A 56,567-nucleotide genomic window follows, 5' to 3' on the forward strand; every position below is an offset into this window, starting at 1 on the left:
GTGGACATAAGGTGAACGTCACCCTTCGCCAGAGTGACAGATTCTCCCTCATTTCTTAACTGACCAACATTACTCCATCTCCCCTCTCTTTCGTCGTTATAGGCCTGCCCAAATAAAAAAATCGATCGTCATTTAAGTTACTGCCCCAACCTGCCGTTTTTTCACTAGATGGACAGGTAGCCCGGCCAGCCGGGACCTTCTTCGATATGCGTAATGTCGTATTACGTTTCAGCTAGCACTTTATAAGGAATATTGTCATGGCTATTTCTATTCAAACTAACTACGCCTCCCTGGTGGCTCAGAACTCCCTGGCCAAGTCCACCGAATCCCTGAACACCTCCATGGAGCGTCTGGGTACGGGTTACCGCATCAACAGCGCCAAGGATGACGCCGCAGGCCTGACCATCGCCAACCGCATGAACACCGATATGGTCGGTATGAACGCCGGTATCGGTAACATTGAAAAGACCCAGGACATGCTGCAAACCGCTGACCAGGCGATGGCAGAACTGACCAGCATCACCGACCGTATGACCGAACTGGCAACCCAGGCATCGAACGGCACGAACTCCACCGCTGACCTCGAAGCTATGGACTCTGAATTCCAGAAACTGGCTGATGAAGCGAACCGTATCGTTACCGACACCCAGTACGCGGGCAACAACCTGTTCGATAAGCTGGCTGCCGGTTCTATCAACGTACAGATTGGCCGTAACGGCTCTGCAGACTCCATCAGCGTTGATGTTTCCACAGAAATTACCGACATGCGTACTGCAATCGGCAGCATGGGTACTATGACCCTGACCGGCAGCGGTAGCGCCCAGGCGGTACTGAGCGGCCTGAGCTCAACCTCCGACACCATCTCGGCTGCCCGTTCTTCCACCGGTGCTTATATCAACTCCCTGGAACACACCAAGAGCAACCTGATGAACGTGGAGATGAACACGGAGGTGGCGAAAGGGCGAATCATGGATGCCGACTTCGCGGAAGAAGGGGCCAACATGTCCAAGCAGATGATGCTGCAGCAGTCCGGCACCATGGTCATGGCCAACGCCAAATCAATGAGCGGCCTGGCCCTGAACCTGATCGGCTAATTATCCGGCTTACCGTCTCACTAAATGGACTGCCCCGGCAGTCCATTTTTTTGTGATGGTCCTGAATGTGCTACGTCTGCATATCGTTAAATGAAAATCGGCACGATTCTTGCTTTTACGATGTTCAGCGCTCACTGAGAGGCATACACACACTATGATCAACCCCTCCTATCTGGCCAGCTACTTCACCGCCCTTGAGCGGGCGCCTTACGATGAGCGCTATCAGGCCCAGATGGCCGATGTGGACGCACAGATCGCCGCCTGGGGAGAAATTGAAACCGCCATTACCAGCGTACAGACGGCAGCGAAAGCGCTCTATGCGGACAACGACGGTTTCAATACCACCAAAGCGTCAGTATTACCGGAGAACTCCGGTGCGACCGTATCAACCGGTGCGGGCGCCATCCCGGGTCACCATGAACTCTATGTCGAGCAGGTCGCCAAGGCGCAGCAGGAGTCGCTCAACTTCGGTACCAGCGGCAATGTGCCCGCCGGCACCCTGACGATTGATGGCACTGATGCCGATGGCAACCCGATAAGTCTGGTCATTGATACCAGCACTCTCAACCCGCCTACGGTCGAGTCACTCTCTAATGCCATCAATGCCCAGGGCGATGATCTGGGGATCTCAGCCTCGGTACTGAAGGACGATACCGGCAACTACAACCTGGTAGTGACCAGTGACGATACCGGCGTTGATAACGGGTTTACCATCAGCTTCTCCGACCCTTCCGTCACCCAGAAAACACTGAGCCAGGCGCAAAACGCCATCGTCTGGTACGGCGGTCAGAATACCGGTATCCGCTACGAGTCCCAGAGCAATACCATCAGCGACATGATCCCCGGTGTCACTATCAACGTCACCCAACCGGGTCAATTGACGATTGATGTCATACCGGACACCGAAGCGATCACCACGGACGTACAAGCCTTTGTCGACAGCTACAACGCGATGCTCGACGTGTTCACCACCCATGTGAACACCCCGGAAGGCGCGCTGTATGCCAACGGCTCGGCACGCGGCATCCAGAACAGTCTCAAGCAGACGTTCTATACCGTCAGCCCGGACGGCATGATGATGGCCAACTACGGCATCACCTCCGATCCCTACACCGGTAAGCTGACGCTGGATACGGAAGAGCTGCAAACCGCGCTCACCGAGAACCCCGAGGACGTAGCCGCCCTGTTCAAAGACGTCGCCACGCAAATCGACGATCTCGTTTACAACTACACCTCCACCAGCGGCACCATCTACAACGCCCAGCAAAGTCTGGATAAAGAAAAAGCCAGCATCCAGTCCGATATGGACGCGCTCGATCGCCGTATGGATAAGGTCTACCAGCAATACCTGAAAGAATTCAGCGAGATGGCCGAGTACATCAACATCATGAACGCCACCTCGGCCATGTTCCAATAACCCGGCAGGAGTCGCCATGTTTGACAATGACAACCCGCTAATCGCCTATCGGCAGAATGCCGGGGCCGCCCGTATCGCCGCCGCCAGCCCACAGCAGCTGGTCGTCATCCTGCTCGATCACCTGCTCGACGAGCTGGATTATATCGAAAACTATATCGCCACCATGCAGCTCAACCGCAAGGGCGACAGCATCAGCAAGTGCCTGGAGATCCTGCATGTTCTGGACGCCAGCCTGGACATCCAGAACGGTGGGAAACTGGCTGAAACCCTGCACCAGCTCTACGACTTCTGCAGTCGCCGCCTTCTGACCGTCAACCTGCGCAATCAGCCAGAGCCTCTGCAAGAGGTACGCCGGGTGATTATTCCGCTCAAGGAAGGTTGGGAAGGTACCACGTGATAGACCGTATCAGAGAGCTGGGCGAGCAGTTGCTCGCCGCCATGGAAGCGAGGGCGGCAAAGCGTGAGTGGAAGGCATTAATTCAGTTGGATGGTCAGCTTGCCGATCTGTTACGCCGTCTCGGGCATCAGCCAGCCCTTAAAAACCAATTGCCAATGACCGAATGGCAGGCCCGTCATCGGCAGATAATCACCCAACTGGAAGCCCGCCAGACATGGCTGGGCGAGCGCCTGCGCGGCGACAGTGAATTGCGGGAAGGCAAACGCACTTATCGTGAAGTTCAGTTGTACGGAGGAGAAAAGCAGTGATTCAACCCACACCAGGTTTGCCCTACGGAAGCCAGGCTTCCCCTGCACCCGGAAGTTTCGTTGCCTTGTCCCAGGCAAGACCAGGGTCCCCTTTCCGCTTTGAGAACAACATGGGTTCCCCTGCGGTGGACGAGCTGATGGTGGAGATCGAACAACTGCGCAAAATCGCAGCGAATGAACCGGACCTGCTGGCCCGTCTGGATGACATGCTGGAAGCACTCCGCGCCCATGATCAGGGGAACAAAGATGCGCCCGCCAGGCTGATGGAAACGGTAAGCCAGATGTGGCAGCGCCCTCCTCAGGACCCCGCTGTCGTGGCGCAGTTACAGCAGGTTGTCTCCACACTGGAAAGGGCGCTGGCGGCAGAACCCAGGAGCGAATCCCTGATTGCGCAGCTACGAGGTATGCAGGCGATGCATCCCGCGCGCCTGAAGCAAGGCACAGAGCTGACCGTGGGCGAGCTCCAGAAACAGGCGCCGCATCAGACTGGCAAGCTCGCCAATGGCGCCCCCCTGGCCCCTCTACAGACGCAGGCGCTTCTGACACAGCCAAAACCAGACTCTCAGTTGCTCTCTTTGCTGAGTACGATGGCGCTGAATAGCGAACAGCTGAGTGAGCTGACAAGCCAGGTCCAGTTGCGCCAGACGCAGCCGTTGCTCCCCGTCGCGGCAAACACGATGAGTCGGCCGATGCCGGGCTCTGGCGGTCATGAGTTTTCCCCCCTGACCCTGGACAGACAGCCTTCCCTGTGGGCCGAGCAGATGCTGGCGCCGCTGGTAGACCGCCTGCGGGTACAGAACCACCTGGGGGTAAAACAGGCAACCCTGCGACTCGATCCGCCCGATCTGGGCAAACTCAATCTCCAGGTGCGAACCGAGGATGACAGAGTCTTTATCCAGATTTCGGCAACCAACCCGGCGGTCAGGGATCAACTGCTGCAATTAAGCGACAGGCTGCGACAGGATCTGCTGTCCGGACAGTCGTACAGCCAGGTCGATGTCGAAATCGGCCAGCACGGCGAGCAAACCGACGACCGGCAGACCAGCGACGATGATCAACATATTGCCCTCGCCGCCGAAGGGCACGATGAACCCGAGGCTCGCTCGCTCGCGACGACCTCCGATTATCATCTGGACACCTATGTCTGATTATCCTCTTTTCCTTTTATAACGAGACAGTTATCCATGGCAAAAAATATTATTATCGGCCTTCTTCTGGTGTTGCTGGCTGGCGGTGGTGGTTATTTCTATCTCGGTGGGATGGAAGGAATACAGAAATGGCGGGAGGCGTCTGCCACCAGCCAAAGTGAAGGCCAACCTGAACTGCAGCTCTATACCATCGAAAAGGTACTGCTAACCCTGCCGGAGGCAGGTCAACCCCGGCTGCATCACGCCCAACTTGATGTTGTGCTGACCAGCTTCGACCCCAAAACCGTCGCGACCCTGAAGAAACTGGATCCTCTGCTGCGCAATATCATCGTCGAGACGTTCTCCGACAAGACATTCGACCAGCTCAGAGAAATGAAAAATTTCAACACGCTGCAAAAGGATCTTCAGAGTGCGTTCGTGGTGGCGCTGGCCAGGTACAAGATCAACCTCGAACTGGTGGATGTGAAACTCAGTAAGATGGTCTTGCAATAACAGGTGGCCGTGATGTCGATGTTTGCCACCCACGATTCCGCGCTCTTCGAACAGTTCCAGGAGCGCAAACATATTGAAAGCGATCTGCTTCGGCAGTATCTCCCGCTCGTCCACAAGCTCGTCAACCAACTGCATAGCCATGCGGGTCCCATTATGGGACGAGAAGATATGATCCAGCTTGGGTTAATGGCGCTGCTGGATGCGCTGCGCCGTTATCCAGGACAACTGGACGCCGGATTTATCAGCTATTGCAAACAGAAAATCAGAGGCTCCATCCTCGATGAGCTAAGAAGACTCGACTGGCGTTCGCGCGGCGCCCGCCAGGAAGCCCATCGTCTCAACGATGCGACCCGCCTGCTGACCCAACAGCTCGGCCGCTCTCCCAAACCGGATGAACTGGCCGCAGAGATGGGTATCACCCTTGACGAATTGCGAACGCTGGAACAGGAGTCCCACGCGAATGCCTTGCAGAGTCTGGAGACGCTGCTTGAGCAAGGCGAGCATTGCCACCCCGCTGGCAGTGACACCACAGAACCCATGGAGAGGCAACGTTGGCTGGCACAGGCCCTTGGGCAACTGCCTGAGCCCGATCGGCTGGTGCTGAGCCTCTACTATCAGCATGAGCTGAACATGAAAGAAATTGCCGTCGTCATGCAAAGAACCGAGGCCCGCGTGTGCCAGTTGCATAAGCAGGCTATCTCGCGTCTGCAGGCGGTATTACAAAATGAAATGGAGTCGTACTGATGTTAAAAATTGTAGGCATCCTCGTGGTGCTGATCGCCGTCATCGGTGGTTATATCTTTGCGGGTGGCGCGATCCGCATGCTCTGGCAGCCCGCCGAATACATTATCATTCTGGGGGCGGCTGGGGGCGCCATGCTGCTGGCCAACGACAAGGAAGTGCTGAAAAGCATCTGCACCCAATGCAAGCGGGCCTTTGTGAAACATGATGATGGCGACCTGTATCAGCAGTTTATCCTGCTGACCATGGAGGTGCTGGAAAACACCAAGCGTCAGGGGCTTAAGTACCTGGACGAACACATTGAAAACCCGCAGGAAAGTACGCTCTTCGCCAAATATCCATTGATTCTGGATGAGATCCAGTTGGTGACTTTTCTCACCGACAACCTGCGTCTGCTCTCAATGGGCAGAATAGAAGGATACGAGCTAGAGGCCATCCTCGACAAAGAGATCGGCGCAATCGCCGAAAAACGGCTCTCCGCCTCTCAGGCGGTCGGCACGATTGCCGAAGCCATGCCGGGCTTTGGTATCCTGGCGGCGGTACTGGGGATTGTGATCACCATGGGCAACATCGATGCCGGTATTGTCATCGTCGGTCTCAAAGTTGCGGGCGCGCTGATCGGCACCTTCTTCGGTATCTTCATGTGCTACGGCGTACTCAGCCCGCTGTCTGAAGCCATGAAAGCGACGGTCGAGCGCGATATGACGCTGCTCTACGCCTGCCGCGAGGTCCTGATCAACTTTGCTGCCGGTAAATCCCCGTTGATGTCCATTGACGCCGGTCGCCGCATGATCCCAGAAAAATACAAACCCACCTTCGCCATCATGGAAAGCTGGATTGAAGAGGCCAAGGCGCAATGACCGAAAAAAGCGATTCCGATAAGAGACGCAAAGGGTCGGTCATCATCAAACGGGTGACCAAAGTGAGCAGTGGTCAGCATACCGGAGCCTGGAAGGTCGCCTTTGCCGACTTCGCCATCTCCATGATGGCGCTGTTCCTGGTGCTCTGGATCATGGGGGCGACGACGGAAAAAGAGCGCAAGCAGATGGCGGAAGCCGTGGCCAGCAACAAGATAGTGGAACTGGACGGCGCCTCTGCGTTGCTGGAGGGGGCTGGCGGCAACTCTGTGCTGGAGGAGACCGTGACCTCATCATTGCCCTCGACGGAAGAGGAAGAAGAGACGCCAGAGAAGGCAAACGAGAACAAGATTAAGGAGGCTCTCGCCAGACAAGCTTCCTGGTACGAATCTCAGGCGCAGCTTGGCCAGTTGGCTGAAGACCTGTCCAGCACGATCCAGGCGATGAAAGTCAGCGACAGCGTCGTTATCGAAGTGGTTGAGCAAGGGGTGAGAGTCCGTTTTCAGGATCAGGCCAAAAAGCCACTGTTCGCCAGCGGAAGCCGGGAACTTAGCGGCTATTTTGTCAAGATATTGCGCTCTCTCGCGCCGGTCTTCGCGAAGATCAACAACCGGGTGATGATCACGGGCCACTCCGATGCCACGCCGCTCAACAATGCCTTTTATTCCAACTGGGAACTGTCCACAGAGCGCGCTATCACGGCACGTCACGTGCTGGCACAAAATGGCATGAAGCCGGAGCAAGTGATCCAACTGGCGGGCTATGCCGATACCATGCCTATCCAGGACAAAGATCCGTTAGATCCGGTCAACCGCCGCATTGAGATATTGATCCTGACCGAAAAAGGGGAAAAAGAGCTGAAGAAGATGTTCAGAAACAGCGCGGCCCCGATTTCCTCCGGGACTCCCTCTTCTGCGCCAGCCACACCGCAGGTTAAACAGTGAAAACCGGGTTATGCGCAGCGGATAAAAATGTACCCTGAACCCGCATCCCAGCGGGTTCTCCCGGCGTTACGGAAACACGTCGGCAATTTTCAGCCGGACTCTTCCCACACCAGGCCTATTGTGCGATTAGCGCACCTTTAAGCAGCCAAACGGAAATCACTGAAAGTCAGGGTTCTTCTCGCCAGCGCTCGCCGACGGCCAGGATGTTCTGTACGGTGCCCCGCTGGACATTAGCCTGGGTGGTGAACAACACCAGCGGATGAGATGACTCCTTATCAAAGCTGGACATCACATGGGTCATCAGGGCATCGAGTTCATCCGTGCCCAAATCGTTGGGCTGTGCCTGCAATTGCCCCATCCATTGACTCTGCATCTGCTGCAACAGGAAGAAGTGCGACTCTATCTCACGGCCCAGACGACCGATTCGCCCCTGGGCCAGGGTGAGATCCTCTTCATTGCCTAACTTCCAGAGGCCGATTTCTCGCCAGGAGATATCAGGTTCCAGCTGCAACTTAATCGGCTCCCCCGTCGGAATGCGGACGCCCCCACCCCGGACGTAGAGCTGTCCGTTGACCGCCTTCCACTGCTCGATCGGCACACTAAACACCAGCCCACCCTCTTCACCGGGTCGCGAGCGGATCCCCAGTCGCGCAAATGCGCGGCCAATCTGGCGGATGCGGACATCCAGCAATGAATCTCCCTTAATGCTAAGTCCGGCACGCACCGGGCGCCCCCCCAGTAATATCAGCTCAAGGTGCTCATCACGCCCCGCAGGCGTCAGCAGGTTCAGGCCAGGAATGGAAAACTCCCGGATATCCTGATAACCGAGTAGTGCCGGTCGAATCCCCTGGGTCAACAGACGCAGGCCGTGATAATGAGTCTGGAACGGGATCCGGGCCACTAACCGCTTCTGCTCCTGTAACTGGTTCGTCCAGCCCTTGAAGGAGCCTGCTTCTCTGATGGCGGCGAAGAGCTGCAACATATCGCGCAACCCCTGTCTGACCAGCAACAGCGCGCGCAGGGTTATCTGCACCGCCGTCGCCTGCTGCTGGAGAGACCCCACCTGCGCCCAAAAACGGTGTAAATCATAGCGTCCCGGCAGAGGGCGTAATAGCGGAGCAGGCAGTTGCTCCAGCTCCGGGCCTTTTCGTGATTCTGTTACAGGGGAGCCCAGAGGCGTCGTAAAACGGCGCCTCTGAAGCCCGTCAAGCTGACCGGTGCGTGGGGTAGTATTAGCAACCTTCATGCATTACATCATCTGGAATAAATTCATCTGAGACATATCCAGATAGGTTTTCTGTACCGCCTGCAGGGCGACCATCGATTCGGTGAGGTCCATCGCTGCCTTTGCGTAATCCAGGTCGCCAAACTGCCCCTGTAACTGTTGGTTGAACATCAAAACATCGGTGTGAGAGAGCTGCATGTCGTCGACCATGTTCATGCGTCCCCCCAGTTCAGCAAGCTGCATGTTAATCGCATCCTGAAAATCACCGACGGCAGTCAGCAGGTCATCAGACGCCTGGGCAACCTGCTCCGGAGTGGCGTTAGGATCGCGCAGCACTTCCACCGTATCGTCGATGGTGTTGAAGATGTCATTACCGCTGCCGAAAAGCTGATCAAACGGGCTGAAGGCCGCGTCGATACTGGTACCTTCACCCACCGGCACCGGACGCGTGCCGTTATCGCCCTTATAGACCCAGGTGGTTTCACCGGTCACCGGATCGGTCTCTTCAACCAGAGGGGGTTGATCGGTCACATTACCGCCAAACATATAGAAACCGGTCGGCGAAGTGCCATTGAACTGCATCGCCAGCGCCTCGTTGAGCTCTTCCAGTTCGGCGGCATACGCCTCCAGTTCTTCCGGCGAGGCTGTACCAGAACCAATATTGATCGCTATCTCCGTGACCCGATCGCAGATAGAGTTCATCTGGGTCAGATAGCTGTCGGCCGACATGAAAATGGACTCAAGATTATTGAGGTTGTCCATATAGGTGTTGATCTGGTTTTCACTGTGGCGCAGATCCTGAATGGCGCGGGCCGCCAGAGGATCGTCAGAAGGGCGCAGCATGCGGTTGCCGGTGGCCATCTTCGCCGCTGTCTCATAGTAACTGACATTTGATTTGACCATCGCACTGTACATGGTCGTGTTCATCATGTTGGTACTGACACGCATAGGAGTTTCTCACAAGAGAGTTCTACGCTTCCCCCGCCGTCAGGCCGGAGAAGACGCCATTAGAACATGTTCAGAATAGTGGAAAATAACTCATCGCTGGTGGCTATCACCTGGGCATTGGCGACATAGTTCTGCTGATACGTCATCAGGTTCATCGCCTCCTCATCCATACTGACCCCGCTGACCGATGACCAGGAATAATAGGCTTGCTCCATGGTGGTCAGTGCCATCTCGTAGGCTTCACGCGCACTGGACGCGGCGCTGGCGACATGACTGTAGACCGCGTTATAGCTGTCGTTGAAGGTGTAAGAACCTCCCCCGAGTGAGTCAAACACAAAGGCCTGGCTCTGTACGTTAAGCATGTTTTGCAGGTTGCTGTTGTCACCGGCACCGCTGGTCGGCGAGGAAGCAAAGGCCAGATCCGCATTGGTAAATCCCTCGGCCAGGGCGATGGTGCCTGCCGGATCCGCCGGATCATAGGTGAACATCGGTTTGCCCGGATTGCCGTTGAGATCGTAGCCGACCACTTGCCAGCTATTGATGGCGTCCGCGAACTCCTGCGCAAACTCGTCGACATAAGCCTGCGCGGGAATCAACTCTTCCTGATAGTACTCGTAGGTCGCGCCCAGCGCGCCGCCGATGTCCGGATTGAGATAATAGACATCTTCACCAAAACGCAGCTCCAGCTTTCCATCGGAAGGCTGGGTGCCGGAGGTAAAACCGAGGGTCGCGGCCTCTCCCTGACTGACCAGCGGCTGCCCCTGAGGCAACGTGACCTGGATGGTGCCGTCACCACAGTCAATCACGCTGATATCGAGCATTTCGGAGAGCTGCAGCACCGCGACATCGCGCTTATCCTGTAAGGCGCTGACATCCTGTCCCGATGCCATTCCCTCCTGAATCTGCATGTTTAAATCGGCAATCTGTTGGGTGAGCGAGTTAACTTCCTTCACCATCGACTGCATCGACTTGTTGACCTGTTCGAGCTGGTTTTCCAGGTTACCGTTAATGTTGTGCATCTGGTTGCACAGCTCGCGGGACGTATTCAGTACATCCTCACGCAGGGCCGTGTTACCGGGGTCCGCCATACAGGCGCTGAGCGCGGCGAAATAGCCGTCTAATCCCATCCCCAGATTTCCACCGTCGGTCGCGAAGGTGTTCTCCAGGGCCAGCATATAGCCCGCATAAGCGCCGCTATAGCCGACTTCCGTACCGGCATCCCAGGCCTGTGCCACCAGATACTGATCGGAGATCCGCTGTACGCCATCGATACTCACGGTACCGTCTGCATTGGAAGTCAGCGCCAGGGTATGTCGGCTGTAACCCGGCGTACTGGCATTGGCGATATTACCGGCAGTGACGTTCAGCCAGGCCTGGGATGCCTGCAAGCCGGACATCCCGATCTGCGTCATGTTGCTCATGATGTTTTACTCTCGCTACCCACTCGGTTGATAAAGGGATGGTCCTGACTGGCATCCATGAGAGACACGCTGGCATAGTCATTCAAACCTTCTTCTACCACCCTGCCCGATGCGTCCTCTTTCCCTTTAAGGGCGACATTATTCTCCGCCGACTTAAATGCCGTCGTCAGTTCGCCCTGCTGCTGGGTCTGGCTGAACTGCCTGACGAGCATTTCAGCCAGACCAAACTGCCCCTGGGCGCCCAGTTGCTGAGCGAGTTGTTCATCACCCAGTTCACGATAAAAACGCTGGGTGTCGCTTGAAAACGGCGAATCTTCTGCCGCCAGGGCATCGGTGGCATCGCGCATATGCTTGAGTACCGTCTTGAGAAAATGCGTCTCAAACAAGGAAGCCGCCTGCTCCAGAGCCTCCTGCGGATTCTCCTGCTTAATCTGGTTGAGGGATTGCAGGTCGTAGTAGGCTTTCTCGGATTGCTCGATAGACTTCATGTTATTCACCTTGTTATATGACGATAAGGTCAGCATCTAACGCGCCAGCTTTATCAAGCGCTTGCAATATGGACATCAAATCGCTGGCGGTGGCACCCAGTTCATTCAACGATTTGACAATCTTGTCCAGCGACGTCCCTTCGGGCATCACGGTTATCCGTGATTGTCCTTCGGTCATGTTCACCGTAGAGCGGCGCACCTTCTCCGTGGTTCCCCCTGCCAGCGCATTCGGTTGACTGACCCGGGTATCTTCACTTATCGCCACCGTCAGATTGCCATGCGTGACCGCCGCCTTTTTCACATAGACGGTATCGCTCATCACCACGGTACCGGTACGACTGTTCAGGACAATGCGGGGGCGCTGGCGCCCTTCCTTCACCTGAATTTCTTCCAGCATCGCCAGGAAACTCACCCTGGCACTGGGGTCGCTCGGCGCCTTGACCCGCACCGAACCGGCGTTGTAGGCCGAGGCAATCCCACCACCAAACCGGGCGGTGATGGCCCCTTCGATATTGCGGGCCAGATTGAAGCTCGGCGTCTTCAGGTTCAGGCTGACATAAGCATTTCCGGTGGGGCTGGTAGGCACTGCTTTTTCCACCACCGCACCACCTGGAACCCTGCCGACGGTCGGCACATTCACCGTGACGCTGGAGCCATCGCTGCCTTCTGCAGAGGCGCCCCCAACGACCAGGTTGCCCTGCGCGAAGGCGTAGACTTCACCGTCCACACCGTAGAGGGGGGTCAACAGCAGCGTGCCTCCCCGCAGGCTCTTGGCATCCCCCACCGAGGAGACGGTGATGTCGATGACCTGGCCGGGCGAGGTAACATTGCTGATCTCAGCATGGATCGACACCGCCGCGACGTTTTTGGTTTTGGCCTGGTCCTCTTCCTGGATCCCAAACTGGCGCAGCATGTTGCTCATGGATTGCGCCGTGAAGGTCACCTGGTTGCGATCTCCTGAACCGTCCAGGCCGACGACCAGCCCGTAACCCACCAGCTGGTTTTTCCGCTCCCCGCCGATTTCAACCAGATTAAGCAGCGGTGTGGATTTGGTCTGCGCAAACGTGGGCAACAGGGCCAGCCAACATAACAACACTATGCGTATGCTCTGTCTCATTTTCAGAATGGACTCAAAGGACTATAGAAAAACTTGGTCAGCCAACCCGGATTGTTGCTGTCGGACATGGTGCCCTCGCCGGAATAGCTGATACGGGCATCCGCCAGACGCTGGGAGGAGACACGGTTCAAGCCATCGATGTCCTCAACGCGCACCAGGCCACTCAGACGGATATACTCATCGCCCTGATTAAGCTTGAGCCACTTCTCGCCCCGCACATGCAGATTGCCGTTAGGTAATACGCTGGCAACGACCACGGTGATTGCACCCTGCAACGAGTTCTTCTGGGAACTCTGCGCGCTGCCATCGAAGTCGCGATTCGCGTTGATACTCCCCTTGAAATTTTTAGGGCTAAACGAACTGCTGCTCGCATCGGCCCCCACAGAGACATCGCTGTTTTTGCCATAACTGGTGTCGGCCTGCTTACTGGACGATGTTTTTTCATCCAGGGTGACTGTCAGCATATCGCCGACCCGGTAGGCGCGCCGGTCCTGAAACAGCGTCATCACGTAGCTACGGTTGTACAGGGTGCCCTGGCTCGCATAAGTGACCGGCTGAGGCGTCAGTTGAGGAGGCGCATAATTCTCCTCTTCCACCTGTTTTTTCGAGTCAAGGGAGGGCATAGTGCACCCCTGTATCAACAGCCCCATCATCACCACGGCGCACCATTTTGGCCAATTGCTCATGTTATTCCTTACAGCATCCGGTTGAGGGTTTGCAGCATCTCATCGGCGGCTGTCATCACCTTGGCATTCATCTCATAGGCTCGCTGAGTGGCGATCATGTCGACCATTTCCTGCGCCACGTTAACGTTGGCGCCTTCCAGCGTCCCCTGCTTGATGATCCCAAAATAATCTTCGCCCGGAACACCTTCGTTGGGCGCGCCCGAGCCCTGAGTCTCGATGTAGAGGTTCCCACCGATAGGCTCCAGTCCGCCTGGGTTGATGAAACTAGCCAGCATGATGTTCCCCAACTCTTCCGGCTCGGCAGAACCCGCAACGACTGCCGACACGGTCCCGTCGGTGCCGATACTGATCCCCGTCGCATTCTCAGGGATCGTGATCTGTGGAATCAGGGGCAAGCCAGAGGCATTCACCAACATGCCATCGCTGTTGATATGGAACTGACCATCACGCGAGTAAGCCGTGGTGCCGTCCGGCATCTCTATCTGAAAGAAACCCTTGCCGATAATGGACGCATCGGTTTCTGCCCCTGTGGTGAGGGCCGTCCCCTGCAAAAACATCTTTTGGGTGCCAATGACCTGAACACCCGTACCAATCTGCAAACCGTTCGGACGCTGGTTCTGAGAATCCATCTGCGCGCCCGCCTGGAACTGCTTCTGATAGAAGAGATCGTTGAATACCATTCGATCCTTCTTAAAGGCGATGGTGTTCACGTTGGCCAGGTTGTTGGAAATCGCCGTCATTTTGGCGTCCTGGGCCGTCAGACCTGTCTGACTAACAAAAAGGGTACCTTGCATTACTTTCTCACTTAATTAGTTATCAGGCGGGCCTGATGAGACGGGTCGACGCCTGGCTGAGCTCTTCTGCGGTTTTCATCATCTTCACCTGCAGTTCAAACTGCCGACTGGTGGTGAGGATGGCGACCATCTCTTCGACCGGATTGACGTTACTGGCCTCGAGGAAACCGCTCGCGACCGCCACCGTATCATCCGCAGGCAGGGCGGCGGCGGCAGTCCGGGGACGGAAGAACCCTTCCGTGTCCTTGACCAGATTCGTCACTTCCGGCTTCACGCGTTTGAGCGTCGCCACTTCCAGCAACACCTCGCCCCCGGAATCGGGAACGACGCTGACCCGTCCCTGCTCGGTGATGCTGATCGACCGGTAATCGGGGATCTCAATCTGCTGACCATCCATATCGAGGACCGGGAATTGCCCCAGCATCAGGATGCCCTGCTCATTGATATGCATGCTGCCAGCCCGGGTGTAGCGCTCCTGACCATTGACCTGTACGGCCAGCAGTCCCTCACCACGAATGCCGACATCCAGTTCATTGCCCGTGTGCTCAAGCACCCCGGGTGAAAACTTGCTCCCCACCCCCATCGGGACCGCGATATGGCGAGTGGAAAAGCCGTCGCCGCCCACGGCGTAGCTGTGGGCCCGCTCATAATCGGCGCGAAACCCGGTGGTATTGACGTTGGCAAGGTTATTGGCGTGCACCTGCTGAGAGAGCATGCTGCGATTCGCCCCGCTCATGGCGGTGTAGATCAGCTTATCCATCAGATGGCCTGCATCAGCACTTGATCAAGCTGGCTCTGTACCGCGATGGCCTTGGTGTTAGCCTGATAGTTACGCTGCACTTCCATCATGTAGACCATTTCACCCGTGACGTTGGTAGAGGAGTTCTGCAACGACTGGGACTCAATGCCGCCATAAACCCCCGTGCCTGGCGTGCCGTACAGCGGCATACCGGAGGTCGAGGTCTGGGTCCAACTGGTATTGTCTGCCACGGCGAGCGCTTCCGGGTTCGGGAACGTCGCCAGCACGATTTGCCCCTGCAGCATCGTTTCACCGTTAGAGTAGGTCGCATAAATATTGCCGTACTCATCGACCGTCACACCGGTCTGCTCGCCCGACGGATAACCGTTGGAGGAGTTCAATTGGTTACTGAACGGCGCCGCATATTGGGTGGTTTCGCTCAGATCGACATCGATGGTCAGCGTGTTGGCGCCCTCAAGCAGAGGATCGCCAGCAGGAATACTCAGGGTAAAATTGCCGCCGGAAACCAGGTTGCCGTTCGCGTCGAACTGCAGGGTTTGTGGCCCGGCAGGCGTACAAAAGTTATTCGCATCCTGACCATCCACATAGACCTGCACTTCCCAGGTACCGTCCGCCGTCTTGGTATAGTACTGAGAGACGGTGTGCTGGTTGCCCATTGAGTCATAGACCACCGTCGAGTTGGTGCTGTGATAACTGTTAGGATCGGAAGGGTCGAAAGTGGTGGTCGCACGGTCGATCGGCTCTGCACTCTGATCCAGGTTCATCCCCAGATCCACTTCGCTGGTTGACTGGGGAGGCATTGAGCCGTTATCCAGCTGCAGATCGTCCAACTGACCGGTCATCACGTTGCCGTTTTCATCGACCGGGTAGCCCTGTACCCGGTTGCCGTTGCTGTCGACGATGTAGCCGTCTTCATCCTGATGGAAGTTACCCGCGCGGGTGTAATAGACCTGACCGTCGCTCCCCTGGGTGATGAAGAATCCATCCCCGGTAATCGCCATGTCGAGGTCGCGCCCGGTGAAGGTCGTGGTCCCCAGTGCGGAAAAGTTTTGGGTGGTATAGCCCGACGATACCCCCGCAGCCTGACCTCCCGCGTAAAGTGCCGAGAAGGTGGTGGTGGATTCCATGTAGCCCACGGTTGCGGCGTTGGCGATATCCATGCTGATGGTGTTCAGGCTCTGGCTGGCGGCATTCAGACCGCTTACCGAGATTGCATAACTCATAGTCTTTTACCCTCTGTCGTTTCGTCTCCACCTTGCGTGGGAGGAGCGCTAATCTTCGAAATATCAAACAACGGCACCATGCCGACACCCTCAACATCCAGCATTAAGCCTTCCTGACCCTTGAGGGTCACGGAGTTCACGACGCCACTGAAATAGGTCGGTGTAGTGCTAATTTCATCGCCGATCACCGTCTCGGCTTCGATACGGTACTCACCTTCGGGCAGGCCCAGAACGTTGCCATCCAGCACAAATGCTTTCTCGCCAGCCGTCTGTGGCCCCAACGTGACGGTGCCGACTTCCGCATCAAACTCGTCATAAATTCGGATGCTAACGTTGTCGTAATCCTTATCCAGCACCAGTTCCCCTTCCAGCAGGGTATCGGGACCGAGGGTCACGGTGTCATCAGGCGCCGTGACCGTGTTGCCGATCAACTGCTCCGTCGAGACCACCAGGTTGTTTTCTGCCACCGCGTAGAGCGCGTTCATCGTCATTCGCATGTATTCCATGCTGGTCACCTGGGCGAACATCGCCATCTGGGTAACGAACTCGGTACTGTCGACGGGGTTAGTGGGGTCCTGATAGGTCAACTGCGCCAGCATCAGGTCGACGAAGACGTTCGCCACCTGAGGCGGTTGGGTCGCCTCCTCCGAGCCAGAACCCTCCGTTGGTTGCTCAGGATCTTCCGGGGTGGATTCCGTTACGGCGGCGGTCGGCGGTGTTGTGGCGGCCTGGGCACCAGGCGCGCTCATGGGGGCAACCATGCCGTTGACCTGCGACAGCATGTTCTGAGCGCCCGGCAAGCGATTACCCGGATACGTATTCACAGGGTTGAAACCCGCCAGATTCATCAGACCCTATCTCCCAGACGCAGCAGGCTTTGTTGCATGCTCTTAGCCTGATTCAGCATCTCCACATTGGCTTCGTAGTTACGCGAGGCGGCAAGCATGTCGGCCATCTCCTCCACCACATTGACGTTGGAGTAGTAGACATAGCCCTCGGCGTCTGCCAACGGATTATCCGGCTCGTGACGCTTTTGTACGGGCTGATCCGTCTGGACTATTCCCTGAACCCCGACGCCGGCTGAGGCGGCGCGCTCGGTGACATTCAACGTGGGATCGTTGTAAATCGTGCTAAACACGGGCTTCAGGGAGCGATAAGCCCCGGCTTCGCTGCCGCTGACTGAGTCGGCATTGGCCAGGTTGCTCGAAATGGTATTGAGCCTCAGGCTGTTCGCGTTGATGGCCGTACCCGCAATATCGTAAATTTTTCCGAAGGACATGGCGTGTTTCTGTCTCGTCTTATCTGTTTAATGTTGAATGATTATTTGCCGTCGATGGCCGTCGCGAGCCCGTTAAACTTGCTGTTGAGGAACTCCAGACTGGTCTGGAAATCCATCGCATTCTCGGCAACCCTCGCCTGTTCGATACCCGCTTCTACCGTATTGCCATCACGGCTCACCTGATAAGGCTGGCGGTATTTCAGGTTCATTCCGGTCTGAGTCATGCTCATTGCCGGGATAGGGGCGACGATGTCATCCGGGGAAGAACCCTGTCCCTCGGGGACGGCGAGTCGAAACTCGAGATCCCGTGCCGCGTAGTTGGGGGTATCAGCATTGGCTAGATTACTGGCCAGGACCCTGCTACGCTCGACGCGAAAATCGAGCGCCTCGGGATGAATGCCAAGCGCTTTTTCGAAGCTAATTCCCATCCATCCTCCTCCTTACAGTTCAGTAGAGATGAAACGACATACGCACTTAGCAATAATCGGGCCAACATTTAATTTTTGTCGCACCCGTCGTCGGGTTGCACAATTTCCCCCACGGCTGACGGGACTTTTTCTCGCCGCTGCGTTATTGCTGATCGGTGGGAAGAGCCTTGCTTCGACAGCATTGCCAGCACACCCCGCGCCTGTCGATTCGACCGCCCGGAAGACCGCGCCGACGCCCGGCGTCGATCCCAATGCCCTGAAGCAATTTGTTCGCGATTACTGGCAACAGCGCTTTACCCAGCATGCACAGCGCGTCAACTGGCGTGATTACCACTGGCAAAGCGAGATCAGTATCCCGGAGGCGGTCAGTAAACTTCCTCCCTGTCGTCAGCCATACCGGGTCGAAGACTCTCAGGTGAAGTTCCCCGTCGGCCGACACTCCCTGCGTTTGCGCTGCCCGGACTCCCCTGGCTGGGTCATTACGACCCGCAGCCAAATCTCCGTCCTGATGCCCGTCGTCGTTGCGCGGGTGGCGACTGGTCAAGAGCACTATCTGCAGGCAAACGACCTGGCCGTTACCCAGGTTCTGCTCACGCCCCAGATGGACGATGTGTTGACCGACCCGGCCCAGGCCATTGGACGTCGCCCCCAGCGATCGCTTCGGGCAGGCCAGCCCGTGCGTAACCGGATGCTTGAAGCGGCGCTGTTGGTACGCAAAGGCGACAAGGTGAGTCTGACGCTGGCAGAAGGTGAGATGTCCATTTCCATGCAGGGTACTGCCCTGCAGGACGGACAGAAGGGGGAAACCATCAGCATTAAAAACGAAAAAAGCGGAAAGGTTATTTCCGCTTCGGTCTCTGGTCCTGGTCAGTTGCTGATCGTCAATGAAACACCGAAGGTGAACCCTAAAGAATAAAACGGCATGTTTATTGCTTGTCCCATCGCCCACTCGTCGTCGGGTGAGTCCCCACGGGGAGCGCTGTTTTAAAGAGAGCAATAAACGATGTCTGACGCATGCCTGACCCAACATCTCGCCATCATCGCCAGCCGCTGGCCCGCGCTGGCCACAATACTTAGCCAGACGCCGCCACTGTCCTCGGCAAGCATAATGGAAGGGCATTGCGGAACCCTGCTGGTCGACGGCATCCAACTGACCAGTCGCCACGACCGGATAAGCGAAGCGCAGCAGCAGGCGAATAGCCTGCCCGTAAAGCCGCATCTCAATGTCTATGGCGTCGGGCTTGGCTGCCTGCCGCGCATCCTGCTGCAGCGTCCCACGTTGACACAGCTCAATGTCTTCATCATGAACCGCGCGCTGTTCCTGCTGACCCTGACTCTGCTGGAAAACCAGGACTGGCTTCAGGATCCCAGAGTCTGCCTGGCGTTGGCCGCCGACGAAAACGAGATTCGCCTGCCCTTCTTTGCCTTACCTGGCGAGCTACGCCTGGCGGAAGACGCGGCAAGCGGAATACGTGACCGCCTGATCAGGGAAATTACACTTCCCCATACTAATCGTCGTTACGAGCAACATCTCCCTGCGCTGCGACAACGGCTTGCCGACAACCGTCACCTGCTCAAGCGAGACGGTGATGCGGCCTCGCTCTTCGCCAGCGCGCCGGGTCGCCAGGCGTTCGTTATCGGGGCTGGCCCCACCCTGAAGTCACATCTGCCCCGCTTACAGGCGCTGCAGTGCCAGCCGGAACGACCGCTGCTGATCGCCGTCGACACCGCCTGCCGCGCCCTGTTTGCGCACGGCATCCAGCCAGACTGGGTGGTTTCCATCGACCACCTGATTGATGGAGAGAAACTTCCGCCCGCAGACTGCGGGCTGGTGTACTTCCCGCTGGTGCCCACCGGAACGTTGACGGCCTGGCGCGGAAAACGCCTGGCCGCCTATTCCAGCAGCCCCCTTTATCAACCGCAGCGTAAATCGCAGCCAAAGGCGCTGCTCTATTCGGGAGGAAGCGTCATTCATCCCGCCGTCGATCTCGCGGTGCAGATGGGCTGTCTGGACGTTATCCTGCTCGGTGCAGACTTTGCCTTTCCAGGCGGAGAAACCCATACGGGCTGGGCAGTCGGCGCTCTGAATACCACTATTGAACAGGCAAAACACTGGGTGCTGAATGGGCATGATCAGCGCATTCGTACCAACATCAGTTTTACTGGCTATCGTATTCAGCTTGAACGCTATATTGCCGCGCATCCCGAGGTTTGCTTCTGGAACGGCAGTCGGGAAGGCGCCAGGATTGCGGATTGCCGTTATCATCCGGAGTTCACCTCATGACGATCGCCTCACAGCTCACGCATCTTGCGCAGCAGTTCCGCCTGGGGATGTCTCTGGATGCGGCAATGGCGCTTCCGCCCCTGATGAAATCGTTACTTCCTCTGATCCCTTCGCTTTCGCCAACGGCGCAGCGCCAGTTACCGCAGATAATGTCAGCGATCCTGGCCTGTCAGGAACGCGAAGACTGGCTGGGTCTTGCCGACTGGCTGGAATATGAATTGCTCCACGTGCTGTCTGACCCAACGCCGCGCCATGGCGAATGAGACATTGAATATTTTTCGTAAAAAATGCGATCATGGCTAAAGTCTGGCCGTAAAACGGTCGCTTATCTGTCTTAACCAGAGTGCCAGGTTGGTTCTGTCGAGGCCAACCAGCATACCGTTTCGTCAGCTTGTTCAGAGTGGCTTGATTATGAACATTACATCACCAAACGGGAGCTTTCCCGAAAACTCACTGCAGAATGCCTATGCTAAACAAACGCAGGTAGCGTCGGAAATCGCGGCAAGTGAAAAGAACGTTCCTCAGCAGGTCAACGCGCCGACAAACGTCGCGAAAGACCAAAAGCTCGGAACAAAGGGATCAAATGACGCGCCGTTCACCCTGCCGCCAACAGAGTGTCCTGCCGAGGTGCCGGTGAATGCCCCGGTATCCGCAGCACTGGCTCGGGCGCTTGCCGATGAGCTACGCCAGTTTCCCGATATTGATCATGCCAAAGTGGCTGGCGTCATGGAGCAGCTCAACAGCGATAAGTTCGCCGTGAGCAACGATGCCCTCGCAGACGCAATGATGAACTTCTATCAAAGTGGGAGATAAGCCGACGTGAGCAACGCGACCGATCGCCTGCGCCAGTTGATTGTGGACATCAATCAGGATGTCGTCTCCTGGCAGCAGATGGAGCTGTTGCTCAAGGAGCAACACAGCAACCTGATTCGCCGCAATAATCCGGCTATCCATCAGAACAATGAACAACAGGTGCAGCTGTTGGATACCCTGCGTAGCCGGGCTGAACGGCGTGTGAAACTGCTGCACGCTTTCGGATTACAGGCCAGCACGCGCGATCTGCAACGGCTGGCCAACAAATTGCCAGCGGCGATTTCAGAGAAGTTGGTAGACCAGTGGCAAACCCTGGAAATCAGCGTCGTTCGCTGCAAAAAACTTAATGACCACAATGGCCGACTGCTGGCGAATCAACAGCTGTTGATCCGTAAACTGCTCAATACGCAAGAAGATTTCTACCAACCCGCAATCTGATGACGCCCGTCACTGCGACAGAGGATTCTCGCCTGTTTCTGTCGCCCCCTCCCCTGAATTGAGTGCTTGAGTGAGTTGCGAAACAGCACAACTGACTCCCTGAAACTGTTTATCCTTTATGAATATTGCTCAAAAATAGCACCCTGCCGTAGATATGCTCAGGTAAGTTCTTCGGCTGGGCATCATGTCTCTCGTATGTACAGCTTCAGTTAAGTTAACTCTGCTTTAATTTCTCGTAAATTTTATTGTGATCCCGTCTCGTCACTCACGTTTTTATTCGCTCATTACAGGTATTTATTCGTTCAATGATCTTGCTGCTTGAATCAGATAAAGTGTGCGCAGACGAAATTCTCACTCATCTCAGTGAAGAATATGCTCGTCGCGTAGTCTGGCAGCCAGGTTTGCTGGATATAGCCTCTCTAAGCGCCACTATTCCGAGCCTGGTCATTCTGGGCCGGGGTCTGTCTCAGGTGCAGGCCCTTAGCTATATTCGCCAGTTGCATACGTTACCTATCCTGTTGATTAGCCCTATGGATCAAGCCGAATGGGCCAGCACGGCCTTAGGCAACGGCGTCAGTGATTATTTGCTCTATCCCTTTAGTCTCCAGCAACTGAATCAACAGATAACCAGCCTGCTCAATGCAAACTCGCTGCAGACCCGCGGCATGATCATGAGTTCACCGGCCTCCCGCCGTCTGTTGACGATGGCGCATCGGGTTGCTCTGGCCGAAGCGCCAGTGCTCATCAGAGGCGAAACGGGGACGGGCAAGGAGATGTTGGCCCAATTTATCCACACCAACTCCAGCCGGAAAGAAGGCCCCTTTGTGGCCGTCAACTGCGCCGCGATTCCCGAGAACATGCTGGAAGCCATCCTGTTTGGTTACGTTAAAGGGGCATTCACCGGCGCTTACACAGGACAAGCCGGTAAGTTTGAACTGGCCAACAACGGCACCCTCTTTCTGGATGAGATTGCAGAGATGCCTCCCCCTCTGCAGGCGAAGCTGCTGCGCGTGTTGCAGGAGTGGGAAGTCGAACGTCTGGGAAGCAACAAGGTCATTCCACTCAATGTCCGACTCATCACGGCCACCAATCAGAATCTGCGGGAAGCGGTGAGTCAGGGGCGTTTTCGCGAGGATCTTCTCTATCGTCTGGATATCTTGCCGCTCGTCATTCCACCCCTGCGCCAGCGCCGGGAAGAACTGGACCGATTGATCGCTCACTTCGTGCAAAAACACGGGGATCAGGCGTTTGCTCCCGCCATTAAATTAAGCCCGTGTGCGCAGAAAGCCTTATTAGCGCACAACTGGCCGGGCAATATTCGGGAACTGGAGAACCGCGTACAACGTGCGCTGGTGATGTGCCGCAGCACGGTGCTGCTTGCTGCTGATTTCGATTTACCTTCTGTTCCACCTACGCAGGAAATTATTGTTGCCGCCCCACAAACTCAGGTTGAACTGACCCCTTCGGCCTCCCTACAGGAGAGCCGCAAACACGGTGAGTTCCAACACATTTTAGACACGCTACGCCATTGCCGCGGACACCGGAGTATGACCGCCAAAGCCCTTGGCATTACCCCCAGAGCTCTGCGCTACAAACTCGCCGAGATGCGGCAAAGAGGCATCATCACTGATGATGCGTAACCCGTTTTTTATTATTTGGCCACACTATGAACACGATTAATGACTCACAGCAGGCAATGATGCAGCGGATGACGACGATGCAAACGGCTGCCCAGCAACCGCTGTTTGCCTCCGAACAGCAAAACAGCACGCAAAACACCTCCTTCGAGAGTGTCTTTCATGCGGCCCTGAATGGGGTAGACAGCCACCAGCAAAATGCAGCAAACCTGGCGACGCAAATCGAAACGGGTGCCAGCGACGACCTGACTGGCGCGATGATCGCCAGTCAGAAAGCCAGTCTCAGTTTTTCGGCCCTTACCCAGGTCCGCAACAAACTGATGACGGCCTATGACGAAGTCATGAAGATGCCTTTGTAAGGCCGGGGACGTAGTGAGTAACGAATGAGGCAAAAATTCAAAACGATTTGGGACAATATCAGCAAGCCGCTGCCCGCAATCACCCTATTACGGAATAAAGTACCCCAGCTCATGCTATTGGGCATGTTGACCTGTCTGATAGCGGTACTCGTCGTACTGTTTCTCTGGTCTTCCCAGGGTAATTATCGGCCCCTCTATGGTCAGCAGGAGCGCTTCGACAGTGCTCAAATCATGGCCATTCTCGATCAGGAGCGCATTGCTTATCGTCTGTTGGATACGACAGGACAGGTGCTGGTTGAAGAAGATAAATTATCGCAGGCGCGAATGTTGCTGGCGGCAAAAGGCGTACAGGCCAAACTGCCGGTAGGACTGGAATCGCTGGAGCAAGAGTCAACCCTGGGAACCAGTCAGTTCGTTGAAAATGCCCGTTACCGTCGTGGGTTAGAGGGAGAGCTGGCGCGTACCATCATGGGCATGCAGGGGATTGACTATGCCAGGGTCCATCTGGCTATCCCGGACAAAATGATCTTCCTGCGTGGCAATGAGGAGAAACCGTCGGCCTCCGTGATGCTTGAGCTTTCCGCTGCAAACTCCCGGATGGAGCCAGGGCAAGTGCTGGCTATCGTGAACCTGGTCAAAGGCAGCGTCTCCAATCTCACCACCGAAAACATCTCTGTCGTCGATCAGTATGGTCATCTGTTGACACAGGATCTCAACGATGAACTTTCCGGAACCCGGTTGACCAGCCATCAACTCGACTATCAGAAGCAGGTTGAGCGCAGTTATGAACGTCGCGTCAGCGAGATGCTGCAACCCGTGCTCGGTGCCAACAATTACAAGGTGCAGGTCACGGCGCACCTGATCTTCGACAACGTGGAAGAGACCCGGGAATCCCTCGACAAGAGTCCTGTCGTACGCGAAGAGCGTCTGCAGAAAGACGCCTCGCAGGGAGGCCAACTGAGCGGAATCCCCGGCGCCCTGAGCAACCGTCCGCCGGTCACAGATCCACAGCAACAGGGCAATCAGGCACAAACGCCACCCGCCACGGCTGAGCGTCTGGTTAATGAGAAAGATGAGCAGCAGCGTCGCTATGATGTGGGACGCACGATCACCCACACCAAATACCAGCAGGGGCGGCTGAATAATCTCAGTGTCTCCGTGGTGCTGAATCAGACCGTGTCACCGGAAAAAGGCTGGAGCGCTGAGCAACTGACCAATATCCGGCAGATGGCGCTGGATGCGGTGGGCTTCGATCAGGCGCGGGGCGACCAGCTCAGCCTGAATGTGTTCCCTTTCTCGGAAGATGGCATTAATCCTGCGCTGGATAGCCAATGGTGGCAGGAGCCGGTTTTACTGATCTACGCCCGTTATCTGGTCGCCACCATTCTCGGTCTGTGCCTCATCTTCTTTGTGATCCGCAAGTTGATGCAGCACCTGATCCAGCGCTCCCCGGCGAATGGCAGCGATAACGCAGATAACGCGTCTGCCACGCAAGTGACGTCCGACAAGAGAGAAAGCGAAGAGAGCGAATACTTCAGAAAACACAACCGTAATCTGGCGTTTGATAAAGTTCGCCTGAATGAACTTCCTGACACGAATTCGCCTTTGCGGGATAAATTGGCCCACTTGCAGCTGCTGGCGGACCATGACCCCAAACGCGTCGCCGAAGTATTAGAACAGTGGATGAATAGCAGGTGATTACCAGCCATGAATGAAGAGTACGAGCAACAACCGCTCAAAAGTGCCGAACAGGCAGGTCTACTGCTGTTAACACTGAGCGAGCACCAGGCTGGCAACATTCTGCGCAGCCTGAGTCGGGAACATGTGCAGGATATCGTCCGGGCCATGGCAGAAGTCGGCCATGTCAAGAATCAGCACCTGGACATGGCATTGCAGCGGATGTTCATCGACTATCGCGAACTTAGCGGCATCTCTCGTGCCTCCCGTGGCTTTCTTGAGAGAACGCTCGATGTCGCCCTTGGGCCAGAACTGGCCAAAGGGGTGATCAACGACGTTTACGGAGAACAGATTCGGGAAACCATGCATCAGTTACAGTGGATCTCCCCCACCCTGATCGCCGCCAATCTGCAACATGAAATGCTGCCGTTGCAGGCAACCTTCCTCGCGTTGCTGCCGCAGGACGTCTCTGCCGAGGTGATGAAGCACCTGCCACAAGCGCAGCACGACAGACTGATTCTGAACATGGCTAACCTGCGGGAAATCAACCAGAACATGGTTGCGGAGCTGGAGAAAATCATTCAGCAGTGCCTGACCATGGTCCAGCAAGGCGTTCAAACGTCGGTGAGCGGTGTCGAACAAGCGGCGGGCCTGATTTCCCGTTACCCAGGCAACAGCGCCAAATTGCTTGAGACGGTGCGCGAACATGACCAGGGACTGGCCGAAGAAATTGAGAACAGCATGTATCGCTTCTCCATTCTTGAGCGCCAGCCAGAGGCCACCATCGTCAGACTCTGCCAGGAAGTGGAGCCAGAGGTGTGGGCCAGAGCCTTCAAAGGGGCGTCGCCATCCCTGCGCCAGGCCATATTGCGCTGCCTGCCAAAACGTCAGGCCAATGCGATTCAGGAACAGATGCAGGTCATGGGCGGCCTCCCCGCCAGCGTGGTCAGAGGTGCGGAAGCGGAGATCATGGCCAAAGTGCGTGAGCTCATCGCAGACAATGAAAATGCAGAAGGAGGCGAGCCTTTCGAGTTTCGCCTCTTTGAAGAGAAAGTGTTGGAGTAACCCATGTCACAGCCTGGCAAAAAAGACGGACCCCCACGCAGTGTCCATCGCTACCATTTTCCGCCGTTATCCCAGCAGGAACCCCTGCCGGAGGAGCAACCTTATGCCTCCCCACAACAGATCGCAGCCAAATATCAGGCCCTGATGGAAGAGGGTCGCGATGCCGGTTTTGCTGAAGGTTTGCGCCAGGGACTGGAGCAAGGCCATCCTTTGGGCCAGGAGCGAGGATTTCAAGTGGGTATGCAGGAAGGGCGAGAAGCCGGGAGCCAGCAAGCTTACGAAGAGAGCAAACCTAAACTGGATGACGCGTTTCATCAGGTCGGCCAGCTCTATGATTCCCTTGAGGCCACACTGCAAGAGACGCTGACCGGGCAAAGGGAAACCCTCTGCCACCTGATTTCACAGATCTGCCGACAGGTACTGCGCGCCGAACTCGCGCTCAATCCGACGCAGATCCTTGGGCTTATCGAAGAGACCCTGGCGATGTTACCGAAGCCGCAGGGCGCGATTTCTATCCGCCTGGACCCAGGCACCCACACACTGCTCAAGGCATGTGCACCGGAAGCACTGAAAAACTGGGATCTGCAATCCGATCCCCTGCTCTCCGCCGGTAGCTTCCATATTCAGACGGGACTCGCTGAAGCGGAAAGCCAACTGGATGCACGCATCGATCTGTGTGTCGATCAGTTGCGTCGACAGCTGGTCGATACCCCAGAGCTGAACGCACTGGAGGCGCCCGCCATCACCGCGGAAAACCAGACGATATCCTCCACAATCACGCCGCATAACTTGCCCTGGCGCCAGGAGGAGACCTTCTCTTCTCTTTCGCTGCCCGCAGACAAGTTCAGCGACGAAGACTTAAAAGCTTAACCCCATGCGCGCCCTGAAAACGTTGCTTAATCAACTTGAAAAGGACGAGTATCAGGTGCCTCCCGCCCAGATTTACGGGCGGCTGGTGCGCGTCACGGGCCTGCTGCTGGAGGTTACAGGGTGCCCCCTTTCTATTGGGCAACGCGCGCTCGTTGAAACCAGCAATGGCACCTGGATCGAGAGCGAAGTGGTGGGTTTTAATCAGGATCGCACCTTTCTGATGCCCGTCGAGCAGGTTACCGGCCTGTTCCCTAGTGCCCGCGTCTCACCGCTGCAAGAAGACAGCGAACTGGTGGTCGGGCCCGCGCTGCTCGGTCGCATCCTGGATGGTCTGGGTCGCCCTCTGGACGGTCTCGGCCCTCTGACGGGAGAACGCATTTCTTTGCATCAACCGCCGCTGAATCCGCTCGCACGCCAGCCCATCACCACCCCTCTGGATGTCGGCGTGAAGGCCATCAACGGCATATTGCCGCTGGGTCGCGGCCAACGAATCGGACTGTTTGCGGGCAGCGGCGTGGGCAAGAGCGTGCTGCTCAGCATGATGACCCGTTATACCGATGCCGACGTGGTCGTGGTCGGTCTGATCGGGGAACGCGGACGCGAAGTTGCCGAATTCCTGCAACATACGCTCGGGGAAGCGGGACGCCGTAAGGCGGTTGTCGTGGTTGCCCCTGCTGATGTCTCTCCCCTGCTCAGACTCAGAGCCTCCCAGGTCTGTCACCGGATTGCCGAAAGCTTTCGCGATCAGGGCAAGCACGTGCTGCTGTTGATGGACTCACTGACCCGTTATGCCATCGCTCAGCGCGAAATCGCCCTGTCGTTGGGTGAACCGCCAGCCACCAAAGGATATCCCCCCTCCGTCTTCACCCAGTTGCCGCAACTGGTGGAGCGGGCAGGCAACGGCTATCACCCACAAGGCAGCCTCAGCGCCATCTACACCGTGTTGGTCGAAGGGGATGACCACAACGATCCGATCGCGGACGCCGCGCGGGCGATCCTCGACGGTCACATTGTCCTGCGTCGTGATATCGCCGAACAGGGGATTTATCCGGCCATTGATGTCGCCGCGTCGGCCAGTCGCGTCATTCCGTTAATCTGCTCCACCGCCCAGGTTCAGCAAATCCAACGATTTCGCCGCTATTACAGCCTGTATCAACAGGTGCGCGAACTGATCCCGTTGGGCGGTTATCAGGCCGGTCACGACGAGGAAATGGACAAAGCCGTGACCCTGTTCCCGCAGATGCTGGAGTATTTACAGCAGCCTGCCCAACAGGGGGTAAACCTGCAACAGACCCAGACGTTGCTACAGGCGCTAATGGAGGAAGATAAACGATGAAATCCTTGAGTACATTGCACCGCCTGCAGAGCCACAAGCTGGACAATGAGAGCAAGGCGCTGACGACGCTGGAAACGCGCAACGTCGAACTCCAGCGTTCCCTCGACGTCCTCGGGCAGTATCGCCGCGAGATGTCGCGACTGCCCACCTACGGCTCGGCCTTTGCTCTGCATAACCGCAACATCATGCACCGCCAGTTGGGCGACCTCATTGATAAGCAGCACGAAGAAAAAGTCGCGCTCAAACTCTCCATCGCGCAACAGAAGAAAGTCGTGCTGGACGCCTTCGTCGCCAGAAAAAGCAGCGAGATCATCCTCGAACGACAGCGGGTCCGGCAGTCCTTTGAAACACAAAGGCAAGAACAAAAGATCCTGGATGAGCTGGCGCTCAACCAGGTGCGGCTCGCAGCGCGGGATAAGCGCTAAGCCGTAAACCCATCACAACCCTTTTTGAACCCTATTGAGACACACAACCATGCGTAAGCCACTTAAGATCGCCATCGATGACGGTTCGACCAACGTCAAGGTTAGCTGGATAGCCAACAAAACCCTGAAAAGCATCATCTCGCCCAACTCATTTCGCAAAGACTGGAAGAGTGCTGCCCTGCTCAAAGGCAAGATGGTCTACAACTACGAAATAGGGATCAACAAATACACTTACGATCCGACGTCAGAGAAATCCCTCTCCACCACCCACATCGACTATCAGTATGGCGATCTCAACCTGCTGGCGGTGCATCACGCCCTGCTCCAGACCGGTCTTCCTGCCTGTGATGTCGCGATCACCGTGACGCTGCCCATTACCGAGTACTATCAGCAAGATGACTGTCAGCGTAACGAAGCGAACATTGAGCGCAAAAAGCAGAACCTGATGCGTCCCATCAGTCTGAATAAAGGGGAGCTGTTCAACATCGTCAGCGTTGATGTGATGCCCGAAAGCCTGCCCGCCATCCTTACCCGACTGGTCAATTCAGGGGTCAACCCGTACACCAAAACGCTGGTCATCGACTGTGGCGGAACAACCCTGGATATGGGGCTGATCGTTGGCGAGTTTGACGAAGTTTCCGAGGTCTACGGCAACCGCGCGCTCGGTGTCTCCCTGATCACGGATGCTGCCCGCACCGCGCTGGCCGCCGCCGACAGCGACTCCAGCTATCTGGTAGCAAACGAACTGATCAAGCACCGCCACGATGATGTTTTTGTGCGTGAAGTGATCAACGATGAGTCGCAGATCCCCCGGATTCTGGAGAAACTTGAGCGCAAAATTGAGGAGTTGGGGCACTTCGTTGCAGAAGAGGCGAAAAAATTTGCCCGTAACCCCAACCGGGTCTATCTGGTCGGCGGTGGCGCAAATCTGATCTACCCCACTATTCAGGCCAGTTATCCTACCCTGGGCAAACGCGTGATCCTCGTCGAAGAGTCCCAATTCGCACTCTCTCGCGAAATCTGCCTCTACATCAGCGATGAAGAGAAAGTGTTCAGCGAAACGCCGGTCGAATCAGAGGCAAGCAATGACTAATTCAGTCAGAGAAGTCCAGGTAACCCTCACGCTGGATCCACAGCAGGCGAGTGATAATCTGGCGCTGGCGACATTACAGCGCTGGTATCAGCGCGCTGAAATCCTGAACAAAGAGACGGACAATTTTGATTTCTTCAGTCTGCCGTTGCACAAAGACATCTATCTGTCAGGGTTGCTGCTGTGCCTCCTGGAACCCAATCTGGTCAAATTTCTCTCCCGAAATCTGCAACTTAACAACCTGAACAGCGAGTTTCTCCAGCACAGTCTGGAGGAACACCGGCTCATCGCCGGTCGCGAGGCATTACCCACAGAACCGTCCGGACAGTTGACGCCGGACGAGCTGGCCACCCAGATTACCGATAAGCTCACCCCGTTGCTCAGCGCGCTGGGGAAATCGACGGTTCAACGTAAGCAGCGTGATGCGTTGCAAGCCTGCGTCGATATGCTGACGCAGCAGTTGCAGGAACAGAACGGACTTTTACAACAGCAGGCACACCTCCTCAACAAACTGACGCATGTGGGTGGGCAGGTTCAGTCAGCCCCGGCAGCGGGTAATCCCCCGGCTCCCCAGGTTTCCGGAGAGGTCCAGCGACATGATCTTTCGGAAACGGCAGCCAAAGTGCGCAAAGTCAGGGCAAAAGGCATCTTCTAAGCCCCGTCGATGATAAGCATTTCTGGTAAGCGCGTCTGATGCCAAATCTCATCAACAGCGTCGCGGGCAAACATCGTGTGATTCACGATGTTTGCCATATTCACTCTATTTTGATCCGGAGTTCCATCATGTCTCTTCGCTGTCTGTTTCTGCTTCTGTTACCACTGCCCGCGCTGGCGGCACCACTGAATCAGGATATTAGCGCCTTCAAGCCGTGGTTTATTACCTGCCTGGCCGTTCTGCTGATCGGTGCCGTGGTATTTCTGCTGGCGAGGAAGAGAGGGCGCGCAAACTGGCGAAGCGGAGGAGAGATGCGAGTCCAGTCGGTACTTTCATTGGGCATGAAAGAGAAACTGGTGCTGGTACAGGTGGAAGACCAACGTTTACTGCTGGGAATCACCCAACAGCAGATCACCCTAATCAGCAACCTGACCCGGGAAAATCCTCAGCCGCCGCCTGCGGAGTTTGCGCAAGTCTTTGAAACCCTCGGCGCATCCGACAGCGATAAAAAATAGTCCTGGACGGCTCAGGGCGACGTCGTCTGCGGTGTGACGGGATTCTCCGTCTTCACCCGATTCCACTGACTCAGTGGCTCAATGCTGGAACGCCAACCGAGAGACGTTGTCTGCGGCAACGCCGTTTTCTTCGCCCCCTCATCCTGGGTGCTCTTTTTGTCGTTCGCCGGACGCGCTGAATAGAGATCCACCGCCCCTGGCGTTCTCTGCCACAGCCCAACACCCCATCCCAGGGATTCCAGATCCTTGTCGGGGAGCGCTCGCCGCTTTGCAATCTGGGGAGGTGCTTTCTCTTGCGGCTGGGGGAGATTGTCACTGCGAGTCCCCAGCACCTGACGCGCCCGTACACCCCATCCCGCTGGTAGCAACAAGGCAACGCGGCTGCCCCGGGGCGCTACCGCGTTTTCCAGCCCCGCATTGTAAAAACCCAACTCTTCCGTGCTGCGCCCGAGTTTTCTGGCCAGCCAGGCCAGACTGATGCCGTCTTCAACATGCAGAGCGACCAGACGGGACGCCTCGGGTACTGCAGGTAACTGAAGATGACCGGTCCGGTATAAGCGCACCAACGCCAGTAACCTGGGCACATATTGTCTGGTCTCGTCTGGCAAAGAGAGGGACCAAAAATCGGTCTGTCTGCCCTTCGCTTTGTTTTGCTCGATAGCATTCTGAACCGTCCCTTCCCCGGCATTGTATGCAGCCAGTGCCAGTAACCAGTCACGTCCGAACAAGCTATACAGATAACTCAGATAATTGAGCGCTCCACGGGTGGAGGAGATCAAATCCTTGCGCCCGTCGTACCAGTCATAGCGGATCACACCATACTGCTTCGCCGTTTTGGGCATCAACTGCCAGGGGCCGACCGCCCCCGCAGGCGATTCGGCATACGGGTCGTAGCCGCTCTCGACAAGCGGCACAAACAGCAGTTCCAGCGGCAATTTGCGCCGCTGGAGTTGGGTGACGATGAAGCGGATGGACGGGCCTGATCGCGTCATCAGCCCCTGGATCCTGACCGCTTCTTTGCGATAAAGACCCTCATATAACGCCACGTTCGGGTGACGCGACTGCCAGTTCATCGCCGCCCCTTCCCCTTTTCGGGGAGTGACTTCCTGCGACATGAGCGGGACTGACAGGGTCAACAGCCCCCCGGCCAGCATCGCTTTAACCCAGGATCCCTTTGACTTCAATGTGGAGTTCATCGGGAACCTCGTTAAATGACAGAACGTGCAGCCCTTTGGCAAAGGTGCGGGCATAACGGGCGAGCAGAGGACGTAATTGTGGTAGCACCAGCAAGATCGGCGACCACCCCTGCAACGACATCTGCTCCTTCACACTGGGCATACGGTTTTGCAACTGCGCCAGTAACTGAGGCTCGATAGGGAAGCTGTCAGCCGGTACACCGCCGTTGCGTTGCGCCTGCGTCGCGGCATTGAGCAGAATGTTCTCCAGCTCGTCAGAAAGGGTGAAGACTTGCACCGTCGTCGTCGTCCCGATCAACCCGTGCAGGATCGTGTGGCGCAGGGCGCAGCGAACTTCCGCCGCCAGTAACATCGGATCTTTGGTGATTTCGGCCCCATCCACCATGCTCTGGGCGATCGTCCGCACGTCCATCAGGGAAACCTGATCGGTCAATAAATTGCGGTAGACCTTCAACTGCTGGTTTGCCGTCAACTTAGCGGTAAGATCCTCGGCCAGTTTGGGGGCCATCTGGCTGAGTCTCTGCTGGAGATGGTGCACATCGTCAAGCTGCAACAGGACGCCGATATTGCTGCGGATGATCTTACTGATGTGAGTGCCAATGATGGTCGCAACATCGACAACGGAATAACCTAAGTTGAGCGCTCTGGCTTTGTCAGCAGGCTGGATCCAGACCGCATCCATGCCATAAACCGGCTCCTTGGCCAGATAGCCAGGGATCTCCCCCAGCAACTCCCCCGAGTTGATCGCCAGCAGTCTGTCCAGCATGACGTCCGCCACGGCGACCTTGACCCCGTTAAGGTAGATGGCGTACTGGTTTGGTTTAAGCCCCATGTTGTCCCTGACCCGGACTTCGGGGAGCAGAAAACCGGCTTGTTCGGAAAGCGTCTGGCGCACGCCGCGCAGGCGTTGCAGTAATTCAGCCCCCTTATCCCTGTCGACGAGGTAGATCAGTTGATACCCCAACTCCAGCCTGAGCAGATCGGTATACGGGATGTCCCCCCACCCCAGCTCATTCTCGATGGGGCGGGTAAAACGCTCCATCTGATCCTGATCGGCAGGTGCGACTTTTTCTGCTTTTTGTTTTCGGCTGCGCCAGGCGGCATAACCCAGGATACCGGCAAACAGCAGGAAGACCAGGGTCGGCATTCCCGGCACCAGCCCCATCACCAGCATAACGGCGGCGGCGGTCATGATCACCGCTGGAGAAGCCAGCAACTGCTCACCGAACTGGACGGTGATATCTTCGTCAGAATCGGAGACGCGGGTGACCACGATAGCCGCAGACACAGCCAGCATCAGCGAAGGAATCTGCGCCACCAGACCGTCACCGATGGAGAGCAGGCTATAGACGCCCATAGCCTCAGAGAAGCTGAGCCCATGCTGAAAGACCCCGATGGCAACCCCACCGAAGAGGTTGATAAACAGGATCAGAAGACCGGCGATCGCATCCCCTTTAACAAACTTGGAGGCACCGTCCATCGAGCCATAGAAGTCGGCTTCCCTGGCAATCTCGTCCCGTCGCTCCTTGGCCTGGCGCTGATCGATCATTCCGGCATTCAGGTCGGCATCGATAGCCATCTGCTTACCGGGTAACGCGTCGAGGGTGAAGCGGGCAGCGACTTCCGAGATGCGCTCACTACCCTTGGTGATGACAATAAAGTTAATGATCATCAGGATGAAGAACACCACCATCCCCACCACATAGTTGCCGCCAATCACCACCTTACCGAACGACTCGACGACCTTACCGGCGGCATCGGGAGACTCATGACCAAACTGCAGCACCACGCGGGTTGACGCTACGTTCAGACACAGACGTAGCAACGTGGCAATCAGCAGTACGGTCGGGAAGATCGAGAAATCAAGTGGCCGCCGGACAGACAGAGCGACCAGCAGCACGATGATGGAGAGCACGATGTTGAAGGTGAAAAAACCATCCAGCAAAAACGCAGGCAATGGCAGCACGATCATCGCCAGGAGCGACAGGATAAGCAAAGGTATCGCAATAAAACTGCGCGATGTACCGGAAAAAAGAGTGGTCAAACGTTTCACGGGGTCACCATCAATATCTTAATGAGTCTGGGATCTCGACTGACGAGAGTGGCGCTGGCTGGTCGCCCTTGCCCTGACGAAAGGCCTTCAGACGCAGCACATGGTGCAGCAATTGCGCCATGATGACGTACAGGCCGGGGGGGATCTGTTGGTTCACACGGGTCGTGTGATAGACGGAACGGGCCAGAGCGGGGATCTCCAGAACCTCCACGCCCAATGACTGCGCCAGAGATCGCATCTGCAGCGCCATATAGTCTTCCCCCTTGGCAATCACAAAGGGAGCATCGCAGCGCGCCGGATCGTATTTGATAGCAACCGCATAGTGAGTCGGGTTCATCAGCAGCAGATCGGCGTCCGGTAAGGTACGACGCATTGAACGCATCGCCATCGACATCTGAATCCGCCGGATACGCCCTTTTATTTCCGGGTTACCTTGCAGATTTTTGTGCTCCTCTTTCAGCTCCTGTTTGCTCATCCGAAGCCCGCGCAGATGGTTCCATTGCTGGTAAGGAGCATCAAGAATACCGATCGCCAACATCGCCAGCGCCATATAAAAAATGCCATCGACCAGAATGGCCATTCCCATTCTGACGGAATCCTTCAACCCGATATAATAGAGGGCGGCAATGGTGTCTGATTCGGTCCTGACGTACAGCAGAATGGTGGCGGAAATCACGACGATTTTCAGTACCGACTTGGTAAATTCAGCCAACGACTGCATGCCAAAGATCCGTTTAAATCCCTTCATTGGACTTACCCTGGAGAATTGGGGAAGCAGGGGTTCCAGGGAAAAATTCCATCCGCCCATCACGATGTGCGCCAGTACGCCGACGGCAATAATGAGTCCCGCCAGGGGTAATAACGCCAGCAGTGTCTCAATGAGACTCTGACCCAGGTGGCTGAGCATCTGAGCGGGATCGTGAACCTCCTCATGGGTCAGGGACAAATTAAACGTCAGTATCTGACTCAACGCGTTACCCAACCGGGCAAAAAGCGGCAGCGCCAGAGATGCGATGACGACCAGGATGATCGCCATGCCCAAATCTTTGGAGCGTGGAATTTGCCCCTTGTCGCGCGCTTTGCCAAGCCGGTGCGACGAGGGCTTCTCAGTTTTTTCCGAACTCATCCCTCCCCCCCGTAATAGCCGCGCACGCTGAGGAATATGCTGTGCGCCAGATCGGAAAATCGATCCGGTAATCCACTGATAATTAACAAAATACAAAATAACCCGCATAACAGGGCCATAGGAAAACCCAGGACAAAGATATTGAGGGACGGAGCGACCCTTGAGAGCACCCCAAAGGTGAAGTTGACCAGATACATCGCCACCATCGCCGGCAACGACAACATCAGTGCGGCCGCCAGCAGCCAGGAAAACAGCTGGATCACGCTGGAAGAATCCACGTTGAACGGACCAGAACCTACCGTCCAGACCCTGAAACTCTCAACCAGCACCTCCAGCATCACCAGGTGACCATTCATACTGGCGTAGAGCAACAATCCCATATTGCTGAAGAAACTTCCCAGCACCGGAATGGCAAGGCCATTAACGGGGTCGTTCATACGCGCCATGCTCAGGCCCATCTGCATGGAAAGCAGCTCGCCAGCCATGACCAGCACCTGAATCAGACACACCGGGAATAGCGCCATCATGGCCCCGAGAAAGATCTGCTCCAGGCTCAGCAAAACGGCATTCAACGACAGGGGATCGACAGCAGGCATGGCGGGCAGCAAGGGCGCCGCCAGTACGGCGATCAGAAACGCCAGCAAGACGCGAACCTGGATGGGGATCAGCGGGTATCCCAGCAACGGCAGGACGGCAAAGGCGCTGCCAATCCGTAAGAATGGCCACCAGACACGCCCCCATGCCTGCAATAATTCCGCAGCAGATATCTCAAGCATGGTCAGCGCAGGGAATAAAGAATGTACTGATTGATGCTGGAGAAGAGCTCCAGCACTTGTCTGACCATCCACTGTCCCGCAAAGACGATCATCAGCATCGTCACGACAAAGCGGGGCAGGAAACTCAGGGTCTGCTCCTGGATTTGGGTCACTGCCTGAATAATGCTCACCAGCAACCCCACCAGCATGCCCGGCAGAACAATGATGCAGACCAGCATGATGATGGTGTAAGTCGCCTCCACCATCATCGCCATCAGGTTATCGGGCGTCACTGAATCCCCCCGAAGCTCATCGAGAGGGTGTTGACCACCATACTCCAGCCATCAGCCAGGACAAACACCATCAATTTGATTGGCAAAGAGATGATGATGGGAGAAAGCATCATCATCCCCATCGACATCAGTACCGTGGCCACCACCATGTCAATGACCACAAACGGAATGAACAGCATGAATCCTATCTGAAATGCCGTCTTCAATTCGCTCAGTACGAATGCGGGCATCAGAATAAAGAAATTGACCTCCTGCGCCGAGGTCGTACGCGACTCTCCCGCCACCCTCAGCATCAGATCCAGATCGGTCTTTCTCGTCTGCGCCAGCATAAACTTACGCAACGGTTGTTCAGCCCTGGATACCGCCTGCATCAGCGTCATCTTGTCTTCGTCGTAGGGGACGAAAGCATTTTGATAAATATCCTGCCAGACGGGTTTCATCAGCAACAGGGTCATACTGAGCGCGATAGAGATCAGCAGACGGTTCGGGGGAGAACTCTGCAAACCTATTGCCTGGCGCAATATCCCCAAAACAATAATGATTCGGGTGAAACAGGTCATCAACAACAGCATGGAGGGAAGTAATCCCAGCACGGTCATCAACAGCAGGACCTGTAACTTGACCGAAAAGTCCTGCTGACCCTCGCCACCGGTAATGGTCAGGAGAGGGACGTCGCTGGCAAAGGCGGATGCTGGCACCAGGGTGAACAACAGGAGAAGCGCTGTTTTCATTACATCACGCCAGCTTTGACCAGTTGATGTCATCAAACAACTCGGTCATCCGTAATCCGTAGTGCCCCTCGACGATGACCACTTCGGCGGCACCGATCAACACCCCATTGACCTTCACATCCAGCGGCTGGTGGCTCAGCTTATTCATTTGAACGACAGCCCCTTCGGCCAGCGTCATCAACTCTTCCAGCGGGATCTCAACGCTTGCAACTTCGAGGGAAAGCGTCACCGGCAAGCGATGGAAGAAAGATAAAGGACGCTTTTCAACGACTATCTCTTCTGGCGCACTCTCGTTGAGTACGTCACCTTCGCTGGCAAACAGATCGTCAAATCCCTCAACATCCAATCCGGCCATATCCAGATCCATTTTCGATTCTTTAGCCATTCAAAACCTCCAGAGGGTATTTAAGGTGTCTGTTGAGACACGTCATGCAGTTGAAATGCCAGGTGCCCATTGCGATCATAGAGTTGACCGACACCGATTGAGAAACTCCCACAGCCCAGCGTCACCCGCTCCAGCGGTGCAACGGGAAGCACTTCCCCTCGCAGAAATTGCTCCAGCTCGACCATCGTCAGTTTGGTACTGAACAAGGTCGTCTTGAGCTGGACAGGAATTTTTCGCAATGATGCTTCCAGCTGTGGCCGGGTAATGGGCGATGCCACCGGCTTCGGGTCAGTCACCTTCTCCAGCAGTTCAGAAAACGCCATGTGCCAGTAGAGGGTAAGCGGCCAGGATTGCTCCTGAAAAACCAGCCGCAACGTCAGGCATAACCCCTTTTTTTCCGGGGAGTCTGTAGGTTGCTGCTGCCAGTCCAGATCGTGCAAAGCGGGGTATTCCGTTCTGACCCCCTGGGTCAGGGCCTGTCCCATCCGATTCAGAAAACGTCGCTCAGTTTCACTTGGCGGCTGATCGCCGTTCGCCTCAATCTGCGTCCCCGGCTTGAGGCCCAGCGCCGTTTCCGTCATCGCGGTGACCGCCGCCCGATGTACGCCAAAACGAAACATTTTTCTGGCACGACCGCCGTGCGGCGCGAGTGCGGCGCACCACACCCACTGCTCTCGCTCGACGGGGGATAATTCACGAAATGTCAGTTCAAGCGGCTCAACGCGAAGACAGCCAACGGAACGCAAAAATTGCTCCAGTATCCTCGAGATCCTCTCCATTGCACCGTCCACAGAGGCGTGCAATAAGCGGAACTCCTGTACCTGCCCTAATTCTATCGTGGGGAAAAGATTGCCTTGCTCAGGTGCAATGACTTGACCTTTATTCTTTTGTGTCTTGTTAGCCATGAAATTTACTTATCATTAACAATGAGTATGCAATACCAATAATTCAGGAGGATAACCGGCGAGTTTTCGCTGTTTTAGAGGTGAATACACTCACTCTCTCCCATTCCTCTTTTACGTTGAGACCTCACAAACAAGCGCATCACAATGCAACCAGAGGCTCTTGAGTTCGTACGGGAACGGTTTTAAACAACCAAACTTGCCTTTTGAACCTCATTCGGCAGGGCTTTTCTATCTTTTAAGAAATGTTGTATTGCTAAAGGTCCTGTACATGAACAATGCCAGGTGATTGAACTGCGAAAAAACCACATCAAAATACATACCACCACGCAGCACGTTGGGTGCAACTTACAATATTTAGATCGATAAATTCTGAATTACACATACCTAACAGAAGCTGTACGGAGGGTGATTTTTTTAGAAATCGCTATCGATTTAAGGGGTTGCATTGATGCAATCCCCCTTTTATACATAATGCCCTGACGGGCGGGAGTTCGGAGGGCACGAAAAGGCCTCGCGGGGTGGCGGAAAATATGTCTGCTGTCGTGGATCAATCCAGCCCAGAAAAGCGTTTAAAAACCCGCGTGTCTGCAATGTTTTTTCTCTTTTGTTCCTGTACTGTTTTCATCGTCAGAGTCTAGCCCGTTAATTGTCATGACATCACAATTGAATTTGATGGCAATATTTCACCAAAAAATAAAGGAAACCCATTAAAATGGTTCACCAAACCCGAATGATGAAAAAACTTCTCCTTGCCAGTAGCCTCCTGATAGCGTCTACCTCCGTGTTCGCGGCTGAGCACTGGATTGATGTTCGTGATGACAGTCAGTTTCAGGAAAACCATGTCAGTGGCGCCGTGAATATTCCCCTTTCCCAGATTGACCAACGCATCAGTGAAGTTACTCAGGATAAAAACGACACCCTGCATCTGTATTGCAATACGGGCAATAAGTCCGGTAAAGCCCTGGCCCTACTCAAAGATATGGGCTATACCAATGCCGTGAATGAAGGTGGTCTGAAGGAAGTTGAAAAAACGCAGACGATGGTCAAAAAGTAATGCCGAAAATTGGCTGAACATTCCCTATTCTGGTGGTTTTTGAAGTTTGTCGCTTCATAATGGCCACCACTCTACTCGCCTAAAACCCCACGTTAATTTGCCCTTTTCATGCATTAAACGCCGCCTGTCCCCGGCCCCTTATCGCTGAATTTAAGCAAGAGATGACTCGTCAGGTTATTTCGTTTCTGAGCCACGAAGCGTTTCACAGACAGTCTGTACTCGTGGCTGCGACCTTACCACTGAATAGTCACACTAATAATGTTTTTTAAACAATAACAGATTCGGTCACCCTCTTTTGATGGCAAGATGGTAAAACGATAAAGTTAACTTGCGGTACAGAGACAATGTTATGCCGTTTGGTCTGCTAAAGAAGCGTCGATTCAAATACCGACTGGTTCGCGCCATTCTGGTGGGGTTATTTTGTATCCTGTTAGGGTTAGTCAGCACCTTCTGGCAGACGGCATCAAATCTCAAGCGAACCACCACCCTGCGGATGACCCACGCCCGGCAACTGGTCGAAGGGACGCTGGACAGCGCCAAATATGCGGCTTTAGCTGTAAAAGATAATCTAGGCAAACCCTGTCTTGAGTCAGTGGAATTCCAGCTCAGGATGCAGGTGGCATACTCACAGGACGTGCGTAGCGTCAATCTGGCTCAGGGAAACAAAATTTACTGCTCATCGCTGCACGGTAACAATTTAGAAAATATCAACGTTGATAATTATACCAACGGGATGCTCTATCTGATGAGCGACACCCGGGTTAGAAAAGGCCAGCCGCTGATTATCTATCGGATGGTCCTCGGCAATGACAGTATTGTGGTCAGACTCTATGGCGATCACATTCTTTCCGAACTCAATGTGATGAGCATCAATTTGCCGCTGGGCCTGGCCGTCGGTCAGCAGCAGTGGCAGACATCTACGGTTCCTCAGTTCTCATCCAGCATGTCGGGATATCTGGAGCAGGCCTCGACCCGATATCCTTTCCGGATAGTGACCGTTATTTCCCCGGCGAATTATGTCCATTACTTCTGGATCTTCTCCCGGTTCACGCTTTTCGCCTGGCTGTTACTGGCCGTTATTGTGGGTTTTGGTGTATTTCGTTGGTCAGGTCGATATATCACGCCAGAACATGAATTGCGGCAGGCACTGGAACTCCAGGAGTTTATTCCCTATTTCCAGCCGGTGGTCTCCGGAGAGCATACGCACTGGATCGGCTGCGAGATTTTAATGCGCTGGTCACATCCTACACTCGGCATTATCCCACCGGACCGTTTCATCCCGTTGGCGGAAAGCTGTAACCTCATTATGCCGATGACCCAGATGTTGATGACCCAGGTGCGTAAACAGTTTGTGCCGCTGGTACATTTGCTGCCGAAGGATTTCCATTTCGCCTTTAATATCAGCGCCAGTCAATTAAAAGACTTCAATCTGGTGGAGGACTGCCGGGCCTTCATCCAGGCATTCAGTGACAACCCTGTTAAGCTGGTTCTGGAGCTCACCGAGCGGGAATTACTGGTCACGGATAGCGCAACGGAAAGACTGGTGGCAGAGCTGCACAAACTGGGAGTACTGATCGCCATTGATGATTTCGGCATGGGGAATTCCAGCCTGAAGTACCTGCAAAGCTTCAACGTGGATGTCCTTAAAATCGACAAAAGCTTTGTCAGCAATATTGGCATTGATTCGCACTCTGTTCATATCATCGACAATATCATCGATCTGGCCTCCCGATTACACCTGCAAACCGTGGCGGAAGGGGTAGAAAATGAAGTTCAGGCCGCTTATCTCAAAGCGCGTAACGTGACGTTTTTGCAGGGGTATTTATACGGCAAGCCCATCCCCATGGAGGATTTCGCCAGACAATTTTACGCGTCTGTTTAAGGCGTTCTGGTGAACACGGGGCGCGAAAACACAGCCCAGAAACAACTGATGACTCAAGGCTCTACCGCGTTTAAAGGCCTCATTGAGAAAGCGCAGCGTACAGTTGGCGCGCGCTTTTCTGTAGTTGTGACACCGGGTTGCGACCAATCAGGACAAACTGATATCCCCTTCTGTTCCACCAGGCAATATTCATGCTGTGGCGCTGCTCACTGCGAATCTCCGTCGAATTTCCGCCTTCCTGTGGCGAAATGCACAGCGCCATCGGGCCGTAATCGACGTGCACCCAGGCAATCTGGGCGATAGGCATCTTGTCGTAGCGCAGCATCCGCACCATTTTCAGCTCCGCGCCATGAAGTTCGAGCTGCTGCTCACGCAGTTGTAGCCCGACATCCTGAGCGGCGCGAGCAAGCCCGCGCTGCAAAACCGGCGCTGAACTGTCCATATCCAGCAACGTCTCAACACTGTAAAGCGCCATATATTGCGCCTCGAGATCGCGGATATGTTCGTTTTCGTTTCGTGCGCTGTTCAGCGGGCGCACCAGATAGCCAACCCCCGCCCCCATTACCAGAAAACTGATCGAGGCGGCCACCAGCGTGCGTCGACGGATACCTGACGCTGACGCAGGGATTTTATTCAGATGCCTCTCCAGGTTTTCCTGCATCCGCGCGAGCGGAGCTTCATCGAGCAAGGGGGCAAACGCGCGTTTAAAGTCCTGATTGCTTTTCATCAGTTCCGCGGTCCGTTCGGAAAGTTGCTCATCACTTCGCAACTGCGCCTCAAACGTACGCGCATCGTCCTGGCTCATCTCTCCGTCAAGCCACGCAACAATGGCATCGTCGTTATACGGAGGATATTTCATGGATGTCTCTCCCTTTTTGGAGGCTGCGCATCAGCGGATTTAGCCAGCGTTGCCCGTGCCGTCGCCAGTCTGCTCATTATCGTGCCAATCGGAACCGCTAACGTCTGGGCCGCCTCCCGATAGGTAAACCCCTCAACATAAACTAAAAATACCGTATTGCGCTGCGCTTCCGGCAGTGCATTTACCCGCTGCATGATGGCCTGGTAATGCAGGCAGGCGTCATCCTGCTCACGGTAATCCGGGGCAATTAAATCTTCGCTGGCGACAAACCCCTGCCCCATTCGCACATGCCGCGAGCGCAGCTCAGAGATCCAGATGGAATGCAGGATGGAGAACAGCCATCTGTCGATGCGCGTGCCAGACGTGTACTGCGCGCTCCTCTCGAGCGCGCGTACACAGGTGGACTGAACCAGTTCTTCAGCAAGATCCCGGTCGCGTGACAATACCAGTCCATAACGCCAAAGACGCGTCAGATGAGCGGCAAGCTGCTGGCGAACGTCGCTGGTGGTAATGATTTTGCCCTCAATGATCAGGATTCTGGATGACCGTCGATCGCGGCCTGAAGATCGCGATATTCCTCACAACTCTGCCCGCAAATCCCGGCAATGATCTTAAGCTGCTCTTTTGCCAGGTCCGGACGCCCCTTCACCATCCAGGCCTCGCCGAGATATTCCCTCGCTTTAGCATAGTTGGGTTCAAGCGCCAGCGAGCGCTGATAATAGCCAATGCCTTCATCCGTGCGGCCAAGTTTGCGCGTGGCGTAACCGCGATAGTTCCAGGCCTCAGCCGTATTGCTATTTTTGAGCGTATCCAGCAGGTTTAACGCCGCCTGATACTCGCCTTTTTTCGCCAGGTGATAAGCATAATTCGTTTTATCCTCGTCACTCAGGCTACCGGTTTTTTCAGGCACGCACTTCTTGCTGACACTGTCATAGACCTGCCCTGACGGGCAGTCAGGCGTTTTGCTATTGCTATCATTATTCCCCATAGCCAACACCTGTGGCGTTTGCAGGCAAATGAGCAGCAGGGGAAGAACCATAAAGGGGGCTGTACGACGAGGATAAGCGTTAGCGTTCATTTTCGACTCCTGGATGAGTGTGGCAGGTGAACAATGAGTAAACGCCTGAGCACCGCTTTCTATTCGTGGGAATGGCTTCTTTCTTTGCGCATTACATAACGCACCTGACATTCCCGGCAGGTGCGTTGGCTTTTTAGGGACATCCCATATTGTGCAGACACTTAGTTGATACGGTTTACTGGTATATCCGACGTCAATGCCGGGCAAAATAATCCGCACTATGATTTCATATACACCCTGTAACCTAATCACTTCACTTGTTGTATGTACAGTTCACCAATGATTCCCCATGGGCTTATTAATATTTACGAAAAAGGCTATTATCTTCTCTATCGTGAAGAGCGATCAGTAACCTTAAGAGATGCGCATCGCTATACGACAGCAAAGCTGGGTTATAGCTGTAATCAGGCTGGATTCGTATATGGTGTAATTGATATCTCATTATCAGCATTCAGAGCGGGCAGGACCGCAATGGCCTTGGATTTGACTCGCGGAAACGTTACGTGTTGGCAGATGTATCAGATAACTAAAGGGAATTGACGATGTCGCAAGAAATTGAATTATCACTATATCCACCAATTTGGCCTGCTGTTACCTATTTTATTGTTTCCATTACTGTATTCCTTCTTCTCTACCTGGGAAAACTCAAAGTAAACAAACTCCGCAGATACCCTCTTTTTATTGCCTACGCCTTGCTGGTGATAGCAATTGCAGCCGTACAGATTAACATCTTTGCTAACGGTTATGATTTTGTCAGCGTTTTTTTGCACATTGACTTTGATCCCTATCGATATGACTCGGTGTATTGGGGAGCATTATTCTTCTCCATGTTATACTTGCTGGCTATGCCACGAAATAAATATTAGCCATGTTGTTGTCTACTGAAGTATAAACTCGCATAGCGATCCTACCCGCGTAATAAAGACAACACACTGTATGTATTCAACTAAAACTGGCCATCGGTTTAGCGTTTTTCCAGTATCGATTTTCCGATTCGTTTGGTGGTAATCCGCCGTTATATTCGTGTGTCCTGAACGTACTGTAATCTCTTACGATATAGTCCGTGATCGCATGCCAGCCAGGTAGGCTCACCCCATCCTGGCTGTTTTCAGAATAAAAGATGCGATTAATAGTGAACAGATTGATCTATCGGATATTGGCTACTTAATTAAACCACTTAACCGACATTTTAGTTCCGTTACTCCTCACGCCTCTTCAGACGCATTTTTCGCGCCAGGGTGGTGAGGCGCTGGGTGCGGCAGTAGATAACAAACAGCACAAACCCCCGGCTATTGAATATTATTCGGCAACCAAGCAGAGCGAGGACGGCAATCGCCAGTGTCCACCCCCTCCCCCCTTCCGCCAGCAGGTGGTATAGCCCCTGCAACACCGTCAGCACCAACAAGATAATGAATAGTGTTAAAAACCCTGCCAGGCCGGCGGTAAAGCCGCGAGCCAGAAGCACGCTTGCAGTAATTAGCACGACGATCATCGCCAGCGACGGTGCAAAGAAGCTCAACGCATGTAGCGGTGGTGATAAATCTGTCAGATTGTGCAGAAAGGGCAGCAGGTTAAAGGCAAAAGCCACCAGGAACAGCGGGAACAACGTCGCTACCGGGAAGGCGTTCTGGTGGGGGAGTTCATCTGGTGAACGAGAAAAATAGCGCTCCAGTTCAGGCGTTGAATGCTTCAGCAGACTAGTGTCATGGCGCGCCACCGCACTTTCAATCTCCCGCCCATGCTGTAGGAGATCGTAAAAAATGCTGCCGGTTAACAGAGGCAGAAACCGCATCAGAACACCGCCAGTGATTGAATAGTGCCGATAATGTATTTACCGGTGCGAGGAATGTTACCAGGAAAAGCAATAACGCCGGGGATCATCGTAATTGATGATACCTGCCTGATAAAATTCTCGATTACAGTCCATTGCAGCTCCAACCGCGTTGAAATCAAAATCAGCTGCACCATAACCTGTCATTCGTGCAAAGTCACAGCCTGGTAAGTTTTCTCATGATTCATCCCTGGGAAGATCCATACAATATTCCTTATGATTGTAGGGTGGCGACGTTAACCGAGTTACCAAAGCCAAGACTAGCAGAGAACTGTGCGAACAGGTCCATTTTATGCACCAATTGGTGCTGAATATGGGGTTCTTAGCTGGAAAAATCTGGGAATCCGGCGAAGCCCCCCTGTAACGGCAAACTGGCGATTACGGTGATTCAGAATGGCAGTATGTTCATGACCATCGCATCATTGTGGAAAGGACAACATCCGTAGCACTGGCTGCTTCAGCAACAGCATCGTTTTGTTCGACAACCAATTAAGCGGATTCGCGTTTGAACTCCGGGCTGAAATTTCTTCTTTGCATTTGAGCAGTAGCGTTGTTCAGAGGTGAGTATATCGCCTCTGTTCAGGTGACCAAGTTCAGTGTGCCACTACAAATAGTCTGGTCGGGTTAAGCGGGATACTTACAGGAAGCTATCTAAAAGGGAATGGCTCGGATTACAGGAACTCTTAGATTTTAAGTGCAGCAAGGATTGCGTGTTCCATTTTCTCTGGGGTGGTGAACGGTGCAAAACGCTTGATCGGTTTGCCGTCGCGTCCGATCAGGAACTTAGTGAAGTTCCAGTTGATCCGTCCACCCAGCACGCCGGGCAATTCTTCTTTCAGATAACGAAACACCGGGTGCGTAGCGGCGCCGTTAACCTCCGCTTTCTCGAACATCGGGAAGCTCACACCGTAGTTGATGTGACAAGTCTGAGCGATTTCGTCGGCGCCTCCGGGTTCCTGCTTACCGAACTGGTTGCAGGGGAAACCAAGCACCACCAGCCCCTGGGCGGCATACTTCTTGTAGAGCGCTTCAAGGCCAGCGTATTGTGGCGTGAAGCTACAATGACTAGCGGTATTAACCACCAGAACCAGTTTACCCGCGTAGTCAGCCATAGAGATGAGCTGACCACGCAGGCTGGTGGCAGTCAGTTGATGAAAAGTAGTCATGTTGGAATCCTCAGAGCAGAACCAGTTCGATGACAACATTGTCACGAAGCGCGTTGTTGCAGGGGCACACGGCGTGGGCGATGCCGACGGTGGTGGTGTCCTGAATCGGGTAGAGGGTCTTCATGGCATCGTTCCTCTAGCTGTTTGTTCGCGCGATTAAATCGTGTGCGATACATCTTTGCAAAGTCGAATGAAAAGAACAACAAACAGACGATTTTTGACTTACTCCCCATTGATTAACACACCATGATGTTGGTCGTCTTCGTTTTTGGCACGAAACCAACCATAGCGCCATCATCGGACGGCTATGAGGGAGGAGCAGACATTTACTTTGATTTTCTACCGTAAATGCATTACGTTTTTCGCGCAGTTTTCATCCGTTATATCCTGCTTTCCAGATCTGACGACTGACCTTATTTCATCGCGCCTTGGCCCACAGGTCTCTCACTCCATCTTACACTCTTATATAAACTGGCTGTCACTGAAGTCATAATATAAGCCGTCGCATATAAAAATTGAATCGCGTTTTGAAAAGCTGAACTTGCAGGTGCTCCTTTGCCGTCTATCATCAGATAGTTAAGACCAGGAATTTCAATAGTGGTTTTTATCTATTTCTTATAATCAATATATCTGGCTAGATATATTTTCTTCATAACAAACCTATAAGTTAAAAAATCTGCCATAACGACAGATTTCTTTAATTTATAATTAGAGATTTGCAACGTTATGATATACTTTTTGAACATCATCGTCATCTTCAAGGGCATCAACAAGTCCTTCAAAGATTTCTAAATCTTCTGGTGAAAGTTCAATTTCTGATTGAGCAATCATTTCTAATTCTGTTGTTGAAAACTCAGTAATTCCAGCTGCTTTTAGAGCTGCAATTCCTTTGTGAAGGTCTGTAGGTTCAGTATAAATAATGATGTTTCCTTCTTCTTCGGTTACATCACGAACCTCAACTTCAGCATCAAGCAAAACTTCAAAAATATGGTCAGGGTCTGTTCCTTTAAATACAATCACTCCAGTATTGTCAAACATATAGCTGACAGCACCTGCCGCACCGATATTCCCGCCTTTTTTATTGAAAATTGAGCGGATATTAGCAATCGTACGGTTAACATTTGAAGTCAATGTTTCAGCGATAATCATTGAACCATTTGGTCCAAAGCCTTCATAACGGCCTGGCACGAACGTTTCATCTCCGCCACCTTTGGCTTTATCAATTGCTTTATCAATAACATGTTTTGGAACTTGTGCTTGTTTCGCACGTTCAATAACGAATTTTAAAGATGAGTTTGATTCTGGATCTGGTTCACCTTGTTTAGCAGCAGCATAGATTTCTACACCGAATTTTGCATAAACGTTAGACGTTGCACCGTCTTTAGCCGTTTTTTTAGCAACAATATTGGCCCATTTACGTCCCACTGGAATAGTCTCCTCAAAAATTTATTTAGATTACTGGCAGGTTAATAACCTGCATGTTTTTCTGTCACATTATATCATGATATGTAAATTCTCGTCTATGAGAAATAAAAACTCAAACTTTACGGGATGTTACTTTAAATTAATCAATAATTAACATTGTGGATAAATTATTTCCAAAATTTATTCTGGTTATTTTATTTTTTATTCTCAATATTGAGCCGCAGCAATAATACATAAGACAAGAGAAACAAAAGTGATAATCCAGGCAAAAACACCGACTATTAAAGTTGCTGCTGAACTGCTTACAGAGCACTACAGGCCATCGTGCGCAGCGCCTTACTGATGGTATTTTCGCTCATCGGCTTACGTGGATTATGGTCACCAGGAAACAGTTTTAGCTATAGGGCAGGATCGTCTACCGGGGCGGGGCCAGTCCATAAATGACTCTAAGGTGTCTGTTAAACCTGTGGCGATTCATGTTCCAATGTTAGCTACAGCCCTAATCCTGATTGTAGAAGGTGGATAACCACCAATAACGGAAGGTAGTTTGATACCGAAAGGGAACTGCGCTTTTTTGAAAACTTTTCGTGAGGCTTTAGACGCATAAGATGTCCCCTTCTCAGCACCGTTTGGTTTTGCCCTTGTAGGGAGAGTGTTACGCCCAGATACAACGGCAACTACAGCACCGAAATCAACAAGACCTAAACCAAGTTGATCTACAACATTTTCACAGAAGACCATGAAAAAAGTTCGGCGGCGGTGAGGTTTGAACGCCCCGCGTAGAAGTATGTTCCGTTTAGTTCCTCGACTGTGTCCACGTCTCAATCCTTATGACTCTGCATGTATTGCAATCATAACGGCTGATTTACATACAGTCGCTCCTAAAACATGGCGTTAGTCGCTCGCGTTATGCGACGTAGAACGAGGTCAGGCGGTTAAAGTGCCAGCAATGACCGGAAGCCAGCTTCATTTACTTATGATGTGGCTCAGCGTGTTAAAAAGCTAATCTGAGGAATAGTGTCGCCCCTTCCATAGAAATAGTGAATAACATGAGGCATAAAATAATTGTTGACGGCGTATTGGCAAAAGTCAGAAACGCGAGCGTGATGGGCGCTGCAGTCCCGGTGTTTCGCATACTTGTCAAAACACCTTCGACTGGCAGTGCTTACATATCACTGCCAGTTCCTTCTGCACGGCCTGTCAGATCACGTAGGCCGTGGTGACGTTTTCAACCCACAGAGGCGGATTAACGGGTTCATGTTCTTCAGCCCTTCAGCACTCAACCTTGAGGATCATCTCGGTTTAGTGATCTCGCCTCAATCCCCGTTGTCAGCGGGTTGCATCACCCTGCAGGCATGCCGCAGGTCACTGCCGCTCAGGTTCTCCACGGTCGCACCCGGTGGAATTGTTGGGCTTCTCGTCATGAGTTACCGTTTCAATATTCCAGACAGACTCGTGGTTCGTTTGAGCCTCCATGCTCGCCCTGAACTCCGGGCACACTGTAGGTTATGTCCGTTACCCAACATTCATCCGGAGCATCCGGATTGAACTGTCGCTGGAGCCTGTTGGGTGTAACTATACTGGCCTCACCTTTGCGTGCCCGTGGGCTCCGATACCCGACCTGAGCCTTTATCCCGACACGCTTCATCAGCCGCGAGACTCTGTTAACTCCGCACACCTGCCCGCTATCTCGCAGGTCGAGATGGATCTTGCGATAGCCATAAACGCAACCGGACTCCAGCCAGAACTGTTTGATTTGTCCTGTCAGCCTCAGATCTGCCTGATGCCGTAGTGAATGCGGCTGCTGCAGCCAGGTAAAACCCACTCGGATGAACATCCAGCCCCCGACAGAGCAGACGAACAGAACAGCAACAGGTGTTGTCACGGATAAAGGCGTACCTCTGTCAGACAGCTTTGCGAAGTACGCCGCGGCTTTTTTTAATATGTCCCGTTCGTCAGTAACCCGCTTCAGCTCCTTCTGGAGTCGGCGGATCTCGGCCTGCGAATCTGACTGTTCTTTGTTGGTGGAAGAGTCCGGCCCGCATAGCCGCGCTGACGCATCAGTTCGCGGCGCAGGTCCGGGTGTGGGGTGAAGCGATCGCGGCCGTGCAGCCAGAACAGATTATTAATCAGCAGGAATTTCCCCACTGGCACCGGAATGGAGAGGATGTTTTTGCTGCCTTCCAGCGCGTCAGACAGTTCGCTGAGCCAGGCGCCCTCGGCAAAATCTTTCGGCTGGGCGAACTGGTCGATATAGCGCATCACCGGCCGACCCTGCTGGTCGACGTCAAACACCGGGTGGAACACATCCGCGGTGACGTTTTTACTCGGCGGCGCGGTCAGCGGGTGGCTGAAGAACTGATCCAGCCCCTCCCAGTCGTCCAGGTGCAGCAGCAGGGAGTTACCGCCCTGCATGTTCTGCTCGTCGATTTTCATCATCAGCACGTAGTCGGTCAACTCCTCCACGAAGGTACCGTCGTTGTGCAGCTCCAGCACGCGATGGGGCTGGCGCAGGTAGCTATCTGAGTTATCGACGTTATCGATTCCCACCGCGTCGATCACTTCGTCACGGCTGAGCAGCGTGTTCAGCAGCAGCGGCTGGAGCTGGTTACCGCACATGTCATCGAGGATCTTCGCGATTTTGAAGCGCAGAAAGGATTTGTATTCCAGCGCCTGCACGGGCCACTGCTCTACCTCCCGCAGGAATTGCTGCGTGACCTCTGCACAGAACATGAGTTCCAGCAGACGCGGAGACTGCTACGGGATAACGCATCGTCAGGCTGTTTTACAGCAGTAAGTGCATTCATCAAAATCAATCCTCTCAGAAAGTCTTCAGGAGACAGGGCTGTGCATTTCGCCGCCATAAATTAAAAATATCTACATTTTTGAGAAATGGGCATATAGCGCTCAAATTGTTTGAATTTTGTGACGTAGGTGTAAAAAACGAGCGGGAAAAAGGAGCAAAAAACGCGGTTTTCTGTCGATGCAAAGGCGATATCGTGATAAGCATCACGGAAAAATCAGAAAAACAGTAACAAAAACGTGACATATCCTTACAAATTTTAACAAATCACGACAACGAGACTGTACGGCCTTCTGGCGCTCCTCTATACCTTGATCCGTGTTACCTGCGACACATCAACAACACAGAGAAAAACGTATGGAACAGACTTCTGGCAAGAAAAGTGAAACAATTCATAGCGATACAAAACCGCAATTTAACCGATCCATCGGACTCATCTCTAACTTTTCGCTCGGGTTCACCTACCTCTCGCCGCTAACGGCGGTCTATTCCCTGTTTGCGTTGGCGGTGACGCTGGCGGGGCCACCGGCAGTCTGGTGGATCCCGATCGTGGCCTGCGGGCAACTTCTTGTGGCGCTGGTGTTTGGTGAAGTGGCCTCGCAATACCCGATTACCGGGGGGCTTTACCCGTGGGCACGTCGCCTGTGGGGCAAAAAATACGCGTGGATCGCCGCCTGGATTTATCTGTGGGCGTTGGTCGTGACCATCACCTCGGTAGCAGAATATACCGCCACCTTCGTCGGCTCGTTGTTCGGTTATGCGATCTCAGCAGGCAACATGCTGATCACCTCGGTGGTGCTGTTGCTGCTGATGATGGCGGTGAACATGTCGGGCACCAAAAACCTCGCGCGGGTCGCCCGTATTGGCTTCTGGTGTGAAATCGTCAGCGTCATTGCGCTGGGGATTTATCTGCTGCTGTTCCACCGCGCGCAGCCCTTCTCGGTGCTGTTTGACTCCATGGGCGTGCTGGCGAAAGACGGCAGCTACCAGCCCGCGTTTATGGCGGCGGCGCTGATCGGCCTGTTCATGTTCTTCGGTTTTGAAGCCTGCGGCAACGTGGCGGAAGAGGTGAAAAACCCGAGCAAAAAAATCCCAATTGCGATGATCCTCAGCATCGTGTTTGGCGCCCTTTCGGCGATGGTATCGATCCTCGGCTACCTGCTGGCGTCGCCGAACCTGATGAACATCGTCAACGGCAAAATCACCGATCCGATCCCGGCGATTCTCAACGAAGCCCTCGGTGAAACCGGTGCCACGGTATTTATCATCATCGCGGTGATTGCCATGTTGTCGTGCATTCTGTCGCTGCAGGCCGCGTTAAGCCGCCTGATTTTCTCCTTCTCCCGCGACCAGATGCTACCGGGTAGCACCTGGATGTCGAAGCTGTCGAAAAACAGCGTACCGGACAACGCGATGATCGTCAGCTGTCTGCTGCCGGTGACCATCTGCGTGTGGGTCTATTTCCAGCCAGACAACCTCGCGCGCATCACCGCCTTTGCGGTTATCGGTATCTATATCTCCTTCCAGATGGTGGTACTGGCTGCCCTGCGCCAGCGCCTGAAAGGCTGGAAACCTGCCGGGGAGTGGAGCGTGGGCGGCTGGGGAATGCTGGTTAACGTGATGGCGCTGGCCTATGGCCTGTGCGGGATCTGGCTGCTGGCGCAACCTGCCGAGAGCAGCAGTTTTATCGACCGCTGGACGGTGCTGGTTGGGCTGGCGGTGGTGGTGGTGTCCGGGCTGATGTACATGGTGCTGGCGCGACCGTTCGGGCGTTCAAACGCACCGGAAGACGATGCCATTGAACATGCGAAACGACTGAACGCAGAACAATCTCTGTAACTAACTCAGAACATAACAACGATCACTGATGGAGTCGGCTATGCAACACAACTTATTGATAAATGGCGAACTGGTGGTGGGTGAAGGTGAACTGCAGCCCGTGTATAACCCGGCAACCGGCGAGGTGCTGGTGCAGATTGCCGAAGCCACGCCTGCCCAGGTCGATGCGGCGGTACAGGCTGCCGATCGCGCGTTCCAGCAGTGGGGGCAGACTACGCCAAAAGCGCGTGCCGAGTGCCTGCTGAAGCTGGCTGATGTGATTGAACAGAATGCCGAAACTTTTGCCAGAATTGAATCGCTGAACTGCGGCAAACCGCTGCACTGCGTGCTTAACGATGAAATCCCGGCCATCGCCGATGTGTTCCGCTTTTTCGCCGGTGCAACCCGTTGTCTGAACGGCCTGGCCGCCGGGGAGTACATGGAAGGTCACACCTCGATGATCCGCCGCGATCCGGTGGGGGTGGTGGCGTCGATCGCCCCGTGGAACTACCCGTTGATGATGGCGGCCTGGAAGCTGGGTCCGGCGCTGGCGGCGGGCAACTGCGTGGTGATCAAACCCTCGGAAATCACTCCACTTACGGCTCTGAAACTGGCCGAACTGGCGAAAGATATCTTCCCTGCCGGGGTGGTGAACGTGCTGTTTGGTCGCGGTAAAACCGTAGGTGACCCGCTGACGGGCCACGAAAAAGTGCGCATGGTATCGCTGACCGGCTCTATCGCCACGGGCGAGCACATTATTTCCCACACCGCGCCGTCGATTAAGCGCACCCATATGGAGCTGGGCGGTAAAGCGCCGGTGATCGTCTTTAACGATGCAGATATTGATGCAGTGGTGGAGGGGGTGCGCACCTTTGGCTTCTACAATGCCGGGCAGGACTGCACCGCCGCTTGCCGGATCTATGCCCAGAAAGAGGTTTATAACACCCTGGTAGAAAAACTGGGTGTCGCCGTGGCCAGCCTGAAAATGGGCGCCCCGGACGATGAAACCACCGAGCTTGGCCCGGTCAGTTCCGCCGCCCATCTGGCACGCGTCAGCGAGGCGGTGGAGCGCGCCAAAGCGCTGCCGCACATTCGGGTAGTGACCGGTGGTAACAAGGCTGGCGGCAAAGGCTACTATTACCAGCCAACTCTGCTGGCCGGGGCGAAACAGGGCGATGAAATTATCCAGCGCGAGGTGTTTGGCCCGGTGGTGAGTGTCACTGTGTTCGACGACGAAGAGCAGGTGCTGTCATGGGCCAACGATTCCCAGTACGGACTGGCATCATCGGTCTGGACCCAGGATGTGGGTCGTGCCCATCGTCTCAGCGCCCGCCTGCAGTACGGTTGCACTTGGGTAAATACCCACTTTATGCTGGTCAGCGAAATGCCGCACGGCGGGCAGAAGCTCTCCGGGTACGGTAAGGATATGTCGATGTATGGGCTGGAAGATTACACCGTGGTGCGTCATGTGATGATTAAGCACGGATAACAGTTATGTGGCTGCAATAGTAGATTATATTGCAGCCACTGCTTTATGAAGTGGCAAGCCATCAGCCGCGACTCCCGCGCAATCATGGGCTAATTCCAGTAATTGTCTTTTAATTGTTTTGGCATCTACCGCCATATCTACCATAGCAAAATGGATCTTATGTCCCTGAGTGACAACATACTCATTGGGCATATAACCAACGGCGGGATGAAGCAGAAGGCCAGCGGCATTGAGCGAAATTGGATCCGCCTTGCTGCCGACATTCAGGGCGATATGCGCCCAACCAACAAACTCCGGTGCGACGGTGCCGCGGCCAGAAACACCGCAAAACAGATGATGCCAATCAGCAGTACCACGCCGCGCGGGATGGCAAAGGCCGGGCCGTAATGGCCCACGGCAGCAGCCCTTTCAGGCCGAATGCCAGCATCAATACCATGCTGAGGGTGATGTAGTAGCACACTGAATTTGGCCTGACCTGCTCCCCGTTGAACTCACAGCACGTAGCAGACAGGCTCGGGGCCAGCCTTGTTGCGTGCAGTAATACCCTCTCAGGCAGATAAGCACCGGAAGATGCCACAGCCGTGGCCGAGAAGCGCAGCCAGCTAACGGTGATGCATCATACTCACCAGCGGGCTCTACGTGAAACAGGACGATGGCATGGGATTCAACCTTGTGCCGTAGCGGTGTGTCCTGGAAGATCGGGCGGCAGCGTGTGCAAACCGTTCTTTAGGTCAGTCAATATTTGACCGATCGTTAAAATATGGATATGTTTATGCCGAATAACAACTAACTGGCATTCAATTATTTCGACATTCTTATGAGCGGAAGACCTAGAAAATTCGACGACAGCGCAGTTATCAAGGCGGCAATGGACGTGTTTTGGTCGAACGGCTACGACGGTGCTTCCGCCGAGGAGCTGTGCGAACGAACGGGCCTGGGACGCGGCAGCCTCTACAATGCATTTGGCAACAAGCAGAAGCTCTATGAGATAGCCTTGCGCCGTTACCAGGAGCAAGGCCTTCAGGCGCAAGCGGACATCCTCAATGGTCCTGGTTCCGTCAAAGAGCGTTTGCTTGCTCTGATGCGCTGGGGCATCGAGGACGATTTGGGCCCAAACAGAGGTCGAGGCTGTATGGCCCTGTTTGCCGTGCTCGACCGTGCTGGCAAAGATCCGGTCGTTGCCGAGATCAGCCGTGTGTATGTGTTCAAGCTGGAGCAGGTGTTATGCCATCTATTTACAGTTGGACAGCGCAATGGCGAAGTGTCCTCAGAGTCCTCAGCATTGGAGTTATCGCGAGCCTTTCTAAGCAGCTATTACGGCCTGCGTGTGCTGGGCCAGTCCATGCCGGATCGCGAGTTTCTTGAAGATGTGATAAAGGGTACGCTGGCCAGGCTCTAAGCAGGCGGCGAATACTCACAAAGGCCTTTTGGCCTTTTATTTTAACCAATATTGGAATGAACGTTAAAAAATGGAGTTCTGCATGCCACTAGTCATCTACATCCTTGGATTGACGATTTTTTCGTTGACCACCTCCGAGTTCATGGTCGCTGGCATGATGCCGTCGCTGACCATTGCCTTTGATGTATCGGTTACTCAGGTTGGTTACCTGATTTCCGTGTATGCGCTTGGCATGGTGGTGGGTGGCCCACTGCTGACGGCTGGCCTGCTGCGGCTACGCATGCCGAACAAGACGGCCTTGTTGTTGTTGCTGGGTCTGTATACGGTGGTGCAATCGGTCGCTGCCGTGACCGACAGCTATGCCGTCATGACCGTGGCACGTTTCTTCACTGGTGTGACTGCATCGGCCTGCTTTGGCGCTGCGCTGTCCATCTGCGCCGATACTGTGGCTGAAGATATGCGCGGACGGGCAGCGTCCATCGTACTGGGCGGTTTGATGCTGGCGGCAGCGCTGGGTGTGCCTGTGGCCACATTGATTGACCAACACATGGGCTGGCGTGCCAGCTTCTGGCTAGTGGCAATCCTGACCGTGGTGTGCGCGCTGGTCATCGGGGTGCGGGTCCCACGCTCCCCATCATCGACCGCCATCAGCCTGGGGGCTGAGTTGCGCGAGTTCAGGAGTTGGAACCTGTGGGCTGCCTATTCTACCAGTGCGCTGATTGTCGGCTCCACCTTTGCAGCCTTCAGCTATTTCACCCCCATCCTGACCGAAGTGTCCGGTTTCTCTGCCGCGATGATCCCCTGGCTGCTTGGTAGCTACGGTGTTGCTAACATCGTGGGCAATGCTGTAGTCGGACGCTATGCGGACAAGCACACATTTCCTGTCATGGCCTGGGGTTTGTCACTTTTAACGGCTGCGCTGGTGGTCTTTGCGCTGTTGGCGCATATCCCCATTGTCAGTGTTGCCATGGCGCTGGCGGTCGGTTTGGTCGGTGTTACGATGAACCCTGCAATGGTGGCTCGCGTGATGAGGGCGGCCCAGGCTGGGCCGATGGTCAATACCGTGCATAACTCGGTGATCAATATCGGTTTGGGAATGGGCGCATGGCTTGGAGGGCTGGGAATCGACGCTGGATATGGATTGAGATCACCGCTGTGGGTAGGAGTGCTGCTTGCAGTACTGGGATTGCTCAGTCTTGTACCGTATATGCACAAGAAGCGTCGGTTTCATCCTCGTCAGGTATGAGTAGAGCGAGGTCGTCTACAGTCTTTGTTCCACAGTGACGTGTTTATGCCCAAATCTCCTGCAATGTGGGAGATTGGGGTATGGTTGTCCCTCAAGAGAGCGTGCAAGCTACGTCCGCAGTTGGCACTCAACGGATATATTA

General features: G+C 54.5%; 60 protein-coding genes and 5 pseudogenes. 33 read left to right on the top strand and 32 right to left on the bottom strand.

Annotated features, from left to right (window positions below; translation table 11 throughout):
* Positions 1–257 precede the first annotated feature (257 nt).
* The 9 genes from JM656_RS16825 to JM656_RS16865 all read left to right on the top strand — a co-directional run bounded on the left by JM656_RS16825 (position 258) and on the right by JM656_RS16865 (position 7,398).
* Entirely contained in the window at positions 258–1,094 is an 837-nt protein-coding gene (locus JM656_RS16825; RefSeq protein WP_203358760.1) for a flagellin, read from the top strand.
* Between the two features lie 154 nt (positions 1,095–1,248).
* Positions 1,249–2,511: a flagellar filament capping protein FliD gene (fliD, locus tag JM656_RS16830; protein ID WP_203358761.1), complete on the top strand. Its 1,263-nt coding sequence runs from the start codon at positions 1,249–1,251 to the stop codon at positions 2,509–2,511.
* A 16-nt stretch (positions 2,512–2,527) separates the two neighbouring features.
* The gene (gene fliS, locus JM656_RS16835) at positions 2,528–2,908 is read left to right on the top strand and encodes a flagellar export chaperone FliS (RefSeq protein WP_192611251.1); all 381 of its coding nucleotides are present in this window, start codon (positions 2,528–2,530) and stop codon (positions 2,906–2,908) included.
* Positions 2,905–3,216 carry a hypothetical protein gene (locus JM656_RS16840; protein WP_203358762.1) on the top strand — a complete coding sequence of 104 codons (312 nt, stop codon included), beginning with the start codon at positions 2,905–2,907 and terminating at the stop codon, positions 3,214–3,216. The genes fliS and JM656_RS16840 overlap by 4 nt, the downstream gene beginning before the upstream one ends.
* Positions 3,213–4,364: a flagellar hook-length control protein FliK gene (locus JM656_RS16845; protein ID WP_203358763.1), complete on the top strand. Its 1,152-nt coding sequence runs from the start codon at positions 3,213–3,215 to the stop codon at positions 4,362–4,364. Before JM656_RS16840 ends, JM656_RS16845 begins: the two co-directional genes overlap by 4 nt.
* Before the next feature lie 36 nt (positions 4,365–4,400).
* Positions 4,401–4,856 (top strand): flagellar basal body-associated FliL family protein, encoded by a 456-nt coding sequence (locus JM656_RS16850; RefSeq protein ID WP_203358764.1) that lies wholly within the window; start codon positions 4,401–4,403, stop codon positions 4,854–4,856.
* Positions 4,857–4,868: 12 nt separating this feature from the next.
* A complete protein-coding gene (locus JM656_RS16855) occupies positions 4,869–5,600 on the top strand; it encodes a FliA/WhiG family RNA polymerase sigma factor (RefSeq protein ID WP_203358765.1) in 732 nt (243 codons plus the stop codon).
* A complete protein-coding gene (gene motA, locus JM656_RS16860) occupies positions 5,600–6,457 on the top strand; it encodes a flagellar motor stator protein MotA (RefSeq protein ID WP_203358766.1) in 858 nt (285 codons plus the stop codon). Before JM656_RS16855 ends, motA begins: the two co-directional genes overlap by 1 nt.
* The gene (locus JM656_RS16865) at positions 6,454–7,398 is read left to right on the top strand and encodes a flagellar motor protein MotB (RefSeq protein WP_203358767.1); all 945 of its coding nucleotides are present in this window, start codon (positions 6,454–6,456) and stop codon (positions 7,396–7,398) included. Before motA ends, JM656_RS16865 begins: the two co-directional genes overlap by 4 nt.
* 166 nt (positions 7,399–7,564) lie before the next feature.
* Here the strand turns inward: JM656_RS16865 and JM656_RS16870 are convergent, their stop codons facing one another.
* Genes JM656_RS16870 through flgB form a run of 12 tightly spaced genes read right to left on the bottom strand, consistent with a single transcriptional unit; the run spans position 7,565 to position 17,767 of the window.
* Positions 7,565–8,644 carry a hypothetical protein gene (locus JM656_RS16870; protein ID WP_203358768.1) on the bottom strand — a complete coding sequence of 360 codons (1,080 nt, stop codon included), beginning with the start codon at positions 8,642–8,644 and terminating at the stop codon, positions 7,565–7,567.
* A 3-nt stretch (positions 8,645–8,647) separates the two neighbouring features.
* Positions 8,648–9,571 (bottom strand): flagellar hook-associated protein FlgL, encoded by a 924-nt coding sequence (gene flgL / locus JM656_RS16875; protein WP_203358769.1) that lies wholly within the window; start codon positions 9,569–9,571, stop codon positions 8,648–8,650.
* Between the two features lie 59 nt (positions 9,572–9,630).
* Positions 9,631–10,992, bottom strand: coding sequence for a flagellar hook-associated protein FlgK (flgK, locus tag JM656_RS16880; RefSeq protein WP_203358770.1), 1,362 nt, complete (start codon positions 10,990–10,992; stop codon positions 9,631–9,633).
* Positions 10,989–11,480 (bottom strand): rod-binding protein, encoded by a 492-nt coding sequence (locus JM656_RS16885; RefSeq protein WP_203358771.1) that lies wholly within the window; start codon positions 11,478–11,480, stop codon positions 10,989–10,991. The genes flgK and JM656_RS16885 overlap by 4 nt, the downstream gene beginning before the upstream one ends.
* Before the next feature lie 13 nt (positions 11,481–11,493).
* Positions 11,494–12,597 (bottom strand): flagellar basal body P-ring protein FlgI, encoded by a 1,104-nt coding sequence (locus JM656_RS16890; protein ID WP_203358772.1) that lies wholly within the window; start codon positions 12,595–12,597, stop codon positions 11,494–11,496.
* 2 nt (positions 12,598–12,599) lie between these two features.
* The gene (gene flgH, locus JM656_RS16895) at positions 12,600–13,283 is read right to left on the bottom strand and encodes a flagellar basal body L-ring protein FlgH (protein ID WP_238929162.1); all 684 of its coding nucleotides are present in this window, start codon (positions 13,281–13,283) and stop codon (positions 12,600–12,602) included.
* Between the two features lie 8 nt (positions 13,284–13,291).
* Entirely contained in the window at positions 13,292–14,077 is a 786-nt protein-coding gene (gene flgG, locus JM656_RS16900; protein ID WP_203358773.1) for a flagellar basal-body rod protein FlgG, read from the bottom strand.
* Positions 14,078–14,099: 22 nt separating this feature from the next.
* A complete protein-coding gene (locus tag JM656_RS16905; RefSeq protein WP_203358774.1) occupies positions 14,100–14,837 on the bottom strand; it encodes a flagellar basal body rod protein FlgF in 738 nt (245 codons plus the stop codon).
* The gene (gene flgE / locus JM656_RS16910; protein ID WP_203358775.1) at positions 14,837–16,060 is read right to left on the bottom strand and encodes a flagellar hook protein FlgE; all 1,224 of its coding nucleotides are present in this window, start codon (positions 16,058–16,060) and stop codon (positions 14,837–14,839) included. The genes JM656_RS16905 and flgE overlap by 1 nt, the downstream gene beginning before the upstream one ends.
* Entirely contained in the window at positions 16,057–16,884 is an 828-nt protein-coding gene (locus JM656_RS16915) for a flagellar hook assembly protein FlgD (RefSeq protein ID WP_203358776.1), read from the bottom strand. The genes flgE and JM656_RS16915 overlap by 4 nt, the downstream gene beginning before the upstream one ends.
* A 23-nt stretch (positions 16,885–16,907) precedes the next feature.
* The gene (flgC, locus tag JM656_RS16920; protein WP_203358777.1) at positions 16,908–17,339 is read right to left on the bottom strand and encodes a flagellar basal body rod protein FlgC; all 432 of its coding nucleotides are present in this window, start codon (positions 17,337–17,339) and stop codon (positions 16,908–16,910) included.
* 41 nt (positions 17,340–17,380) lie between these two features.
* Positions 17,381–17,767, bottom strand: coding sequence for a flagellar basal body rod protein FlgB (flgB, locus tag JM656_RS16925; protein WP_203358778.1), 387 nt, complete (start codon positions 17,765–17,767; stop codon positions 17,381–17,383).
* Between the two features lie 28 nt (positions 17,768–17,795).
* Between flgB and flgA the strand changes: the two genes are divergently transcribed.
* From flgA to fliO, 15 genes are all read left to right on the top strand, one after another.
* A complete protein-coding gene (gene flgA, locus JM656_RS16930; RefSeq protein WP_203358779.1) occupies positions 17,796–18,683 on the top strand; it encodes a flagellar basal body P-ring formation chaperone FlgA in 888 nt (295 codons plus the stop codon).
* An 87-nt stretch (positions 18,684–18,770) separates the two neighbouring features.
* Positions 18,771–20,051 carry a motility associated factor glycosyltransferase family protein gene (locus JM656_RS16935; protein WP_203358780.1) on the top strand — a complete coding sequence of 427 codons (1,281 nt, stop codon included), beginning with the start codon at positions 18,771–18,773 and terminating at the stop codon, positions 20,049–20,051.
* Positions 20,048–20,314, top strand: a complete 267-nt coding sequence (locus JM656_RS16940; RefSeq protein ID WP_203358781.1) for a hypothetical protein — start codon at positions 20,048–20,050, stop codon at positions 20,312–20,314. The genes JM656_RS16935 and JM656_RS16940 overlap by 4 nt, the downstream gene beginning before the upstream one ends.
* Before the next feature lie 148 nt (positions 20,315–20,462).
* A complete protein-coding gene (locus tag JM656_RS16945) occupies positions 20,463–20,864 on the top strand; it encodes a flagellar biosynthesis anti-sigma factor FlgM (RefSeq protein WP_203358782.1) in 402 nt (133 codons plus the stop codon).
* A gap of 6 nt (positions 20,865–20,870) precedes the next feature.
* Positions 20,871–21,302: a flagellar protein FlgN gene (locus JM656_RS16950; protein ID WP_203358783.1), complete on the top strand. Its 432-nt coding sequence runs from the start codon at positions 20,871–20,873 to the stop codon at positions 21,300–21,302.
* 305 nt (positions 21,303–21,607) lie between these two features.
* Positions 21,608–22,942 carry a sigma-54 dependent transcriptional regulator gene (locus tag JM656_RS16955; RefSeq protein ID WP_238929163.1) on the top strand — a complete coding sequence of 445 codons (1,335 nt, stop codon included), beginning with the start codon at positions 21,608–21,610 and terminating at the stop codon, positions 22,940–22,942.
* Between the two features lie 26 nt (positions 22,943–22,968).
* Positions 22,969–23,298, top strand: coding sequence for a flagellar hook-basal body complex protein FliE (gene fliE / locus JM656_RS16960; protein WP_304521077.1), 330 nt, complete (start codon positions 22,969–22,971; stop codon positions 23,296–23,298).
* Positions 23,299–23,322: 24 nt separating this feature from the next.
* Positions 23,323–24,996 (top strand): flagellar basal-body MS-ring/collar protein FliF, encoded by a 1,674-nt coding sequence (fliF, locus tag JM656_RS16965; RefSeq protein WP_203358784.1) that lies wholly within the window; start codon positions 23,323–23,325, stop codon positions 24,994–24,996.
* Positions 24,997–25,005: 9 nt separating this feature from the next.
* Positions 25,006–26,040: a FliG C-terminal domain-containing protein gene (locus JM656_RS16970; protein ID WP_203358785.1), complete on the top strand. Its 1,035-nt coding sequence runs from the start codon at positions 25,006–25,008 to the stop codon at positions 26,038–26,040.
* 3 nt (positions 26,041–26,043) lie between these two features.
* Positions 26,044–26,910 carry a FliH/SctL family protein gene (locus tag JM656_RS16975; protein WP_203358786.1) on the top strand — a complete coding sequence of 289 codons (867 nt, stop codon included), beginning with the start codon at positions 26,044–26,046 and terminating at the stop codon, positions 26,908–26,910.
* A 4-nt stretch (positions 26,911–26,914) separates the two neighbouring features.
* Entirely contained in the window at positions 26,915–28,246 is a 1,332-nt protein-coding gene (locus tag JM656_RS16980) for a FliI/YscN family ATPase (protein WP_203358787.1), read from the top strand.
* On the top strand, positions 28,243–28,671 hold the full coding sequence (locus JM656_RS16985; RefSeq protein ID WP_203358788.1) for a flagellar FliJ family protein: 429 nt from the start codon (positions 28,243–28,245) through the stop codon (positions 28,669–28,671). Before JM656_RS16980 ends, JM656_RS16985 begins: the two co-directional genes overlap by 4 nt.
* A 49-nt stretch (positions 28,672–28,720) precedes the next feature.
* Complete coding sequence (gene parM, locus JM656_RS16990; protein WP_203358789.1) at positions 28,721–29,764, top strand: plasmid segregation protein ParM domain-containing protein; 1,044 nt, start codon at positions 28,721–28,723, stop codon at positions 29,762–29,764.
* The gene (locus JM656_RS16995; protein ID WP_203358790.1) at positions 29,757–30,416 is read left to right on the top strand and encodes a hypothetical protein; all 660 of its coding nucleotides are present in this window, start codon (positions 29,757–29,759) and stop codon (positions 30,414–30,416) included. The genes parM and JM656_RS16995 overlap by 8 nt, the downstream gene beginning before the upstream one ends.
* Before the next feature lie 128 nt (positions 30,417–30,544).
* Positions 30,545–30,931 (top strand): flagellar biosynthetic protein FliO, encoded by a 387-nt coding sequence (fliO, locus tag JM656_RS17000; protein ID WP_203358791.1) that lies wholly within the window; start codon positions 30,545–30,547, stop codon positions 30,929–30,931.
* An 11-nt stretch (positions 30,932–30,942) separates the two neighbouring features.
* Here the strand turns inward: fliO and JM656_RS17005 are convergent, their stop codons facing one another.
* From JM656_RS17005 to JM656_RS17040, 8 genes are all read right to left on the bottom strand, one after another.
* Positions 30,943–32,127, bottom strand: a complete 1,185-nt coding sequence (locus JM656_RS17005; protein WP_203358792.1) for a transglycosylase SLT domain-containing protein — start codon at positions 32,125–32,127, stop codon at positions 30,943–30,945.
* Positions 32,090–34,099, bottom strand: a complete 2,010-nt coding sequence (locus JM656_RS17010; protein ID WP_370552336.1) for a flagellar biosynthesis protein FlhA — start codon at positions 34,097–34,099, stop codon at positions 32,090–32,092. Before JM656_RS17010 ends, JM656_RS17005 begins: the two co-directional genes overlap by 38 nt.
* A 91-nt stretch (positions 34,100–34,190) precedes the next feature.
* Positions 34,191–35,306: a flagellar biosynthesis protein FlhB gene (gene flhB, locus JM656_RS17015; protein ID WP_203358793.1), complete on the bottom strand. Its 1,116-nt coding sequence runs from the start codon at positions 35,304–35,306 to the stop codon at positions 34,191–34,193.
* Positions 35,303–36,082: a flagellar biosynthetic protein FliR gene (gene fliR, locus JM656_RS17020; RefSeq protein ID WP_192611217.1), complete on the bottom strand. Its 780-nt coding sequence runs from the start codon at positions 36,080–36,082 to the stop codon at positions 35,303–35,305. The genes flhB and fliR overlap by 4 nt, the downstream gene beginning before the upstream one ends.
* Before the next feature lie 2 nt (positions 36,083–36,084).
* A complete protein-coding gene (locus JM656_RS17025; RefSeq protein ID WP_203358794.1) occupies positions 36,085–36,354 on the bottom strand; it encodes a flagellar biosynthetic protein FliQ in 270 nt (89 codons plus the stop codon).
* Complete coding sequence (gene fliP, locus JM656_RS17030) at positions 36,351–37,085, bottom strand: flagellar type III secretion system pore protein FliP (RefSeq protein ID WP_203358795.1); 735 nt, start codon at positions 37,083–37,085, stop codon at positions 36,351–36,353. Before fliP ends, JM656_RS17025 begins: the two co-directional genes overlap by 4 nt.
* A gap of 4 nt (positions 37,086–37,089) precedes the next feature.
* The gene (locus JM656_RS17035; RefSeq protein ID WP_203358796.1) at positions 37,090–37,470 is read right to left on the bottom strand and encodes a FliM/FliN family flagellar motor switch protein; all 381 of its coding nucleotides are present in this window, start codon (positions 37,468–37,470) and stop codon (positions 37,090–37,092) included.
* 20 nt (positions 37,471–37,490) lie between these two features.
* Positions 37,491–38,375, bottom strand: coding sequence for a FliM/FliN family flagellar motor switch protein (locus JM656_RS17040; protein ID WP_203358797.1), 885 nt, complete (start codon positions 38,373–38,375; stop codon positions 37,491–37,493).
* Positions 38,376–39,105: 730 nt separating this feature from the next.
* Here JM656_RS17040 and pspE point away from each other — a divergent pair.
* Together pspE and JM656_RS17050 are read left to right on the top strand one after the other, a co-directional pair.
* Entirely contained in the window at positions 39,106–39,429 is a 324-nt protein-coding gene (gene pspE / locus JM656_RS17045; RefSeq protein WP_238929255.1) for a thiosulfate sulfurtransferase PspE, read from the top strand.
* Between the two features lie 349 nt (positions 39,430–39,778).
* Positions 39,779–41,311, top strand: coding sequence for an EAL domain-containing protein (locus JM656_RS17050; protein ID WP_203358799.1), 1,533 nt, complete (start codon positions 39,779–39,781; stop codon positions 41,309–41,311).
* Between the two features lie 79 nt (positions 41,312–41,390).
* Here the strand turns inward: JM656_RS17050 and JM656_RS17055 are convergent, their stop codons facing one another.
* The 3 genes from JM656_RS17055 to JM656_RS17065 are packed head-to-tail and all read right to left on the bottom strand — an operon-like array spanning position 41,391 to position 43,209.
* Positions 41,391–42,170, bottom strand: coding sequence for an anti-sigma factor (locus JM656_RS17055; protein ID WP_203358800.1), 780 nt, complete (start codon positions 42,168–42,170; stop codon positions 41,391–41,393).
* The gene (locus JM656_RS17060) at positions 42,167–42,697 is read right to left on the bottom strand and encodes a sigma-70 family RNA polymerase sigma factor (protein ID WP_203361316.1); all 531 of its coding nucleotides are present in this window, start codon (positions 42,695–42,697) and stop codon (positions 42,167–42,169) included. Before JM656_RS17060 ends, JM656_RS17055 begins: the two co-directional genes overlap by 4 nt.
* A 2-nt stretch (positions 42,698–42,699) precedes the next feature.
* Entirely contained in the window at positions 42,700–43,209 is a 510-nt protein-coding gene (locus JM656_RS17065; protein WP_370552337.1) for a tetratricopeptide repeat protein, read from the bottom strand.
* Positions 43,210–43,527: 318 nt separating this feature from the next.
* Between JM656_RS17065 and JM656_RS17070 the strand changes: the two genes are divergently transcribed.
* Both JM656_RS17070 and JM656_RS17075 read left to right on the top strand, forming a co-directional pair.
* The gene (locus JM656_RS17070; protein ID WP_238929256.1) at positions 43,528–43,788 is read left to right on the top strand and encodes a DUF4225 domain-containing protein; all 261 of its coding nucleotides are present in this window, start codon (positions 43,528–43,530) and stop codon (positions 43,786–43,788) included.
* 2 nt (positions 43,789–43,790) lie between these two features.
* Complete coding sequence (locus JM656_RS17075) at positions 43,791–44,114, top strand: hypothetical protein (RefSeq protein WP_203358803.1); 324 nt, start codon at positions 43,791–43,793, stop codon at positions 44,112–44,114.
* A gap of 76 nt (positions 44,115–44,190) precedes the next feature.
* Here JM656_RS17075 and JM656_RS17080 read toward each other — a convergent pair.
* The 8 genes and pseudogenes from JM656_RS17080 to JM656_RS17115 form a co-directional block, all read right to left on the bottom strand.
* Positions 44,191–44,319: pseudogene (locus JM656_RS17080) on the bottom strand (IS3 family transposase); the annotation flags it as partial.
* Between the two features lie 127 nt (positions 44,320–44,446).
* Positions 44,447–45,040 carry a hypothetical protein gene (locus JM656_RS17085; protein WP_203358804.1) on the bottom strand — a complete coding sequence of 198 codons (594 nt, stop codon included), beginning with the start codon at positions 45,038–45,040 and terminating at the stop codon, positions 44,447–44,449.
* Positions 45,040–45,216: a hypothetical protein gene (locus JM656_RS17090; RefSeq protein WP_203358805.1), complete on the bottom strand. Its 177-nt coding sequence runs from the start codon at positions 45,214–45,216 to the stop codon at positions 45,040–45,042. The genes JM656_RS17085 and JM656_RS17090 overlap by 1 nt, the downstream gene beginning before the upstream one ends.
* A gap of 546 nt (positions 45,217–45,762) precedes the next feature.
* Positions 45,763–46,245, bottom strand: a complete 483-nt coding sequence (locus JM656_RS17100) for a glutathione peroxidase (RefSeq protein WP_203358806.1) — start codon at positions 46,243–46,245, stop codon at positions 45,763–45,765.
* Positions 46,246–46,953: 708 nt separating this feature from the next.
* Positions 46,954–47,670: a YebC/PmpR family DNA-binding transcriptional regulator gene (locus JM656_RS17105; RefSeq protein WP_203358807.1), complete on the bottom strand. Its 717-nt coding sequence runs from the start codon at positions 47,668–47,670 to the stop codon at positions 46,954–46,956.
* A 477-nt stretch (positions 47,671–48,147) separates the two neighbouring features.
* Positions 48,148–48,488 (bottom strand): annotated as a pseudogene (locus tag JM656_RS22355) (STM2901 family protein); the annotation flags it as partial.
* A 683-nt stretch (positions 48,489–49,171) separates the two neighbouring features.
* A pseudogene (locus JM656_RS17110) lies at positions 49,172–49,711 on the bottom strand (IS3 family transposase); the annotation flags it as partial.
* A pseudogene (locus JM656_RS17115) lies at positions 49,639–50,427 on the bottom strand (carbon starvation induced protein CsiD); the annotation flags it as partial. The pseudogenes JM656_RS17115 and JM656_RS17110, both read right to left, overlap by 73 nt.
* Before the next feature lie 403 nt (positions 50,428–50,830).
* Between JM656_RS17115 and JM656_RS17120 the strand changes: the two are divergent.
* Complete coding sequence (locus JM656_RS17120; RefSeq protein WP_203358809.1) at positions 50,831–52,312, top strand: APC family permease; 1,482 nt, start codon at positions 50,831–50,833, stop codon at positions 52,310–52,312.
* Positions 52,313–52,352: 40 nt separating this feature from the next.
* Positions 52,353–53,780 (top strand): aminobutyraldehyde dehydrogenase, encoded by a 1,428-nt coding sequence (gene patD / locus JM656_RS17125; RefSeq protein ID WP_203358810.1) that lies wholly within the window; start codon positions 52,353–52,355, stop codon positions 53,778–53,780.
* A 24-nt stretch (positions 53,781–53,804) separates the two neighbouring features.
* Here the strand turns inward: patD and JM656_RS22360 are convergent.
* Positions 53,805–54,035, bottom strand: a pseudogene (locus JM656_RS22360) (5-methylcytosine-specific restriction endonuclease system specificity protein McrC); the annotation flags it as partial.
* On the opposite strand from JM656_RS22360, the gene JM656_RS17130 reads away from it, so the two are divergent.
* The 3 genes from JM656_RS17130 (at position 53,940) to JM656_RS17140 (ending at position 56,425) form a co-directional block, all read left to right on the top strand.
* Positions 53,940–54,167: a hypothetical protein gene (locus JM656_RS17130; RefSeq protein ID WP_203358811.1), complete on the top strand. Its 228-nt coding sequence runs from the start codon at positions 53,940–53,942 to the stop codon at positions 54,165–54,167. The pseudogene JM656_RS22360 and the gene JM656_RS17130 sit on opposite strands and share 96 nt — an antisense overlap.
* 481 nt (positions 54,168–54,648) lie before the next feature.
* Positions 54,649–55,179 carry a TetR/AcrR family transcriptional regulator gene (locus tag JM656_RS17135; RefSeq protein ID WP_238929164.1) on the top strand — a complete coding sequence of 177 codons (531 nt, stop codon included), beginning with the start codon at positions 54,649–54,651 and terminating at the stop codon, positions 55,177–55,179.
* Positions 55,180–55,261: 82 nt separating this feature from the next.
* A complete protein-coding gene (locus tag JM656_RS17140; RefSeq protein ID WP_203358813.1) occupies positions 55,262–56,425 on the top strand; it encodes an MFS transporter in 1,164 nt (387 codons plus the stop codon).
* The last annotated feature ends 142 nt before the right edge of the window (positions 56,426–56,567 follow it).

Source organism: Citrobacter sp. R56 (assembly GCF_016811995.1).
Taxonomy (GTDB): Bacteria; Pseudomonadota; Gammaproteobacteria; order Enterobacterales; family Enterobacteriaceae; genus Citrobacter_D; species Citrobacter_D enshiensis.

Coding starts and splice junctions, on each gene's coding strand:
- JM656_RS17035 (WP_203358796.1), bottom strand. CDS start 37,470: ATGGCTAAAGAATCGAAAATGGATCTGGATATGGCCGGATTGGATGTT.
- JM656_RS16995 (WP_203358790.1), top strand. CDS start 29,757: ATGACTAATTCAGTCAGAGAAGTCCAGGTAACCCTCACGCTGGATCCA.
- fliE (WP_304521077.1), top strand. CDS start 22,969: ATGAACACGATTAATGACTCACAGCAGGCAATGATGCAGCGGATGACG.
- fliD (WP_203358761.1), top strand. CDS start 1,249: ATGATCAACCCCTCCTATCTGGCCAGCTACTTCACCGCCCTTGAGCGG.
- JM656_RS17070 (WP_238929256.1), top strand. CDS start 43,528: ATGATTCCCCATGGGCTTATTAATATTTACGAAAAAGGCTATTATCTT.
- JM656_RS16980 (WP_203358787.1), top strand. CDS start 26,915: ATGCGCGCCCTGAAAACGTTGCTTAATCAACTTGAAAAGGACGAGTAT.
- motA (WP_203358766.1), top strand. CDS start 5,600: ATGTTAAAAATTGTAGGCATCCTCGTGGTGCTGATCGCCGTCATCGGT.
- JM656_RS16905 (WP_203358774.1), bottom strand. CDS start 14,837: ATGGATAAGCTGATCTACACCGCCATGAGCGGGGCGAATCGCAGCATG.
- patD (WP_203358810.1), top strand. CDS start 52,353: ATGCAACACAACTTATTGATAAATGGCGAACTGGTGGTGGGTGAAGGT.
- JM656_RS17130 (WP_203358811.1), top strand. CDS start 53,940: ATGTCCCTGAGTGACAACATACTCATTGGGCATATAACCAACGGCGGG.
- JM656_RS16985 (WP_203358788.1), top strand. CDS start 28,243: ATGAAATCCTTGAGTACATTGCACCGCCTGCAGAGCCACAAGCTGGAC.
- parM (WP_203358789.1), top strand. CDS start 28,721: ATGCGTAAGCCACTTAAGATCGCCATCGATGACGGTTCGACCAACGTC.
- flgL (WP_203358769.1), bottom strand. CDS start 9,571: ATGCGTGTCAGTACCAACATGATGAACACGACCATGTACAGTGCGATG.
- JM656_RS17005 (WP_203358792.1), bottom strand. CDS start 32,127: ATGAACTCCACATTGAAGTCAAAGGGATCCTGGGTTAAAGCGATGCTG.
- JM656_RS17100 (WP_203358806.1), bottom strand. CDS start 46,245: ATGACTACTTTTCATCAACTGACTGCCACCAGCCTGCGTGGTCAGCTC.
- fliP (WP_203358795.1), bottom strand. CDS start 37,085: ATGAAAACAGCGCTTCTCCTGTTGTTCACCCTGGTGCCAGCATCCGCC.
- flgH (WP_238929162.1), bottom strand. CDS start 13,283: ATGAGCAATTGGCCAAAATGGTGCGCCGTGGTGATGATGGGGCTGTTG.
- JM656_RS17055 (WP_203358800.1), bottom strand. CDS start 42,170: ATGAAATATCCTCCGTATAACGACGATGCCATTGTTGCGTGGCTTGAC.
- JM656_RS16945 (WP_203358782.1), top strand. CDS start 20,463: ATGAACATTACATCACCAAACGGGAGCTTTCCCGAAAACTCACTGCAG.
- flgC (WP_203358777.1), bottom strand. CDS start 17,339: ATGTCCTTCGGAAAAATTTACGATATTGCGGGTACGGCCATCAACGCG.
- JM656_RS17085 (WP_203358804.1), bottom strand. CDS start 45,040: ATGCGGTTTCTGCCTCTGTTAACCGGCAGCATTTTTTACGATCTCCTA.
- fliF (WP_203358784.1), top strand. CDS start 23,323: ATGAGGCAAAAATTCAAAACGATTTGGGACAATATCAGCAAGCCGCTG.
- JM656_RS16890 (WP_203358772.1), bottom strand. CDS start 12,597: ATGAGACAGAGCATACGCATAGTGTTGTTATGTTGGCTGGCCCTGTTG.
- JM656_RS16850 (WP_203358764.1), top strand. CDS start 4,401: ATGGCAAAAAATATTATTATCGGCCTTCTTCTGGTGTTGCTGGCTGGC.
- pspE (WP_238929255.1), top strand. CDS start 39,106: ATGATGAAAAAACTTCTCCTTGCCAGTAGCCTCCTGATAGCGTCTACC.
- JM656_RS16940 (WP_203358781.1), top strand. CDS start 20,048: ATGACGATCGCCTCACAGCTCACGCATCTTGCGCAGCAGTTCCGCCTG.
- JM656_RS16935 (WP_203358780.1), top strand. CDS start 18,771: ATGTCTGACGCATGCCTGACCCAACATCTCGCCATCATCGCCAGCCGC.
- JM656_RS16825 (WP_203358760.1), top strand. CDS start 258: ATGGCTATTTCTATTCAAACTAACTACGCCTCCCTGGTGGCTCAGAAC.
- JM656_RS17040 (WP_203358797.1), bottom strand. CDS start 38,375: ATGGCTAACAAGACACAAAAGAATAAAGGTCAAGTCATTGCACCTGAG.
- JM656_RS17010 (WP_370552336.1), bottom strand. CDS start 34,099: ATGATCGTGCTGCCATTGCCTGCGTTTTTGCTGGATGGTTTTTTCACC.
- flhB (WP_203358793.1), bottom strand. CDS start 35,306: ATGAGTTCGGAAAAAACTGAGAAGCCCTCGTCGCACCGGCTTGGCAAA.
- flgA (WP_203358779.1), top strand. CDS start 17,796: ATGAAACGACATACGCACTTAGCAATAATCGGGCCAACATTTAATTTT.
- fliS (WP_192611251.1), top strand. CDS start 2,528: ATGTTTGACAATGACAACCCGCTAATCGCCTATCGGCAGAATGCCGGG.
- JM656_RS16885 (WP_203358771.1), bottom strand. CDS start 11,480: ATGAAGTCTATCGAGCAATCCGAGAAAGCCTACTACGACCTGCAATCC.
- JM656_RS16955 (WP_238929163.1), top strand. CDS start 21,608: ATGATCTTGCTGCTTGAATCAGATAAAGTGTGCGCAGACGAAATTCTC.
- flgB (WP_203358778.1), bottom strand. CDS start 17,767: ATGGGAATTAGCTTCGAAAAAGCGCTTGGCATTCATCCCGAGGCGCTC.
- JM656_RS17050 (WP_203358799.1), top strand. CDS start 39,779: ATGCCGTTTGGTCTGCTAAAGAAGCGTCGATTCAAATACCGACTGGTT.
- JM656_RS17090 (WP_203358805.1), bottom strand. CDS start 45,216: ATGGTGCAGCTGATTTTGATTTCAACGCGGTTGGAGCTGCAATGGACT.
- JM656_RS16970 (WP_203358785.1), top strand. CDS start 25,006: ATGAATGAAGAGTACGAGCAACAACCGCTCAAAAGTGCCGAACAGGCA.
- JM656_RS16855 (WP_203358765.1), top strand. CDS start 4,869: ATGTCGATGTTTGCCACCCACGATTCCGCGCTCTTCGAACAGTTCCAG.
- JM656_RS16975 (WP_203358786.1), top strand. CDS start 26,044: ATGTCACAGCCTGGCAAAAAAGACGGACCCCCACGCAGTGTCCATCGC.
- fliR (WP_192611217.1), bottom strand. CDS start 36,082: ATGCTTGAGATATCTGCTGCGGAATTATTGCAGGCATGGGGGCGTGTC.
- JM656_RS16865 (WP_203358767.1), top strand. CDS start 6,454: ATGACCGAAAAAAGCGATTCCGATAAGAGACGCAAAGGGTCGGTCATC.
- JM656_RS17120 (WP_203358809.1), top strand. CDS start 50,831: ATGGAACAGACTTCTGGCAAGAAAAGTGAAACAATTCATAGCGATACA.
- fliO (WP_203358791.1), top strand. CDS start 30,545: ATGTCTCTTCGCTGTCTGTTTCTGCTTCTGTTACCACTGCCCGCGCTG.
- JM656_RS16870 (WP_203358768.1), bottom strand. CDS start 8,644: ATGAAGGTTGCTAATACTACCCCACGCACCGGTCAGCTTGACGGGCTT.
- JM656_RS17075 (WP_203358803.1), top strand. CDS start 43,791: ATGTCGCAAGAAATTGAATTATCACTATATCCACCAATTTGGCCTGCT.
- flgE (WP_203358775.1), bottom strand. CDS start 16,060: ATGAGTTATGCAATCTCGGTAAGCGGTCTGAATGCCGCCAGCCAGAGC.
- flgG (WP_203358773.1), bottom strand. CDS start 14,077: ATGCAAGGTACCCTTTTTGTTAGTCAGACAGGTCTGACGGCCCAGGAC.
- JM656_RS17065 (WP_370552337.1), bottom strand. CDS start 43,209: ATGGTTCTTCCCCTGCTGCTCATTTGCCTGCAAACGCCACAGGTGTTG.
- JM656_RS17135 (WP_238929164.1), top strand. CDS start 54,649: ATGGACGTGTTTTGGTCGAACGGCTACGACGGTGCTTCCGCCGAGGAG.
- JM656_RS17140 (WP_203358813.1), top strand. CDS start 55,262: ATGCCACTAGTCATCTACATCCTTGGATTGACGATTTTTTCGTTGACC.
- flgK (WP_203358770.1), bottom strand. CDS start 10,992: ATGAGCAACATGACGCAGATCGGGATGTCCGGCTTGCAGGCATCCCAG.